This window comes from Vibrio cholerae, assembly GCF_008369605.1.
GTDB lineage: Bacteria > Pseudomonadota > Gammaproteobacteria > Enterobacterales > Vibrionaceae > Vibrio > Vibrio cholerae.
On sequence record NZ_CP043554.1, the window covers coordinates 2,318,328 to 2,375,998 of the forward strand.

The window sequence follows — 57,671 nt, forward strand, 5'->3', positions numbered from 1 at the left end:
CTGCGGACGACCAAACAAACTTCCCAATACCGGAACAAAGAGCAGCGCCATCACTAAAGAGGCAGTGAGCGTCGCCATTAAGGTCAGCGGAAGGTATTTCATGAATTCGCCAGTGACATCTGGCCAAAACAGCAGTGGGGCAAAAGCGGCCAACGTGGTCGCGGTAGAGGCGGTGATTGGCCAAGCCATACGTTTCGCCGCATCGCGATAGGCTTCACTTCGATGCATTCCCTCTTGCATACGTCGATCCGCAAATTCAGTCACCACGATTGCGCCATCCACCAGCATGCCAACAGCCATGATGAGAGCAAACAGCACAACGATATTGACCGTCAGACCGAAAACGGCCAGTACCAATAACCCAGTCAAAAAAGATCCAGGAATCGAAACCCCAACCAATAGCGAAGTGCGTACACCCAAAATCGCAATGATCACCACCACTACGAGAATGATGGCGGACAGAATATTGTTTTGTAGATCATTGAGCATGAGTTTGACATCTTCCGACTCATCCCAAATCGTTTTCACCAATAAATTATTAGGCCAATCATCACGAGCTTGAGCTTCGCCTAACACCGCTTTGACTAGCTCAACCGTTTCAATAATGTTCTCACCAGAACGTTTTTTGATATCCAAAACAATGGCGGGTTTACCATCTAAGCGAGCGAAGCTCTCAGGATCACGGAAAGATTTGCGTACTGTAGCCACATCACCGAACGTAATCACTTGCTTACCTTCGACTTTAATCGGCAGCTCTAGTACATCCTTCAGTGATTCAAACACGGAAGGCACTTTGACCGAAAAGCGGCCATAACCGGTATCGACAAATCCGGCGGCGACCACTCGGTTATTGAGTGCAATCAGATTGTAGATGTCGCTTTGATCCAGTCCATAGCTCTCCATAAGCAGTGGATCGACGATGATTTCCACAATTTCTTCACGATCCCCTGCGATGTCAACAGATAAGATCTGTCGAAAGCTTTCCAATTTATCGCGTAATTGACGGGCTATCAGAACTGCCGTTCGCTCCGGTACTGTACCGTAGAGCACAACAGATAAAACAGGCTGTTCCGCCGCCAGCGTCACTTCATTCACCGTCGGCTCATCACTGTCCGCCGGTAATTTGGGTTTAGCCAAATCGACCGCATCACGCACATCGGCCATCGCTTTGGCTAAATCGACGCCCACATTGAATTCCAGCACAACAGAAGCATGACCTTCTGATGCGGTGGCCGTCATCTCTTTCACCCCTTCAATCGAGCGCATTTCCTGCTCAAGAGGACGAACAATCAATCTTTCTGCATCACTGGGAGAAATACCTTGGTGGCTCACCGAAACGTAGATGATAGGAATGGTGACATCGGGGCTCGACTCTTTGGGAATGGTCAGGTAAGTCGCCACACCCGCAACCAAAATGAACACCAGTAAGGTCAACATGGTGCGCGTACGAGACAGCGCCGCATCAATCAGAGTGAACATGGTGCGGCTCCTAGTGGGTTGCGCTGAGTTGAGTGGCGAGAACCTTATCTCCATCGCGAACAAATCCTTGTCCACGGGTAATAATATCCACTTGCTCGCCAAGTCCGGTTAACCAGACGCCATCTTGTTCTGCTTTCACCAGTTGGATTGGCACAAATTTGACGTGTTCACCTTGCAACGTTTTCACGCCAAGGTTGCCCTCTTCATCGAGCGCGAGCATGGCGGGGGTGATTTTGATCGCGGCTTGAGACATTAGGCTCAACTCAACTTCTGCGCTTACTCCTGCAGGAATGGCTTGTTGTGGATTATCGACCTCAACTTCAATGGCAAAGGTATTGGTTGCAGGCGATGAGAGCCTTGAAATATAGCGGACTTTACCTTGTGTTTGCGTGCCATCGATAAAGCGGATCCGCGCCGCTTGTTCAAGCTGTACATGTTGAATGTGTCGCTCACTGACATCAGCCTCTATCACCAATTTGTGCAGATCGATAATGGAGGCAACCGGATCGCCAATCCCAACAAAATCGCCTTTTTCGATAGGTAAAGTCTCCACGACACCATCAAAGGGGGCGCGAACTTGGGTATTATCCAGTAAACGTTGCACAGTACTGAGCGAGGATTGTGCGTCTGTGAGAGCAGCAGCAGCATTGGTAAAAGCCACTTCGCCTTGTAAGCCTTTATTTTTCAGTGCACTAGCCGCATTAAACTCTTGTTGTCGCACTTTGAGCTGGGCTTTCGCTCGCTCTAACTGGGCATCCAGATCGCCTTTATCAATCAAGGCGATTATCTGGTTTTTGGTGACCATTTGCCCTTTCGCAATCTTCACCTCGGCGATCCGCCCAGCAATTTCAGCACCAATTTTAGCCTGCCGATCCGGCGCAGTGCGTCCGTACAGCTCGATAACTTTATCGGTTTGAGTTGCGCTAAACGTTTGATAACCAACTTTGGCTAAAGGGACTTGTATTTCCGTCGCCGTTTGCGGCTCTTCGGCGTTGGAATCGCCTAAGCCTAACCAGAGTGCTAACAGAATAATGAAGGCAAAAGAAATCAACCAAGGTTGATGCAGAAAGTAGTCGCGCGCTTGACGTGAAGAAGTTTTGAGCGGAAACATAACTATTCCTTATTGTTATCGCTGCGTGACATCCTAATACGCAGCGTCGGCCAATCGAGTTTATCGACTGGCCTTATTTTCCTGAAAAATCTCAGGATTAGACGCTAAATGATGCGCCGCAACCACACGTGGTCGTTGCATTGGGGTTGTTAACGAAGAATCTTGAGCCTTCGAGACCTTCGGTATAATCGACCACTCCGCCGATCAAATATTGCAGACTCATAGGATCAACCACCAAAATGACGCCGCTATTCTCAATTTTGGTGTCACCTTCGTTGACGGTTTCATCGAAAGTAAAGCCATATTGGAAGCCGCTACAACCACCACCAGTGATGTAAACACGCAACATTAACGATGGATTTTCTTCTTCTGCGATCAACGCTTTAACACGTTTTGCTGCCGCATCAGAAAAGGATAATGGAACATTAACTTCGCTCACGATGACCTCTCTCAGTCGTGGAAAATACAACAACACTGCAAAATCCGATGTGCTGCCGATCTAATAATGATAATGACGGCGATTATCTAATACCTGAGTTGGCCGTTCAAGTATTAGCCTTAATCCGAAGCAACTTGGCGGATAAATTCGCTTTCTTGCTCGCTATTTTGCGGATGCAGATAGGGAAAATCGATCAAAATGTAGCGAAAACATTTCACCCACTGGAGCATAGGCGTACAATGCGCCCCAAAATTGGTCCGATTCATCATAAGAGGAAACTAGCATGACCAAATCAGCCGAGTTGTATCAAAAGGCGCAAACCACGATTCCGGGTGGAGTTAACTCTCCTGTTCGAGCCTTTAACGGAGTGGGTGGTTCACCGATTTTCATTGATCGTGCCGATGGCGCGCTGATTTTTGATGCCGATGGTAAAGCATACATTGACTACGTGGGATCATGGGGACCAATGATTCTCGGCCACAACCATGCGGTAATTCGTGAAGCGGTGATTCAAGCAGCACAACGCGGTTTAAGTTTCGGTGCACCCACCGAGATGGAAATCACCATGGCAGAGTTGGTCTCTGAGCTCGTTCCTTCAATGGAACAATTGCGGATGGTGAACTCGGGCACTGAAGCGACGATGAGTGCGATTCGTCTTGCGCGTGGTTATACAGGCCGTGACAAAATCATCAAGTTTGAAGGCTGTTACCATGGTCATGCTGACAGCTTACTCGTTAAAGCGGGATCTGGGGCTTTGACTCTAGGCCAACCAAGTTCACCCGGCGTTCCTGCTGATTTTGCCAAGCACACCTTAACTGCTCGTTTTAACGATCTAGACTCAGTGCGTGAGCTGTTTGCGGCCAATCAAGGTGAAATCGCCTGCATTATCGTTGAACCCGTAGCTGGCAATATGAACTGTATCCCACCAGTGGAAGGCTTCCACGAAGGGCTGCGTGAAATTTGTGACCAAGAAGGTGCACTACTGATTTTCGATGAAGTGATGACTGGTTTTCGTGTCGCATTGGGCGGCGCTCAAGCGCACTACAACATCAAACCCGATTTGACGACACTTGGTAAAGTGATCGGTGGCGGTATGCCAGTCGGCGCTTTTGGTGGTCGCCGTGAAGTGATGCAATACATTGCCCCAACAGGCCCGGTTTACCAAGCTGGTACACTATCAGGCAACCCAATTGCGATGGCAGCGGGCTATGCCTGTCTGAATCTACTGCGTGAAGAAGGCAATGAAAAGCGCTTAGCCGCCAAAACCAAGCAACTGGCTGATGGCTTTAAATCTCTGGCCGATCAACATGGTATTCCACTTTTAGTACACCAAGTTGGCGGCATGTTCGGTTTCTTCTTTACCGAACAAGAGACAGTGACTTGCTATGAAGATGTCGCCCGTTGCGATGTAGAGCGTTTCAAACGTTTCTTCCATCTGATGCTGCAACACGGCGTTTATCTCGCCCCCTCTGCCTTTGAAGCAAGCTTTACCTCACTGGCGCACGGTTCAAAAGAGATTGAAGCCACGTTGGAAGCCGCAGATCGTAGCTTTGCGATTTTGGCAGCGGAAGCGAAAGCGTAACCTACTGTGGGTCACCAATTTGCGAAGGCAGCCTCGGCTGCCTTTTTCATTGAGTGAAGATCTATTGCCAATAATAGAGACTCAGTAGCACGAGAGCGCAAATCACTACGCTAAACCACGGAATCGGTCTACGTTTCGCTTTCTTGTCACAACATTCATTTTTATCACAACAGCCCATCTCGACCTCCAGATTGCTAAGCAGCTGAATTGGCGTCATTATAACGCTTCCAATTCCTTTAGGTGGACAACTCCTGTGTCAGAAAAAATCAAATTAGCATCCAGTCATCGCGTATTAGTTGTGGCGCTGCTCGCTTCTGCACTCGCGTGTTACTGGTTGGTCGAGCCTTACATCAACTCGATAATAATGGCCTTCATCATTTCGCTCTTGATGTTTCCAATCCATGATTGGTTTGAAAAGAAACTGCCTTCACACAACAATTTAGCGGCCTTTTTATCTTGTGTTGTGCTAACCGTTATCATCGTTATTCCCCTACTGTTTATTTTTGGGGCCATCGTTCAACAAGGCTCTAAGTTCTCACAAAACCTCTACGCATGGGTTACACAAGGCGGAATTCAGGCTCTCTTTAACCATCCTTGGGTGGTCAAAGGGCTCAGCTTAGCCAATCACTATCTGCCTTTTGAAGAGATCAGCCCCCAACAAATCGCCCAACGCATTGGTCAGTTTGCAACCACATTCGGCAGTAATTTAGTCAGTATTAGCGCAAAAATTCTCGGGGATGCCACCAGCTTCGTGATGCATTTTTTCCTGATGCTGTTTGTGCTGTTCTTCCTACTGCGCGATCACGACAAAATCATCAGTGCGATTCGCCATATTCTGCCCCTCTCTCGCAGCCAAGAAGATCGCCTGCTCAGCGAGATAGAAAATGTCTCCAAATCAGCGGTGATGGGCTCTTTTTTAACCGCCATCGCGCAAGGTGTGGCAGGCGGAATTGGCATGTGGCTGGCGGGTTTTCCGGGACTGTTTTGGGGAACCATGATGGGCTTTGCGTCCTTTATCCCCGTCGTCGGTACCGCGTTAATTTGGATCCCTGCGACACTCTATCTATTCTTAACCGGTGATACGACTTGGGCGATTTTCCTCGCCATTTGGAGTGTTGCGGTTGTGGGCTCGATTGATAACTTACTCCGCCCCTTCTTAATGCAAGGCAGTGCAGGGATGAATACCTTGATGATTTTCTTCTCCCTGCTCGGCGGTATTCAGTTGTTTGGTTTAATTGGCTTAATTTATGGCCCGCTAATTTTTGCCATCACCATGGTGCTATTTAATATCTACGAAGAAGAGTTTCGCAGCTTTTTAGATCAGCAAGACCGAAGCTAAGTCCAAGTTAGGGTTTCATTCAAGGGGCAGAGTGTGCTAAAATCTGCCCCCTTTTCTTGAGTAGAGCGTGTCATGCAACCTTATACTGCCCCGAGTGAAATCGCCCTTCGTCAACTCGACTATTTTGCTGATAAGCATGTACTGGTCGCGGGCGAAGTTGAAGATCGTTTTCCTATCGAACTTCGTCAACATTGCGCTTCCGTTTCGGTGTTCACCACGCACTACGGCTACTACTCTCAGCTCAAAGCTTACCCTGATATTACTCGCTACTTTGGTGAGCAATTAACAGCAGATCTCAATGCTGATCTGATTTTGCTTTACTGGCCTAAAGCCAAGCAAGAAGCGGAATACTTACTCGCGATGCTGCTGGCAAAGCTCGGTACAGGCACTGAAATTGTGGTGGTCGGTGAAAACCGCTCTGGAGTGAAGAGCATTGAAAAAATGTTCGCCGCTTATGGCCCAATCCACAAATACGACTCTGCACGCCGCTGCTCATTTTATTGGGGACACTGTGTTCATACTCCAGCCGCTTTTGATATTGAGCAATGGTTTAAATCTTACGCGGTAAACTATCAAGGTCATGAGCTGACGATCCGCAGCTTGCCGGGAGTTTTTAGCCATGGCGAGTTTGATCTGGGAAGTCGCTTACTGCTCGATACCTTACCAGCCCTGAGTGGTAAGGTAATCGATATTGGCTGTGGTGCCGGTGTTTTGGGGTGTGTGATGGCAAAACTCAACCCTCATATTGAGTTAGAGATGACAGACATCAGCGCTCTGGCGATTCGCTCTAGCCAAGAAACCCTAGTGGCTAACCAACTGCACGGCCACGTTTATCCATCCGATATGTTTTCCGACACCGGGCATCACTACGACTATATTGTGACCAATCCACCATTCCATTCGGGATTGGAGACCAGCTATAGCGCCACAGAGCGTCTTCTTGCCGAATCTGTAGATCATCTTGCTTCGGGAGGCTCCATCTGGGTGGTGGCAAACAGCTTTTTGAAATACCCGCCAATTCTTGAGCAAGCGTTTGGTCACTGCGATATCGCCGCTAAAACCAATAAATTTGCCATCTATCACGCAAAAAAATAACTCGTTACATTTTGCCGCTTTTAACGTAAATCAGCCTCAAAAGCGGCATTCTCCTCACGTTTTTTGCGTCTATGCCCACGCTTTAGCTTGGACTTACTTGTCAAAGTAAAAAAACTCGTTAATTTCGTTACTTTAGGTTTTTCTTGTCTATCACCCACTCATGCTTGGCGATCGCCGCAGAGTTTCACCGAAAGTAACACCTTAATTATGTTTAGGTTCTATCGAAAACAAAAATTCAAACGCCTGCAAAATACCTTGATGGCTGCGTTTTTGGCCCTCAGCATTATTCCTTTGACCATTACTGCGTTGTTTTTCCTACATTCACACAGTAAAGATCTGGAGCAGCAGAGCACCTCTTACCTCGTTTCTGTTCGGGATAATAAACAGCAACAGGTCATCGACTACATGATGGCCAAAGAGTCGGAAGTGATGGGTTTTGTTCGCTCCGAGCTGGCTTATGCCAGTGGCGGGCGTTTTTATGGTCTGGTGAATGCTTTCCAGCGTTTAGACGTCAGTATTGAAGCGGCTCGTGAACATGCTCAGCAGCGCTATATCACCGGATCGGGTGACCAAATAAAAACCTCGGTGCTCCCCCAATCAAGCAGTTACGTGGGCAGTGAACGCTATCGACTGCTGCATAAACGCTACCACTGGGCTTACTTAGAACTGCTGAAACGGTCGGACTTTGATGACATTTTATTGGTCGATATTGATGGCAACGTCGTTTATTCGATTTATAAATACGACAATTTTGGCACCAACTTATTAACGGGCAAATACCAAGACACCAATCTAGGCCATACCTTCAAGCGTTTAGAACAAACGGTCAATGAACAGCGCAAAACCAACGAAGATTTCACCCCTGTCGTGATTTCTGATTTCGTACAAGAGGATGGCAAACAATACGCTTGGCTTGGCGCACCGATTATTCAGCAAGGCTACTTGCATAGTTACGCGATGTTCCGCTTACCAAGCAATGCGATCACCAAACTCATCGCAGAAGGCAGTAGCAATCCTTCAATGCAAACCATTCTGGTGGGGCAAGATCACCGCTCAAGAACCTTAACTTCCGCCGAAATTGCGGTTGAAAAAAGTAAAGCTGTGGTCGATTTAGCCTTATCGGGCAAACGCGCCGTAGGCACTTACACCAATACCGATGGTGAACAGATCATCGCGGCCTACGCACCGATCAATTTGAAAAATATCCATTGGGCTCTGGTGGTTGAACTGCCAGAGAAAGAAGCGTTTGCTCGCGTTCGTCAGTTAGAAAAACTGTTTGTTTTTGCGATGTTGACGGCTATCGTCTTAGTGGTCATCGCCTCGCATTACCTTTCCAATTTCATTACCTCACCGCTTTTGAAGCTGACATGGGCAGCCGAACGTGTTTCGGCAGGCGATCTTGATGAAGCCATGATCAATACCGAACGCAAAGATGAAATTGGCCGCTTAGCGGTCAGTTTTGAGCGTATGCAGCGTTCCATTCGCGAAAAAATATCGCTGATCAAATCGCAAAATAAAGAGTTAGAGAGCAACTTACTGATCATTCGTAAGCAAAACGATGAGTTACAGCTAGCGAATAAGCTAAAAGATGAGTTCCTCGCGACCACATCACATGAATTACGCACCCCATTGCATGGCATGATTGGTATTGCCGAAGCCCTGATCTCGGGGGCAAATGGCCCAATTTCAGCAGCGCACAAGTATCAACTCGACATCATTATCAGCAGTGGGCAACGCTTGGCGACTCTGGTTGATGATCTACTCGATTACCACAAAATGCGCTATGGCGCGCTGGATATTCAAAGGTGTGCCGTTGATTTATCGAGCGCTACGCGCTTAGTCTTGGAGCTTTCTCACCATTTACTTGGCAAGAAAACGCTGCGCATTATTAATCAAGTCTCAGAACAACCGGTCTGGGTTTCTGCGGATCCTCAACGCTTAGAGCAAGTCCTGTATAACTTGATCGGCAATGCCATTAAGTACACTTCCGAAGGCAAAATTGTTATCTCCGCAACCTATATTGACGATAAAGTGCGAGTGCAGGTGGTGGATACAGGTCAAGGGATTCCGGCAGAACAACTGGAGCACATCTTTGAGCCATTGATTCAAGCGGGCCATGATGCGAGTCGCTATCGCCAAGGCGCAGGACTCGGGCTTTCCATCAGTCGTCAGTTAATCGAATTGATGCACGGCACTCTCTACGTAAGTAGTCAGCCGATGGTTGGCACTACCTTTAGCTTCACGCTGCCTCTGGCGAGCGAAGAAGAGATTGCTCAAGCGCGCTTGACCGAGCTCCCCCACTTCCAAGCACCGGAAGTGTTGGATACTGAACTGCCCGAGCAAAGCAACTTACCCGAAAATGAACATGGCCCACTTCTGTTGGTCGCCGATGATGAACCAGTCAACCTGCGTGTGCTGGACAGCTTTTTACGTCTTGAAGGTTATCGCGTACATACCGCGCAAGATGGCCATCAAGTACTTGAAGCAATTAAACGTGAAAAACCTGAACTGGTGTTACTCGACATCATGATGCCAGGCATGAGCGGTTATCAAGTGTGTGAAAAACTTCGACAAACTTACGACCACGCTGAACTGCCTATTATTATGCTGACGGCTCTCAACCAGTCTGATGATCGGGTACGAGGGTTTGAAGCTGGAGCCAATGACTACTTATCCAAACCATTCAACAAACAAGAGCTGGCCGCACGCATTGTCGCTCACCTCACGGCGAGCAAAGCCGAACTGCGCCGCATTGAGAATGCCCAACTGCAAAAAGAGTTGAAGCATCGCGCTATGGTAGAAGCGAGCCTATTGGAAACCCAAGGCCGATTGTTGGAACAGTTAGAATCTGCACCAGAAGCGATTTTGTGCGTCAAAGAGGGTAATAAAGTACGTTTTGCTAACGAAGCAGCAGCACGTTTATTTAGACGTACCCCTGAGCAGCTCAAACGTTCCAACGCCGAAGAACTGATTGCACCTAAATTCTTGAATATTGAGCAAGAGCATTACTGCGGCAATATTGATGTTTACGTCGATGATGTGCGCCAGCACCTCTCTGCCGATGTCCTTCGCTTGCCGCAAGGTTCTGGCTTACAAGCGATGTACATTTTTAATGTCGGAGGCAGCGTCAATGCCGCGCGGATTCATAACCTCGAAACCGCGGTAGAAGCTCTGTCTAGCTATGCCTTCGAAGGCGATAAAGACAAGCTGCAAAAACTCAAGGAACTGGGTGGTGAGTTTACTCGTCTTGCAGATAAAGCCTCGGGCGAGTATCAATCGAAACAAGATTTGATGCGTGCCGTGTTAGTCGAAGCCATGACCAGTGCCTTGAACTATTGGGAACGAGTCTCAGGGCAAAGCAAGTTCACGTTTGCCGAACAAAGTGGCTTGTGGCGCGTTTATCTTGACCGCAGCACCCTACAAACTCGCACCCTAGACAAATACTTACGAATTGAGACACTGCCTAAAACACCGCGTTGGCGAACCGTACTGAACTCGCTCGACTACATTCTTGAGCATTGCAAAGAAGCAGGCCCTGAACGCACTCACATCGAAATGCAGCGCGATAAATTGCAAAAACTCCTGACCAGTGAATAAAGCAATCCGCAAGCGAGCCATAAAAACCACCGCAGGGTGGTTTTTTTATGTCCATCCCAAAACGCTTTCCCAGCTCGGTTAATCAAGGTCTTGAAGTGACATACCCAAGCAACTTGAATTGCCGCTAGGCAACAACTGAATTTATCTCCATGAGCACAGATAAACCATTCTAGACACACTATACCCAAACAACTTGGAGTTGCAGGTAGGCGGCAAGTCAGTGAATCCCATGAGCCTAGGCAAACTATGTGATTGGGGTGAACCAACAAAACCAATACCACGCAGCTTCCTATTGCAAAGGAATTCGTTCCTTCATATTGAGCACTAGAGTCACACACTCAGACTTGATTCAAGAGATAAAAAAAGCATATTACTCCCCTCTTCTTGTATTCAAAAAGTCGGGATAAAACGGTAAGAAAGGGTAGCAAATTCCTGATTCAGTCAGCCTTTGTTTGAGATTGCGAAGGGAGTCACAACAATTCGCCAGATTTAATTTAATCGATTAAATTAACGTAAAATCAGGCTAGTGAGCGAGATCTCGCAAATAGCGCTCAGGCAAAGAGTCATTATCAAAAAAGGCCAAATGAGTAAGTAAACACTAACAAACCTAGCTAAATCGTACCCGTTTTGCGAGTTGAATCACTTCGCGTTTTTTGTACAAAAATCACACATCATAAGGTATTTTGACGTTAATGACGTAGGGCATCTAGGTTTTGACGTTTTTAACGGGAATTGCAATTGATAAATTTCTTGGCTAGGTGTTTTCTTACTCCTGCCAAAGGCCTACAGGCCACTCATGACTCCCCACCCTCCGACGGGGTAAAAGTGATGAGGTAGGTCTTGGAGAGTGTTTATCAATTGATGACATTCCATCCATTAGTGAAATGAAAGCAACTAGTAAGGAACAGCTATGCTTGCCAATATTAAAAAGACAGCACTAGCCGCCGCAGTAATCGCAGCAGCAACCAGTGTTTCAGCTCCAGCGTTTGCACGTAGTGAGCTCACCATCGTGCCAGATTTCTACCCTACAATGGTACGTAACTTCAACCCGTACTTAGCGACTAACCTGCGTACAACCACCGACTTTATCTATGAACCTCTGGTTGTATTCAATGAAATGAAAGGTAATACGCCTGTTTTCCGTCTGGCAGAAAGCTATAAAATGGCTGACGACCTGATGAGCGTGACTTTCGATATCCGCAAAGGCGTTAAGTGGTCTGACGGTGAAGCATTCACAGCTGACGACGTGGTTTACTCTTTCGGCCTGCTGAAAGCGAAACCAGAACTCGATCAACGTGGTATCAACAAGTGGGTTACCAGCGTTGAGAAAGTTGACGAATACAAAGTGCGTTTCCGTTTGTCTGAAGCAAACTCAAACGTACCTTATGAAATTTCTCTGATCCCTATCGTTGCTGAGCACGTGTGGAAAGACGTGAAAGATCCAACCACCTTCACTAACGAAAATCCAGTAGGTACTGGTCCTTTCACCGTGATCGACACTTTCACTCCACAACTGTACATCCAGTGTCGTAACCCGAACTACTGGGATGCCGCTAACCTAGAAGTTGACTGTCTGCGTGTTCCACAAATCGCAAACAACGACCAACTACTGGGCAAAATCGTTAACTCTGAGCTCGACTGGACTTCTTCATTCGTTCCAGATATCGACCGTACTTACGCCGCAGCGAACCCTAACCACCACTACTGGTATCCAGCAGCGGGTACTCAGGCGTTCATGGTGAACTTCAAAAACCCAGATCCAGCGAAAAAAGAAGCACTGGATAACGTAGATTTCCGTCGTGCGTTCTCTATGGCTCTGGATCGTCAAACCATCATTGATATCGCCTTCTACGGCAGCGGTACAGTGAACGACTTCGCATCTGGTCTTGGCTACGCATTCGAAGCATGGTCTGATGAAGCGACCCACAAAAAGTACAAAGGCTTCAACACTTATGACGTTGAAGGCTCTAAGAAGCTACTGGCAAAAGCGGGCTTCAAAGATGTGAACGGTGACGGTTTCGTTGAAACTCCATCAGGCAAATCTTTTGAACTGCTGATCCAATCTCCAAACGGCTGGACTGACTTTAACAACACAGTTCAACTGGCGGTTGAGCAGCTACAAGAAGTGGGTATCAAAGCGAAAGCACGTACTCCTGAATTCGCGGTTTATAACCAAGCGATGCTAGAAGGTACTTACGACGTTGCGTACACCAACTACTTCCACGGCGCTGACCCATTCACTTACTGGAACAGCGGCTACAACTCAGCTCTACAATCTGGCGACGGTATGCCACGCTTTGCGATGCACTACTTCACCGATAAGAAGCTTGATGGTTTGCTAGACAGCTTCTACAAAACAGCGGACAAGAACGAGCAGTTAGCGATCGCTCACGGTATTCAGAAGATCATTGCTGAAAACCAAGTGACTATCCCTGTAATGTCTGGTGCATGGATGTATCAGTACAACACCACTCGTTTCACTGGCTGGTGGAGCGAAGAAAATCCGAAGGGCCGTCCAAGCGTTTGGGCTGGTATCCCAGAGCGTCTACTACACGTACTGGATCTGAAACCAGTTAAGTAATACACGTTCATTTCTTGCGGCGCACGCTGTGCGCCGCCTATCTAAATCCCCTCATGTTGTTAAGCAGACATATGGCGCTCGTCGTCAGGGGATTTCTCGCTCTCAAATTCGCTAGGGGCGAGACCTGAAACCAGAGACAGGACAAAACTGGGTGAGTAAGGTGTAAGTTATGGGTTACTTTTTAAGACGATTGTCGTTCTATTTTGCCGCGTTGCTGGTCGCAGCAACATTAAACTTTATTATTCCGCGTGCCATGCCTGGTGATCCGGTCACCATGATGTTTGCTCACGCAACCGCACAAGTTACTCCAGAACGTATCGAAGCCATGAAACAGTTACTTGGCTTTGTTGAAGGTCCTTGGTATGTGCAGTATCTGACGTACATCAAAAGCATCCTGACTTGGGAACTGGGCACTTCAATCAAATTCTACCCTTTAAGTGTGAATGAGCTGCTTGGTGGTGCATTTGGTTGGTCACTGTTCCTTGCGGGAACGGCGGTTATCATCTCTTTCTCCATCGGCTCTGTGCTCGGTATTTTTGCCGCATGGAAACGGGGCAGCCGTTACGACACTTTTATTACTCCGGGAATGCTGGTGATTCAGGCTGTACCACAAGTGGTTATTGCCATGCTCGCCATGTTCACTTTCGCTATCGGTTTAAGTTGGTTCCCAACTGGCTACGCATACACAGCAGGTACCACTCCAGATTGGACGAGTTGGGCATTCATCAAAGACGTCGGTTATCACGCCGTTCTTCCTCTGTTCTGTGCTTCGATCGTGCAGATCGGTGGCTTCTTGGTCAACATGCGTAACAACATGATTAACCTGCTCGCTGAAGATTACATCACTATGGCAAAAGGCAAAGGCCTGAGCGAAAACCGCGTGGTATTTAACTACGCAGCACGTAACGCTCTACTGCCAAGTGTGACCGCTCTTTCTATGTCGCTCGGTATGGCGATTGGTGGTCAGTTGATTATCGAAATCATCTTCAACTACCCAGGTTTAGGCACTGTACTGTTCAACGCGATTACCGCACGTGACTACCAAGTTCTGCAAGGCCAGCTGCTGATCATGACGCTGTTCATGCTGTTCTTTAATCTGCTGGCGGACATGTTATACGTTGTTCTTGACCCTCGCTTACGCAAGGGAGGTAAATAATCATGAAAGCACTTTGGAAACTCTTACGCGGCAACCGTATGGCGATGATTGGTGTCACCATCTTAGGCCTGTTTTTTCTGCTCGCGGTTGCAGCACCACTTCTTACCTCTCATGAGCCAGACAAGCGCACGGGTAATCCGCACGAATACCCCGCTTTTGTCGTAAAAGCGGCTAAAGCGAACCCTGATGGCTGGATTGCCGAAAACCTAGCGACCGATCGCCGCACTCTAGCGATGTCGAAAAAAGCTGACCACATACTAGGCACCACACGTATGGGGCGTGATGTGTGGTCACAAGTGGCTTATGGTGCTCGCGTATCCTTAGCTGTGGGCTTCGGCGCTGGTATCACGGTCTGTTTCTTAGCCACCGTCATCGGTGTCTCTGCGGGTTATTTTGGCGGGAAAATCGACGATTTCCTCACCGCCGCAATGAACATCATGCTGGTCATTCCGCAATACCCACTGCTGTTCGTATTAGCCGCCTTTATTGGGGAAGCGGGACCTCTCACCATAGCACTGATTATTGGCTGTACCTCCTGGGCCTGGGGTGCGCGGGTGGTTCGTTCGCAAACCATGGCACTGCGTGAGAAAGAGTTTGTGAAAGCCGCAGAAGTTCTAGGCGAATCTTCATGGCGCATCATCTTTATTGAGATTCTGCCAAACCTGATTTCGATTGTCGGCGCAAGTTTTATCGGTTCGGTGATGTACGCGATCATGATGGAAGCGACGATCTCCTTCCTAGGCTTGGGCGATCCTAACACCATCAGTTGGGGCATCATGCTCTACAACGTACAAACCTCATCTTCGATGCTGATCGGCGCTTGGTGGGAACTGCTGGCACCTTGTTTATCTTTGACTCTGCTGGTCACAGGCCTTGCGCTGTTGAACTTTGCGGTTGACGAAATTGCTAACCCACAGTTGCGTTCACATAAAGGTATGAAGCGTTGGAAAAACCTTGCCAAGCAAGACCAAAAAGCACGTGAGCCAAACGTACCACCACAAAATGCACTTTGGAGCGGAGATAAATAATCATGACTACGCCATTAATCTCAATCCGCAACTTATGCGTGGACTACATTACCGATGCTGGCGATGTCCGTGCCTGTAACAATGTGAGCTTCGATTTAGCCCCAGGCGAGGTGTTTGGCCTTGCGGGTGAATCCGGTTGTGGTAAATCCACCGTTGCCTTCTCGCTGATGCGCCTGCATAAGCCGCCCGCGTTCATCACTGGTGGCGAGGTGATCTTCAACGGTGAAGACATCCTGAAGTACAGTGATGAGCGCATGCAAGCGTTCCGTTGGAAAGAAATGTCGATGGTATTTCAAAGTGCGATGAACGCGCTGAACCCAGTTCTGACCATGGAAGAGCAATTTTGCGATGTGATCATGCGCCATACCAATATGACGCGTGAACAAGCCAAACGTCGTGCTGAAGGGCTGTTAGAAATTGTGGATATTCACCCAAGCCGTCTTAACGATTATCCGCACCAGTTCTCGGGTGGTATGCGTCAACGCTTGGTGATTGCGATTGCGCTCGCGCTCAATCCAAAAATGATCATTATGGATGAACCTACGACCGCGCTAGATGTTGTCGTTCAGCGTGAAATTCTGCAGAAGATCTACGCACTCAAAGAAGAGTTTGGTTTCTCTATTCTGTTCATTACTCATGACTTGTCACTGATGGTCGAGTTCTCAGACCGTATCGGCATCATGTACTCCGGTGAATTGATTGAAGTGGCTCCTTCAAAACAAATTCTGGAAACCCCTTACCACCCTTATACCAAAGGGTTGGGAAGTTCTTTTCCACCATTAACTGGACCAAAAACAAAACTCACAGGGATCCCTGGAAACCCACTCAACCTGTTGGACATTCCTCAAGGTTGCCGTTTCCAAGCTCGCTGTGACCGAGTTCATGAAGCTTGTACTAAGGTACCGACCGTACTGCGCCAAATCGAGCATGGCCGCTTTTCTAACTGCCATCTCTATACGCAATCGAACGCCACTATAAAACGCTAAGGCGTACGACAAAGCAGTAGCAAAGAATTTCTGGAGACAATTATGAGCAAACCACATGGCGAATTACTGGTTGAGGGAAAAAATCTGGTTAAAGATTTTGCCATCAACAGTAACGCACTCAAACAACCCATGATGCGTGCCATCAACGACGTATCATTCAAAATGTACAAAAGTCGCGGTTTATCTGTGGTGGGTGAGTCTGGCTCAGGCAAATCCACCACCGCCAAGATGATCGCCAAAATGTACGCGCCGACCTCTGGGGTTATCGAGTACAAAGGCCGTGATATTCAGGACATCGTTTCTCGTGACGACCTGATGCATTACCGCGAAGGCGTACAGATGGTATGGCAAGATCCGTTTGGCTCACTCAACCCGACCCATACCATTTTCCACCACATTGCTCGCCCGCTGCTGATCCACAAAAAGGTTACGCCGGGCAACAAAAAAGAGTTGGAAGAGCGTGTTTACGAACTGCTTGAACAAGTCGGTCTCATCCCACCGAAAGCCACGGCCGCGAAATATCCGCACCAACTTTCTGGTGGTCAGCGTCAGCGCGTTAACTTAGCACGTAACATTGCTGTTGGTGCTGAGGTTGTTCTGGCTGATGAACCCACTTCAATGCTCGATGTGTCAATCCGTGCAGGCGTACTCAACCTGATGGAAGAGATGAAGTTTGAGCGTCAAATGTCTCTGCTATACATCACGCACGACATCGCGACCGCTCGCTACATCGCTGAAGATTTAGCCGTTATGTACGTAGGACACATGGTGGAATGGGGTGATACCGATGAGATCATTCACGATCCTCAGCACCCTTACACCAAGCTGTTAGTCTCTGCGGTACCCGATCCGAAAAAGTCGATCCACGAAAAATTGGAAGGCAACAAAGGCGAGATCCCACTGTGGACTCCGAATTCTGTCGGCTGCCCATTTGCAGGACGCTGTTTGCACGCTTCCGCGAAATGTCGCGAAGCCTTGCCAGAAGTCTCTCAGTTGTCTGACAACCACTTTGTTCGTTGTTATCTGTTTGAAAAATAAAACCAGCAGCTCCCTCTCGTAGGGAGCTTGCTCAATCCATACTGCGGAGAAAATGAATGCTGTTACTGACCAACCACATTGGCTATGAAACCCAAGGCCCTAAACAGGCGGTGTTGCTGTGTGGACAAACACAACTCATGGACGATTGTGTGCTTTTGGTTTGCGCTCGTAGTCACCAAACCGTTGCCAAGCTCGCTATTGAGTGGCACGGCAAGGTCGACAACTGGCATCAGGGACAATTTCATCGTATCGATTTTTCCGATTTCACGACGCCAGGCGACTATTATCTGCGCCTGGAACACACGCATTCTGCCACTTTTACTATTGCGCGAGGCGTATTAATGCAACGCACATTTTCTGATGTGCTGCACTACTTTAAATCGCAACGCTGCTCTGGGCAGTTTGATCAACAAGACAAGCAAGTACCGCTGCTGGGCACATCAACCACTGCCGATGTGCACGGTGGCTGGTACGACGCTTCAGGTGACGTTAGCAAGTATCTCAGTCACCTTTCTTACGCTAACTATTTGAACCCACAACAAACACCTTTGGTGGTCTGGAACATGCTCAAAGGGTTAGCGGTTTTACAACATCACTCGGGTTTTGCATCGTTTTCTCGCACTCGCCTCAAGGATGAAGCGTTGTTTGGTGCTGATTTTCTACGCCGTATGCAAAACTCCGAGGGATTTTTTTATATGACCGTCTTTGACAAATGGAGCAAAGACACCAAACAACGGGAGATTTGTGCCTACGCGACCCAACAAGGCCATAAATCCGATGATTATCAAGCGGGTTTTCGCCAAGGTGGTGGCATGGCGATTGCTGCACTTGCCGCAGCCGCGCGTTTGGATACGCACGGCGAGTTCACACAAACTGACTATTTACAGGCGGCAGAAAAAGGCTACTGGCACCTCAAAGAGCATAACCTCGCCTACCTCAATGATGGGGTTGAAAACATCATTGATGAGTACTGCGCCCTCTTGGCGTGTTGCGAACTTTACCGCACGACAGAGAATGACCAATATCTGGCTCAAGCTCGTGAGTGGGCACAGCGTTTAGCCAAGCGTCAATGCAGCGATGAACAAATTGCGCACTACTGGTCTGCCACCAGCAACGGTGAGCGCCCATACTTCCACGCCAGTGATGCAGGTCTGCCTGTCATTGCACTTTGCGAGTATCTGAATATTGAAACGGATACGGCTAACTACGCTCAACTCCAAAGAGTGGTCGAGCAGGCCTGTCAATTCGAGTTAGCGATAACTCAACAAGTCTCCAACCCGTTTGGGTACCCGCGTCAGTATGTCAAAGGGGTGGAAAGCGCCAAACGCACCAGTTTCTTTATCGCCCAAGACAACGAAAGTGGTTACTGGTGGCAAGGTGAAAATGCCCGTCTCGCCTCGTTGGCGAGCATGGCCTATCTTGCTCAGCCTCATTTGAGTACCGCTATCGCTAAACCGCTTGAACAGTGGTCACAAAATGCCCTGAACTGGATTGTCGGGCTCAATCCTTACAACATGTGCATGCTCGATGGACATGGGCACAATAATCCCGATTACTTACCTCATTTAGGCTTTTTCAATGCCAAAGGCGGTGTGTGTAACGGCATAACCGCGGGCTTTGATGACCCAAGAGATATCGCGTTTAACCCAGCAGGGCAAAAAGATGACATGCTGCAAAACTGGCGTTGGGGAGAACAATGGATCCCGCATGGCGCTTGGTATCTGCTTGCCATCATCAGCCAATTTGCTCACTTTACCGCTCACGGGGAGGAGAACCAATGAACTACTACGTAGGCATTGATGGCGGCGGTACATCCTGCCGTGCTCGCATTCGTAATCAGCAAGGTGAATGGGTTGGCGAAGCCAAAAGTGGCAGCGCCAACATCATGCTCGGTGTTGAGGTGGCGTTGCGTTCCGTAGTCGATGCGATCACCCAAGCGGCAGAGCAAGGCGGATTATCATCAGACGACTTCCCGCGTATGCATGTAGGTCTTGCTTTGGCTGGTGCGGAGCAAAAAGAGGCGTGGCACGCTTTTATGCAGCAGGCGCACCCTTTCGCTTCCATCACGCTTAACACCGATGCTTATGGCGCTTGTCTTGGCGCGCATCTTGGTGAAGAGGGCGCGATCATGATCGCCGGAACCGGATCGTGTGGCATTTTGCTAAAAGGTGGCAAACAGTACGTGGTTGGCGGCCGTGAGTTCCCAATCTCCGATCAAGGCAGTGGCGCCGTCATGGGCTTACGCCTGATTCAACAAGTGCTGCTCGCACAAGACGGCATCCGTCCCCATACCCCGCTGTGTGATGTAGTGATGAACCACTTTAACCATGATATTGATGCCATTGTTGCTTGGTCTAAAACCGCCCTGCCTCGCGATTATGGGCAATTTTCACCTCAGATTTTCAGCCATGCCTATTGCGGCGATACCCTCGCGATTGAATTACTCAAACAGACCGCCGCAGACATTGAAATGTTCCTGATCGCTTTACACCACAAAGGCGCAGAACGCATCTGTTTAATGGGCAGCATTGCTGAGCGTATCCAAGATTGGCTCTCCCCACCGGTACAGCAGTGGATTGTCAAACCGCAATCGGATGCTATCGAAGGCGCATTAATGTTTGCCGGTAAGCCTGAGCACAACCTGTATAAGGATGGTTTATGAGTTATCGAATTGAATTTGCGGTGCTCTCGGAACAAAAACCGGATTGCCGTTTTGGTTTAACCCTGCACAATTTGAGCGATCAAGATCTGCATGATTGGTCGCTGTATTTTGTGATTGATCGTTACATCCAACCCATGAGTGTGACCAACGGTCAACTGACCCAAGTCGGCAGCTTATGTTCGATTGTTCCAACGGAAAAAGTGTTGCCAGCTAATGGCCACTTTTATTGTGAGTTCATCATCAAAACCGCGCCTTACCATTTCTACACCGATGGGGTAAAGCACGCGTTTGTCCAACTCAATGATAAACAGCCTGTTGAACGTATTAACGTCGCGGTTAACCCTATCGTTCTCGCATCACCATTTCGCGAGCGTAGCCAGATCCCTGAAGTGACTGCAGCTGAGCTCTGCCTCATCCCCAAACCTAACTCACTGCAACGTTTCCAAGGTGAGTTTGTGGTCAACCACTCCAGCCAGATCTCGCTGCAATCGGACTCGGCCGCGCGTGCTGCACGCTGGTTAGAGCAAGAATTACATGCACTGCATGGGTTCAAACTGAATACGGTTGGCCATAGCGATATCGTCTACCGCAGTAATCCCACGCTCGATGAGGGCCATTATCAACTCAATATCGAAGCGCAAGGGATCAAGATTGAAGCAGGCAGCCATAGTGGCTTTATGCATGCCAGCGCGACGTTGCTGCAACTGGCGCAAGCGCATCAAGGCTCATTGCGTTTTCCTCTGGTCAAAATTGTCGATGCACCGCGCTTTAAGTATCGCGGCATGATGCTCGATTGTGCCCGCCACTTTCACTCGCTTGAGCAGGTCAAACGAGTGATCAATCAACTGGCACACTACAAATTTAACGTGTTCCACTGGCATCTGACCGATGATGAAGGTTGGCGTATTGAGATTAAACGCCTGCCGCAACTGACAGACATTGGTGCATGGCGTGGCATGGATGAAGTGCTGGAACCTCAGTACAGCTTACTCACCGAGCGTCATGGCGGTTTCTATACCCAAGATGAGATCCGTGCAGTGATTGAGTACGCCAGCGATCGTGGCATTACTGTCATCCCTGAAATTGACGTACCAGGGCACAGCCGCGCCGCGATCAAAGCGCTGCCAGAATGGCTGGTCGATGAGGAAGATTGCTCGCAATATCGCAGTATTCAGTACTACAACGACAACGTGCTCTCCCCTGCACTGCCGGGCACTTATCAATTCCTCGACATCGTATTGGAAGAAGTGGCTGCGCTGTTTCCAAGCCAATTTATTCATATCGGTGCCGATGAAGTTCCACACGGTGTGTGGGTAGATAGCCCGAAATGCCAAGCCTTAATGCAAGAGCAAGGCTATACCGACCCGAAAGAGCTGCAAGGCCACTTATTACGCTACGCTGAGAAAAAACTCAAGAGCTTAGGTAAGCGCATGGTCGGCTGGGAAGAAGCCCATCACGGCGACAAAGTGAGTAAAGATACGGTGATTTACTCTTGGCTATCGGAAAAAGCCGCCTTGGATTGCGCCAAACAAGGCTTTGACGTGATTTTGCAGCCGGGACAATTTACCTATCTCGATATCGTTCAAGACTACGCTCCTGAAGAACCGGGCGTGGATTGGGCGGGTGTTACTCCGCTAGAGCGTGCTTACGGTTATGAACCGTTAGCCGACGTTCCGGCCAATGACCCACTGCGTAAACGCATTTTAGGTATTCAATGCGCCTTGTGGTGTGAATTGATCAATAACTCAGAACGCATGGAATACATGCTCTATCCACGTCTCACGGCATTAGCAGAAGGCGGTTGGACAGAGAAATCCCAGCGTAACTGGTTGGATTATCTAGCGCGTTTGAAAGGGCATTTACCACTGCTGGATAAGCAGAAAATACCTTATCGCGCGCCTTGGAAGTAATTCTGCCTTGAAAGTAATTCTTCCGAAAATCGTAACAATGGCGTGACGGAACTCACGCTGGTTTTCACTAGCAAAATTTTTAGCTGCCATAGGGCAGCTGGTTTAAAAGGAAAGCACAATGAAATACGGCTATTTCGATAATGATAATCGCGAATACGTCATCACTCGCCCTGACGTACCCGCACCTTGGACTAACTATCTCGGTACTGAAAAATTCTGTACGGTGATTTCACACAACGCAGGGGGTTACTCCTTCTATCACTCACCGGAGTACAACCGCGTGACCAAGTTTCGTCCAAACTTTACCCAAGATCGTCCTGGGCACTATGTTTACCTGCGCGATGATGCGACAGGCGATTTCTGGTCTATCTCTTGGCAACCAGTTGCGAAAAGCCTTGAACAAGCGAAATACGAAGTTCGTCACGGCTTGTCCTACTCAAAATTCAAGTGTGAATACAACGGCATTCACGCCACCAAAACTCTGTTTGTTCCTAAAGGCGAAGATGCCGAAGTTTGGGATGTAGTGATCGAAAATACCTCCAACGAAGTGCGCACCATCAGTGCGTTCAACTATGTTGAGTTCTCTTTCAGCCACATCAAGTCAGACAACCAAAACCATCAGATGTCGCTCTACTCTGCGGGAACAGCGTTCAAAGATGGCGTGATTGAGTATGACCTGTACTACAACACCGATGATTTCCTCGGTTTCTACTACCTGACTGCAACTTTCGATGCCGACAGCTACGATGGCCAACGTGACCAATTCCTTGGCATGTATCGTGATGAAGCCAACCCAATCGCCGTGGCGCAAGGTAAGTGCTCGAACAGTGCGCAAACCTGTTACAACCATTGTGGTGCACTGCATAAGCAATTCGTGCTGCAACCGGGCGAGAAAGTGCGCTTTGCGGTGATCTTAGGTGTAGGCAAAGGCAACGGCGCAAAACTGCGTGAAAAATACCAAGACTTGAGCAAAGTCGATGCAGCCTTTGCAGGTATCAAAGCACACTGGGATGAGCGTTGTGCGAAATTCCAAGTCAAATCACCCAACCAAGGTCTCGATACCATGATCAACGCTTGGACTCTGTACCAAGCGGAAACGTGTGTGGTGTGGTCCCGTTTCGCCTCTTTCATTGAAGTCGGCGGCCGTACAGGCCTTGGCTACCGTGATACTGCGCAAGATGCGATCTCCGTACCGCACACTAACCCAGCGATGACTCGTAAGCGCCTCGTTGACCTACTGCGTGGTCAAGTGAAAGCCGGTTACGGTCTGCACCTGTTTGATCCTGACTGGTTCGATCCAGAAAAAGCGGATGTTAAACCGTCTAAATCACCCACAGTTGTCCCCACACCGTCGGATGAAGACAAGATCCACGGCATTAAAGATACCTGTTCTGACGATCACCTGTGGATTGTGCCAACCATCCTCAACTATGTGAAAGAGACCGGTGACTTCGCCTTTATCGACGAAGTGATCCCTTACGCGGATGGCGGCAACGCCACTGTGTACGAGCACATGATGGCAGCGCTAGATTTCTCTGCAGAATATGTGGGTCAAACCGGTATCTGTAAGGGTCTGCGTGCCGACTGGAACGACTGTTTGAACCTCGGTGGTGGTGAGTCCTCTATGGTCTCTTTCCTACACTTCTGGGCGTTGGAATCTTTCCTTGAACTGTCACGCTATCGCAATGATGAAGCGGCAACCGACAAGTACCAAGCGATGGCCGATGGTGTACGCGAAGCGTGTGAAACTCACTTGTGGGATGAACAAGGCGAATGGTACATCCGTGGCCTGACCAAAAATGGCGACAAGATCGGAACCTTCGAACAAGTGGAAGGCAAAGTGCATTTAGAGTCTAACTCGCTTGCAGTGTTGTCTGGCACGGTTAGCCATGAACGCGGCATCAAAGCAATGGATGCGGTCTACAAATACCTGTTCTCCAAATACGGTCTACACCTGAACGCTCCATCATTTGCCACGCCAAATGATGACATCGGTTTCGTGACTCGCGTTTACCAAGGCGTGAAAGAGAACGGCGCGATCTTCTCGCATCCAAACCCATGGGCATGGGTAGCCGAAGCGAAACTGGGCCGTGGTGATCGTGCGATGGAGCTGTATGACGCACTCAACCCATACAACCAAAACGACATCATCGAAACCCGTATTGCTGAACCTTATTCTTACGTACAGTTCATCATGGGGCGTGACCACCAAGATCACGGCCGCGCTAACCACCCATGGTTAACCGGTACTTCTGGCTGGGCATACCATGCGACCACCAACTATATCTTGGGTATCAAAGCGGGCTTCGATGCACTGGAGATCGATCCTTGTATCCCAACGTCATGGCCGGGTTTTGAAGTGACTCGCGAATGGCGTGATGCGACTTATCAGATCAAAGTGGAAAACCCGCAAGGCGTTTCAAAAGGCGTGAAATCCATCACCCTGAATGGTCAAGCGATTGAAGGTGCCGTTCCTGTGCAAGCCGCAGGCAGCGTTAACCAAGTCGTGGTTGTTCTAGGTTAATCCATTTTCGGGCACTCGCTGAGTGCCCATTTGCTAATACCTAAGCGTTTTATATGCCCAGACCACTTGTCGTTGCAGCCAAGACTCTTGCAGCGTCAGTAGAAAAGGGATAGGGGGAGAAAATGATTAAATTTGGTACTGGCGGCTGGCGTGCGTTTATTGGTGAAGAATTCACTAAAGATAATGTGCGCTTGGTGGCTCAAGCGTTAGCCAACATCATCCATCATGAGCAAGCCGCAAACGAAGGCTTCGTAATTGGTTACGACCGCCGTTTTCTGTCAGACAAAGCGGGACGCTGGTTTGCCGAAGTGTTAGCCGCGAATGGCGTTGTGGTGAGCTTTATCGACAAATTTGTGCCAACACCGGTGGTGATGTTTAAAGCCAAAGCGATGGATTGTGCTTATTCAGCCTGTATTACCGCCTCGCACAACCCGGCCGACTACAACGGCATCAAAGTATTTATCCGTGGTGGCCGTGATGCAGATGAAGTGATCACTCAGAAGATCGAGCAGCAAATTGCCACACTGACGGTGCAAGACGTGAAATCGATCGACTTTGATCAAGCCGTCAACGACAAACTGATCGACATCATCAACCCGATGAACGAGTTCGTCGACAGCATCATCAACTTCATCGATATTGAAGCGATCAAGAAAGCTAATCTGCGAGTGTTGATCGACCCGATGTTCGGGGTGGCGAAAAACGCGCTGCAAACGGTACTGATCAATGGCCGCTGCGACGTGGACGTGATCAACGATGGCAAAAACCCTGATTTCGGTGGTTTGATGCCTTCGCCTAGCGCTGCCACCTTGTATCGCTTGAAGCATCTGGTGAAACACGAAGGTTATGACATCGGTATCGGCACCGATGGCGATGCGGACCGCCTTGGCATCATCGATGAAAAAGGCAACTTTATTCACCCGAACGAAGTGCTGATCCTGCTTTACTACTACCTGCTGGAGTACAAAGGCTGGAAAGGTTCTGTGGTGCGTAACATCGCAACCACACATCTGTTGGATAAGATCGCCGCCGATCATGGTGAGCGGTGCTTTGAAGTGCCTGTGGGCTTTAAACACATCTCTTCACAAATGGAAGCGGACGACTCTCTGATTGGCGGGGAGAGCTCTGGCGGCCTCACGATTCGTGGTCACATCAAGGGGAAAGATGGCGTGTTCGCTTCTAGCCTATTGGTGGAAATGATCAGCGTGACGGGCAAGAAACTCTCTGAGCTGTTAACCGAGATCTATGATCGTTACGGCTATGCCTACACTGCGGAAGGCGATTGCAAATTTAAGCCCGCTCAGCGTGATGAGATCTACAACAAGGTCTACATTGAGAAAAAACTGCCTGAGTTTGAATTCGACATCGATAAAGTCAGCTATGAAGATGGGGCGAAAGTCTACTTCAAGAACGGTGGCTGGGTAATTGCCCGATTCTCCGGTACTGAACCTTTATTACGTATTTTCGCCGAAATGGCCGACAAAGATACTGCGGAGCGTGTTCTTCAACAGATGAAAGCTTTCTTGGCGTTGTAATCATCGCCTTGTCAAATCATCCCCTGAGGTTAAGTCCCCTCAGCGGAGAAGAACACTTGCCCGACGCTCGACGTCGGGCTTTTTTATGCAGGTAACATAGTTTGGCAATCCAAGACGCTTGGTGGGAGCATTAGGCGAAAGCGAGCACGCCTTGGGTATCAATATTGACCGAGACTGCCTGCCCTAACTCCAGCGGTTGCGAAGAGGTCGCGATAAGCTGAGTGCCATGCGCATCAATCAGATAACGGCAATGATCGCCCATAAACTGCTGCTCCGTTACCGTCACACTGCTCTCCTCTTCCGCGCGAATTTGCACCTGTTGTGGACGCAGCAGTAACTTACACTCCGCCTCTACCGCGATCGGTTGGCGCGCAATCGCTTCGACCACCCCAAGCGCCGTTTGGTACTGAGTTTCACTGATCCGCTTGGCGCTTAAATAACTGCCCCCGCCCAGAAAATCGGCCACAAACTGACTCGATGGTTGGTAGTAAAGCTCTGCGGCGGTGCCGTATTGTTCAATTACACCACGATTCATCACCGCCATTTTATCAGCGAAGGCAAACGCTTCTTCGCGCGAGTGAGTGACGAAAATCGCCGTGACTCCCTGCTGTTTAAAGATCTTACGAATCTCAATGATCAGCTCATGGCGCACTTGAGTATCGATATTGGAAAACGGCTCATCAAGCAGTAACAGATCGGGCTTATACGCTAAGGCACGAGCAATGGCGACACGCTGCTGCTGACCACCCGATAGTTGGTGCGGATAACGCTCTGCGAAAGCGTCAAGATGAACCAGAGCCAGCATCTCGGCAATTTTGGCATGCTTTTGCTTCGCGGGCATCGCATCTAACCCAAAACCAACGTTTTGCGCCACGGTAAGATGGGGAAACAATGCGTAATCTTGGAAAATCATTCCGATATTGCGCTGCTCAGGGGGCAACCAGCGTTTACCGTCATCCAAGGTGACACAGTTAAGGCTAAGCTGACCAGAAGCCAAAGGCAGCAAGCCGGCAATCGCTTTCAGCAAGGTGGTTTTACCACAACCACTTGCGCCAAGCAGACAGACAATTTCGCCCGGATTGACTTGCAAAGAGAGAGATTTCAATACGGTTTGTGCATCGTATTGGCAAGTGAGATTTTCAATCAGCAGTGCGCAGCTCATTAGTGCTTTTGCTCCAAAGAACGGTTAACCATAACAAGAGGAATAAGCCCGACCAACACCAGTAAAATGGCGGGTAGCGCCGCCAACTCTAAGCGCTCATCTGAAGCGTAGTTATAGACGTAAGTAGCGAGAGTTTCAAAGTTAAACGGACGCAGCAAAATCGCCGCGTTCAATTCCTTCATCGATTCGATAAACACCAACAAGCCTGCGATTAATGCGCCGCGGCGGATCAGTGGCAAATGTACACGCTTGAGCATTTGATTGGCATGACAACCCATGGTGCGCGCCGCCATATCCAACGAAGGTGATACTTTACTGAGGCTACTTTCGATGCTGCCAATCGCTACCGCCGAGAAACGCACCACCAGCGCGAACACAATCGCAAATAAACTGCCGGAGAAAACAAGCCCTGGGCGTCCCCACTCCATCATTTTAGCGATATCGTTGATCAGATGATCCAGTGCGAGCACAGGTACTAAAATACCAATAGCCAGAACGGTTCCCGGCACCGCATAGCCCATCGAAGAGAGGCGCATCAAGGCAACACTGGTACGATTATTTTGTAAACGGGCATAAAAGTTAGCCACTAAAGCCACCAAGACCGCTACGACAGCAGCACTGATCGAGACGGTGAAACTGTTGATCGCATACTCTTTAAATTGGGTGGTCCAGCTCTGGGCAAAATAGGTCCAAGCGTAACTGATAAGTTGTAGCAGAGGCAGAATAAACGCCACCGCCACTAAGCCCCAGCACCAGATTAAAGCGGCCCATAAACGCCAGCCTTTTAAGGTATAACGATACTCTTCATGGCTATTAAATTGGGTTTGATACAGTTTTTGTCGGCGACGACTATAACGCTCACTACTGAGCAGTAGCAGCACCATCACCAGCATAATGGCCGAGATTTTTGCAGCCGCATTGAGATTGGAATAACCGAGCCAAGTATCGTAAACCGCTGTGGTTAAGGTATTCACCGCAAACAGGCTTACCGTGCCGAAATCACCAATGGTTTCCATGGCCACCAAAGACAACCCCACCGCAATCGCAGGTCGTGCTAACGGCAGAGAAATACGTCGAAAACTTTGCCACGGTGAACATTTCAGTAAGCGCGCAGACTGAAGCAAAGTGACATTTTGCTCCATAAACGCCGCACGGCACAAAAGATACACATAAGGATAAAGTACCAGCGCCAGCACCACACTCGCACCGCCTAGGCTACGAATATCGGGAAACCAGTAGCTGCCCGCTTGCCAACCGGTCCAATCGCGCAAGGCAATTTGGATGGGACCTGCGTAATCAAACCAATGGGTAAATAAATACCCAATGATATAAGCAGGCATCGCCAAAGGGAGGACAAGCGCCCATTGCAGCCAACGCTCACAGGGCAGTTTACACATGGCAATCAGCCAAGCTGACGGTACCCCAAACAGTAAAGCCAAGAGCAATACCGAACAGGTTAATACCAAGGTATTGAAAATATAGGTGGGCATCACAGTCGCCAGAAGATGAGCAAAAACCTCATCACTGTTGCCGAATGCGGTATAGAAGATCGCTAAGATCGGTAAAACCAGCAGAGTGGTTAACACTAGGCTGCTGGCTTTCCAGGCAAAATATTTTTCTTTCATCGCCTATCAGTATAAGGCTTGAACAGCAAGCAGATACTGCATCCCTCAAATAAAATAGGGGTACGTTATACCCCTGATTTTACTTACAGGTCAAATTTGACTTCATCGATCAATTTGATCGCTGCAGCATTGTTATCTGCAATTTTTTCCAGTGGCAGACTGTCGGCTTTAAACTCGCCCCAAGACTCCACCAATGCAGAACGTTGTACACCCGGTTTGACTGGGTATTCGTAGTTCACTTCTGCATACATTTTCTGAGCCGTTTCACCAGTCAAAAACTCCATCAGTTTCTGCGCGTTTTCACGGTTAGGTGAGTATTTAGCCATCGCCATACCACTCACGTTAACGTGTGTTCCTTGCACATTTTGACCTGGGAAGTTGATGTACACCGCTTCAGCCCAAGATTTCTGCTCTTGATCATTCAGCATGGCGCCTAGGTAGTAGCTGTTACCCAATGAGACATCACACAGACCTTCTTTGATCGCGCGAACTTGGTCACGATCGTTGCCTTGCGGTTTGCGTGCTAGGTTCGCTTTAACGCCTTCTAGCCAAGCTTTTGCTTCCGCTTCACCGTGGTTAGCAATGATGGAAGCAACTAATGCGATGTTGTAAGGATGCTTACCACTACGAGTACAGATTTTGCCTTTGAACTCAGGCTTTGCCAGATCCATATAGTCAAAATCATCACCGAGCTTACCTAGGCGGTCACGTGAAGAATAGACACTGCGAGTACGCTGAGTTAGGGCAAACCACTCATCGCCACTGTCACGATACTGAGCCGGAATGTTCTCTTCAATCACTTTGCTATCCAGCGGCTGAGTCAAACCTTTTTCGGTCAGCTCAAACAGACGACTGAATTCAGCGGTTAAGATCACATCTGCTGGGCTGTATTCGCCTTCTTGAGCAAGCTTTTCAGCGATACCTTCTTTCGCGAACTTTACGTTAACTTTAATGCCAGTTTCTTTCGTAAATTCAGCAAACATCGGCTCAATCAGAAACGGTTGGCGATAAGAGTAAACATTGACTTCTTGAGCGGCAAAAGCAGAAGGGGCAAGCACACTGAGCGTTATCGCTGACAGGCTGAGCAGTTTTTTCATTGAGTATTCCTTTTGACTAGTAATGATAACCTTTATCAATCGCAATGTATTATAGGAATGTTCAATAAGAAAACAATTGGCAAAAAAACAAAACCCGCCTTTACGGCAGGTTTTGTTCAGGTCAATTTGTAAAATGATATTTCACTTAACAGTAACAAACTCTGGGTAAGCACCGACACCACAATCGTGCATGTCCATTCCTTCCATCTCTTCTTCTTCAGAGACGCGGATCCCCATCGTCGCTTTAAGCACGCCCCAAACCACCAGACTTGCACCAAACACCCATGCGAAGATCACCGCAGCACCGAGTAATTGTGCGCCAAAGGTTGCATCAGCGTTGCTCAGTGGTACCACCATCAGACCGAAGAAACCACACACGCCATGGACGGAAATCGCACCCACTGGATCATCAATTTTCAGCTTATCGAGGCCAATAATGCTAAACACCACCAGAGAGCCAGATACTGCGCCAATCGCTACCGAATAAAGCGGTGAAGGAGAGAGAGGATCGGCCGTAATCGCTACTAAGCCCGCTAATGCACCGTTCAGTACCATAGTGAGATCCGCTTTACCCCAAGTGGTTTTACACACTAAAAGTGCAGCGATAGCCCCTGCCGCCGCAGCCGCATTGGTATTGAGGAAAATTTTACCCACGGACGTCGCATTTTCAAAATCCGATACCATCAACTGTGAGCCACCGTTAAAGCCAAACCAGCCGAACCACAGGATAAACGTACCGAGTGTGGCCAATGGCATGTTGGAACCGGGAATTGGATAAATTTCGCCGTTTTTGCCGTATTTGCCTTTACGAGCCCCAAGCAGAAGAACGCCCGCTAATGCCGCTGAAGCTCCCGCTAAATGCACAATGCCGGAACCTGCGAAATCACTAAATCCTGACGCTGAAAGGAAGCCTCCGCCCCAAGTCCAGTAACCTTCAACGGGATAGATGAACGCGGTCAATACTGCGGAGAAAATCAAAAATGCCCAGAGTTTCATCCGTTCTGCGACGGCACCAGAGACGACAGACATCGCGGTCGCCACAAACACCACTTGGAAGAAGAAGTCCGATTCGAGCGAGTGGTCAGCACCATCGGCCTGTGAGCCAATCAGCGCACCAAACGAAGGCAACCAGCCACCTTCCGTATTATCGACATACATGATGTTGTAGCCGACGATCAAATAAGTGGTACAAGCAATCGCATACAGAACAAAGTTTTTCGTCAAAATTTCGGTGGTGTTCTTGGAGCGAACCAAACCCGCTTCCAACATAGCGAAACCTGCCGCCATCCACATGACGAGCGCTCCTGAGATCAGGAAGAAAAATGTATCGAGTGCGTAACGCAGCTCAGTAACTGTGATTGATAGTTCCATAATCAAATCTCATCCTTGAATTTAAAGGGCTTCTGAATCCATTTCGCCAGTACGGATACGTACCGCTTGGCTTAGGTCATACACAAAAATTTTGCCATCACCGATTTTTCCGGTGTGAGCCGCCTTAATGATCGCTTCAACTACGCGATCGACATTGTCGCTTTGAGTCGCAATTTCAATTTTGACTTTAGGGAGAAAATCGACCTGATACTCAGCACCTCGGTACAGTTCAGTGTGTCCTTTTTGACGTCCAAAGCCTTTCACTTCAGACACCGTCATCCCCTCAATCCCAACATCCGCCAGCGCTTCGCGAACATCATCCAACTTGAATGGTTTAATGATTGCGTTAATCAGTTTCATCTCTTCCTCTCTGAAGCAGTCGTCCATTTACTCTTCATTATCCAAGGGGCGTGCCAACTTTTTAACTTAATGATTTTTATGGATATATAGGCATTTGTTGAGTAAAAAAACAAAAGGCCGCACCGATTCGGTGCAGCCTTTTCCCAACAATAACGCACAACGTATGAGCAGGATGGATTAGAGCCTCCCCTGATTTTGAATAAAGCTTTGCCACTGCGTCAGCAAGGCCACAAAGTCCTCTCGCCCACAGGCGGCAATACTTTCGCTGTCATACAGAGCAAAATCGGTTTCTAATTCATGCTCACTCTCATAAGCCAATGCATTGTCTTGCACTGTGATTTCATCGCCTTGCACCAGTAATGAGATTTCACGTCCTGTCCATAAAAACTCTTGGGCTGGCGATTGTTCCGCCTTATCGATCAGCACTAATACTTGATTGAGTTTATCTAGGTCTTGGCCAATCTCTTCTTGTAGCCATCGCCCGACGATTTGGTGCTCCATATTGCATCGCACCGCGTACTCACCGAGCAGGGTATTTTTAATAAATTCAAATTCCATGGTGAACACTCCACCGACCCACAATGGCGCGAGTATATCGCAAACCCCTTCACGATACTTAGACAAGTGATGACCCGCGAAGTAAACCGACCGAAAAATACCCACAATAAAGCCGCGACAAGCGCGGCTTTAAAAGAGGATTCAATCACTCTGCTTATGCAGGTTCTTGGAAAATGACCGAATCTGCTTTACTGGTGTACTGACCCATACGGTGGAAGTTGAGGTAACGGTAGGTATCCGCGGCCGCCGCATCAATCTGCTTCGCGTAATCCATGTACTCCGCTACGCTTGGGATTCGACCCAAAATCGCTCCCACTGCCGCTAATTCAGCAGAAGAGAGGTAAACGTTAGCCCCTGTGCCCAAACGGTTCGGGAAGTTACGCGTTGAAGTCGACATCACGGTTGCTTTGTCCGCTACGCGTGCTTGGTTACCCATACACAACGAACATCCCGGCGTTTCGATACGCACGCCAGCACGACCGAAAATACCGTAGTAACCTTCTTCAATCAGTTGGTCACGATCCATCTTGGTTGGCGGAGCGACCCACAAACGGGTATTCAATTGGCCATTGAATTTTTCAAGCAATTTACCCGCCGCGCGGAAGTGCCCGATGTTGGTCATACAAGAGCCGATGAACACTTCATTGATGGTTTCACCCGCACACTCAGAAAGCAGACGAGCATCATCTGGATCGTTTGGCGCACATAGGATTGGCTCTTTGATCTCAGCAAGATCAATCTCAATCACATGCGCGTACTGGGCATCTTTGTCCGCTTCCATCAGTGTTGGGTTAGCTAACCAAGCTTCCATCGCTTGAATACGGCGCTCAATAGTACGGCGATCGCCATAACCTTCAGCAATCATCCACTTCAACATCACGATGTTCGAGTTGAGGTACTCTTCAATCGATGCTTGTGACAGTTTCACCGTACAACCTGCCGCTGAACGTTCTGCAGATGCATCAGAAAGCTCAAACGCCTGCTCAACTGTTAAGTGTTCAACCCCTTCGATCTCTAGGATACGACCGGAGAATTCGTTGATCTTACCTGCTTTTTCTACCGTGAGCAGACCTTGCTTGATGCCGTAATAAGGGATGGCATGCACCAGATCACGCAACGTGATCCCCGGCTGCATCTTACCCTTAAAGCGCACCAGAACCGATTCAGGCATATCCAGTGGCATTACCCCAGTCGCGGCCGCAAACGCCACCAAACCAGAACCTGCTGGGAAAGAAATACCCAATGGGAAACGAGTATGCGAGTCACCACCAGTACCGACTGTATCTGGCAGTAGCATGCGGTTTAACCATGAGTGGATAACACCATCGCCCGGACGCAGTGAAACACCGCCACGGTTCATGATGAAATCAGGTAATGTGTGGTGAGTCTGCACATCGACAGGCTTTGGATAAGCCGAGGTATGACAGAAAGACTGCATCACTAAATCGGCAGAGAAACCAAGACAGGCCAAATCTTTCAATTCATCACGCGTCATTGGGCCTGTGGTATCTTGCGAACCGACGGTCGTCATCTTAGGTTCACAGTAAGTGCCTGGGCGAATACCTTGTACACCACACGCTTTACCCACCATTTTCTGAGCCAGCGTATAACCTTTACCGCTATCTGCAACCGCCACAGGGCGACGAAACTCTTTTGACGCTTCCAGACCTAATGCGTGACGCGCTTTATCCGTCAGGCTACGTCCAACGATCAGCGGAATACGACCACCCGCACGCACTTCATCGTACAGGACATCGGTTTTCAGTTTGAAAGTCGCCAGTACTTCGCCCGTCGCGTGGTTACACACTTTGCCTTCAAATGGGTAAACGTCGATCACGTCGCCCATATTGAGCTTAGAGACATCCACTTCGATCGGCAGAGCGCCAGCATCTTCCATCGTGTTGAAGAAGATCGGGGCAATTTTACCGCCAAGCACATATCCGCCCGTGCGCTTATTAGGCACATTAGGAATATCGTCTCCCATAAACCACAGTACTGAGTTGGTTGCCGATTTACGTGATGAACCGGTACCGACCACATCACCCACGTAAACCAGTTGGTGACCTTTGGCTTTAAGTGCTTCGATCTGTTTGATCGGGCCAACTTTACCCGGTACATCCGGCTCAATGCCATCGCGCGCGTTTTTCAGCATGGCTAATGCGTGTACAGGAATATCAGGACGTGACCATGCATCAGGCGCTGGAGAGAGATCGTCCGTGTTGGTCTCCCCCGTCACTTTAAATACAGTTAAGGTCACTTTTTCAGGCAGTGCCGGCTTAGATAGGAACCACTCTGCATCAGCCCAAGATTGCAGTACTTGTTTCGCAAATGGGTTGCCCGCTTTGGCTTTCTCTTCCACATCGTAGAAGTTATCAAACATCAATAGTGTGTGAGACAGCGCTTTCGCGGCAATCGGAGCCAGCGCGCTATCATCCAGTAATTCAATCAGCGGTTCGATGTTGTAGCCGCCTTGCATGGTACCGAGTAACTCCGCCGCTTTTTCACGACTCACCAACGGAGATGCGACCTCGCCTCTCGCAACGGCAGTCAAGAAACCTGCTTTCACGTAAGCCGCTTCATCGACACCCGGAGGAATGCGATTTTCAAGTAGGTCAAGAATGAAAGCTTCTTCACCTTGTGGGGGATTTTTCAGAAGTTCGACAAGTCCTGCGACTTGCTCTGCGTCTAGGGGTTTAGGTACAACTCCTTCAGCGGCACGCTCTGCGACGTGTTTACGGTAGGCTTCAAGCACGACTTTTTCCTCTCATTGCGGTTCACCCAGTTGATTATAAAAATACGAGCGAACATCCTTGGAAACTTGGCTCTCCCTAGCCCTTGTTTTCACTCAAATTGACTGAGAAACAGCGCCATAGAGGCCAAACTGTGGGCGTCAGAATAGCAAGTTTAACGATAAATTAAAATCTCATCATTTTGACCAACATAGCAACTTGAGACTAAAGTTTTAGCTTTCTCACTGAGTGAAAAGCGCGCAAACCCCACCCGTCTCAAGCTCTCGCTACTTAAATGTGGTACCAATAATGAAATAGATCGAGTCATAATTCTGCTCGGTGCGACCATAGCCAAACATAATCGGCCCAATCGGTGAATTCACCCCAGCGAAGATCGAACCAGCACCATACAAAGGCGCATCTTGCAAACGCAAATCGGGATCAGACCAGACGCCACCGTATTCAATCGATGCCCCTAAGTAGACGGGGGACGTGAACATGCCAAAGTCATTATCAAACCAGCGGTAACGGTAAACGAGGTTTCCATACAGCTTGTTTTGACCAATCAAGCTATTGCGAGGTATGCCCGACAAGTTGAGAAAACCACCGATGCTTTTCGGATCAATTGGGGTGGATGAGTGTTTACTTTTCACCACTCCCATATCCAAGTTTGCGACTAAAGTATGGCGTGAGAAGGTGTGTGCGGCGATCAATCGCCCAGAAAGCTCCGATACGGTATCGGAAGAGAGGGCATCTCCAGAAAGGGGATTGCTACCGTCAAAACTGTCTTTAGAGATCAGATATTCCAAGTCAAAATAGATGCCTTGTTGAGGCAAGCTAAAGTCATCCAAGGTGTCGTGTCGATAATCAAAAAACACCCCGCGACGCTGGAAGGAAAAATCCCCAAAAACCGGTAATGAAGAAGCTTCGCCATTGCCTTTGCTGTAGCGTGCACCGAGTTTTATTTCTCTCCATAACTCGATTTGATAGCCGAGCGCCAGTTCGGCAACCCATTCGGAATAAGTGACGGGTAAGTAATTCTCCGTAGCCGCGAGAGAGGTGTCATCAAAGCCTGCCAAAGGCGCATTTCGACGCTCGTTACTGAAATGCAGCAGTGCCGTCGTAAATGTTTTTTGTCCCGATAACAGTGGCGAATAAAGCTCAGCTTCGATCAGCTTGTCGGTCCCCATATCCATATTCAGAGCCAGCTCAGCACCGTGTGAGTTGATGTCTGTAAAATTGGTGGAAACCCCAAGCGCATACTGACTTTCAGTATCAAAATCATCTTCTAAAAAGAAGCGGAAATTGACGTAATTGGGCCCCCAAGACTTTTCACGCACATCGACCACCAGTTGTTGTTGGTCATCGCGTTGTTCGTATTGATAACGCACCAATTCGAAGCGATCTAGGGCATAGAGATCTTCTATGCTGGCTTCAATCTCTTCGGTGCTGAGCTTTTGCGCGGGTTCTAAATTGAGTCGGTTCAGTAATAGCAGATCGCTGTAGTGGGTGTTGTTTTGCAGAACAATTTCGTCCACCTGAACATTATCACCATAGCGCAAGGTTTTACGCCGCTCTTCTTTCTCATCCACATACGCTTGATATTGCGCTGAACTCAGAGCAATGTTCTTGAAAAAAGCCTGATTATCCATCGCTTCTTGGTAGCCCATCGCAAACGCCGCCGGCATTTTGTCGAACTCCATGGTCTCCATTTTGCCCACGGGTGGACGCAGCAGCAGATCGCGCGAGGTCAAATGATCGCTCTGTCTTTCCGTGCTGCGGCGAACCAAATAGTTCGAAAGCTGGTCTGCAACCGTAAAGAGATTGGTGAAGTCCTCTTGGCTTTTGTAGTCGGTGCTGATGTCGACCGCGATGATAATATCGGCGCCCATCGCACGCGCGACCTCAACCGGCATGTTATTGGTGACACCACCATCCACCAGCCATAACCCATCAATTTCATAAGGTGGCAACGCGCCGGGTACTGACATGCTGGCCATCATGGCATCCACCAAAAAGCCTTTATCAAGCACGACTTCTTGAAGGTGAATAATGTCGGTCGCGACCGCGCGATACGGGATCACCAATTGATCAAAAGAATCGAAGGCGGGAAGATTGCCTGTGGTTTCACGCAACATGCGCAGCATGTTTTGTCCTTGCACTACGCCTTTTGGCGCGCGCACTTCACCCCAGTGTAGGCCAAGATCTGTGGTGATTTGGTAGCGATCTTCATACTCTTTGTCACGAACTCGGCGCTGGCTACGATCGACACGATCTCGATAACCTCGGTTCCAATCCACGCTATAAATCAGCGCTTCAATCTCCTCTGCGCTCATTCCTGTTGCGTATAACCCACCCACATAAGCACCCATACTGGTACCTGTGATGATATCGACGGGGACGTGCATCTCTTCCAAAGCTCGCAGCACCCCCATGTGCGCGGCGCCTTTAGCACCGCCCCCCGCCAGAACTAACGCGATTTTAGGTCGTTTGGCGACTTGAGCTTGGGCTTCTTGTGCCAAGGCCAATGGGGCAAACACTATCCCTACGACTACGCTGAATGATACCGCCCATTTCATCACGTGAGTTATCCTCGAAATCCTTAAGAATCAAACCAATATATACCCAAACTATGGGGAGTTACAGGCAGACAGCAAGTGAGCACATCCAAAGCGCATAGACAGTCGCTATGATTGGAGTGAAGAAACCTCGCCAACACGGCTGCCGCAGCAAGTAGCAAGAAAAGAGAAAACTATGCCCACACAAGCAAGGCAGACGTTGTCGTCAATGCAACGACAACGCCGCGCCCACGAGAGTGTTACCACTCAAACAGCTTTTTGATCCACTCGGTCGGACGGTTTTCACACTGCTGTTTTAACTGCTGTTGATTGTCCCAAATAGGCAGTTTAAACGCATTATCACAGTCGAGTTTCAATCCACCTTGCGTCTGCTTGGCAAAGCCAAAGGTCGTTATGCCTTCTGGCCAAGGTAACTGTAATTTCTCTGGAATGCGATATTTCAAATACTGCGCATAAACACGTAATGCCCCACTCGCGCCAGTGAGCTTCGTTGGCTGGTTATCATCGCGGCCAAGCCAAATGGTGGTCACTTCACGGCCATCGACCCCCACAAACCAACTGTCACGGTTATCGTTAGTGGTCCCGGTTTTCCCCGCCAGTGCTGCACTGCTGAACTGCGCATTCAAGTAACGTCCCGTCCCCTCTTGCACCCCTTGTTTCATGGCGTAAGTCGTCAGCCAAGCGGCTTGCTGATCTACCGCTTGTGACACTCTCGGCAGAGATTCATACAACACATTACCTTCCAGATCGAGCACCGAACGCAGCGCTGAGAGTGGCGCTTTTTTGCCGGAGTTGGTCAACGTTTGGTACATCTGCGCCACTTGATATGGAGTGAGCGAGAACGAACCAAGCAGCATAGACGGCACAGGACGAATCTCATCACGATTGACACCAAGGCGTCCTAAGGTCTCTGACACTTGTCCAATCCCCAGTTTCATGCCTAACGATACCGTAGGTACATTCAGTGATTGAGCAAGCGCCATATACAATGGCACCTCTCCACGATATTGACGATCATAGTTTCGCGGTGTCCACGCGCTGCCTTCACTGCCTTTTAAGGTGAGTGGTTTATCTTCCAGTGTAGTGGCTAGATTGTACTGATCGGGATGCGCTAACGCCGTGAGATACACCGCTGGTTTCACCAGTGAACCAATTTGTCGACTGGCATTGAGTACGCGGTTAAAACCATCGTAACCGGTTCGCTTACCGCCGACCATGGCACGAATTTCGCCACTATGACGATCCACCGCGATCGCAGCGGCTTCGAGATCTTTGCCTGCAGTTTTCGCTAATTGCGGGATCTGATCGTGGATCGCTTGCTCCAGCTTGGACTGCGAAACCGGATCGAGCGAGGTAAACACCCGCAATCCTGAATCCGCTTTAAATTTGTCGCCCAGTTTTTCTTTCAGCTCAATAGAAACTTGCTGGAAATATGCTGGCTGACGGCTAGCGATTTGCGCGGTCTTCTGCACATCCAACGGACGAGTTACCGCTTGCTGGTACTCTTGCGCCGTCAGAATATCGTGCTCCATCATCAGTTTCAGCACCAGATCGCGCCGCTCGCGAGCGCGCTCGGGATAACGCATCGGGTTGTAATAAGAAGGTCCTTTAACCATGCCGACCAACAATGCCAATTGATCAATCCGTAGCTCTTGCAGCGGCTGACCAAAATAGAGCCTTGAAGCCAAACCAAAACCGTGGATCGCATCCGCGCCACTTTGCCCTAAATAAACTTCGTTAAGATAGGCTTCAAGAATGCGATCTTTGCTGTAACGATAATCGATGATCAGCGCCATATAGGCTTCGCGCAGCTTACGCCACAAGGTGCGATCGCTAGAAAGGAAGATGTTTTTAGCCAGCTGCTGGGTCAAGGTACTGCCCCCTTGTACCGTGCGCCCCGCTTTAAGGTTGACCACCATAGCGCGACCAATCGCAAGTGGTGATACACCATCGTGTTGATAAAAATCACGATCTTCGGTGACTAAGAGTGCATCAACCAACACTTCGGGGAATTGATCGCGACGTAAAAAGAGTCGCTGCTCCGGCGAATCTTTTTCCAGCATGCCCATCAGTTTAGGCTCTAAACGCAGGTAGCCTAGCTCGCGTTTTTGCTCTAATGATTCGATTTTGTTCAAACCACTGCCATCAAAGGTGAGCATCACTCGGCGATCCGGCTCTGGGCCATCTGCGAATTCAAACGGACGGCGGATCAGCTCAATTCGACTGGAAGAAGAGGCGTATTCACCGGGGAAACGGGGCTGTGCTACTTTGCGGTAATTGAGGACATCGAGCTCATTGCGCAGTTCTTGCAAACTGAGGCCGTTGCCGGGCTCAAGCGTTAAAATACGGGCATAGACCACGGTCGGCAGATCAAACAGCTGACCTTCAAAGCGCTGTTTGATCATCGAATCGAGATAGATACCAATAAAAACCAGCACTGCGGCCAGCGTCAGCGCTAATTTCCAGCCGATACTCCAAATCCTTCCCAGCCAGATTTGCAGCTTGGAGGAAGAGGCACTTTTACCACTGCGCGCTTTACGGCCACGCGATCTGTTACTACTTTTTCTCGTCATGCGTTTAATTGTCGTTTGGTTTTACTGGTTGCCACATGATTGGCAGGATCATCCGGCCACACGTGTTTCGGGTAGCGGCCTTTCATCTCTTTTTGCACTTCTTTGTACGCGCCCGCCCAAAAACTGGCGAGATCGCGGGTAACTTGCAACGGTCGCTGCGCGGGGGAAAGCAGTTCCATCACCACGGCGCGCGTCCCTTTGGCAACGCGCGGCGAACTTTGCTCGCCGAACACTTCCTGCATGCGCACCGAGAGCGTAGGCTCCATCCCTAACTGATAACGGATTTTTTTGTGATTCCCCGTTGGCAGCAGATGATGGGTTGGCAGCCACTCGTCAAGCTGCTGACTGAGCTCACAGCCAAGATAGTGCTTCAGCGCTTGCAACACGGAGACACTCTGCAAACCTTTCACTGAGGTCACCCCAGCCAAATAAGGCTCTAACCACAGTTCGAGGTGCGCAAGTAGCGTTTCATCGTCCAAGGCTGGCCACGCTTCTTCTGGCAGCCATTCGGCGGCGCAGCGTGCACGGGCAAGCCACTCGCTCGCGTCTTCGCTCCACTGTAACACTGTTAAGCCTTTGCGCCGTACATAGCTCAGCAAAGCTTGTGTCATTTTTTGTTTATCGGGTTCTGGCAGCTTTTCACGACGAAGCACCAATTGATCGATTCGCCACTGCGCTTCCGCGCTCAAGCGGCCGGCTTTTTCATCCCAATCCACTTGTTCAACCCGAGAAATCAGCGCTGGTAATACGCGTTCAAGCGCGTGGATATCCAGCTCAAGGGCACTGAATATTTGACTGGCTTGAGTTTGGCCGCGCATCAAATCCAAGGCGACCAGATAATCGGCGGCGGACAAACGATCTTCCACCGCCAGCCAAGCGCCATGGCCATTGGCGAGTAAAAATTGCCCTGTTTGTTGGCCGCGCTGCTGGGCGATCCGATCTGGAAAGGCCAAACACGCCACTAAAGGCAGCCATGCTGAATCAACCGAGGAGAGTGAAAATGCCGTATCGAGTTTGTGCGCCAAAGATTGGGCGCGTTGGATCAGCAGTTTTTGTTTGGGATGACGACCTTGCTGCCAGCGGTGCAAGCTATGTTGTACATCAATCACTTGCCGTTCCGGCTCTTCAAGTAACACCGTCAACGCTAAAGCGCTTTGCAAGGCCGACTCACCTAAGCGATCGGCGCGCAGCAGCATCGCCGCAATCCGCGGCTCAACACCCAGCAAATGTGCCTCTTTACCCGCCGCAGTGATTTGCGTGCGCGCATCTAAAAGACCAAGACGCTGCAACAGTTGCTGCGCCTGTGCAAACGCACTGCTCGGTGGCAAATTCAACCAAGCCAAGTCGCTAGGTTGCGCACCCCATTGCGCGAGTTCTAACGCCAGTGGCGCTAAGTCAGTATGTAGCATTTCGGGCTCTGACCCCCAAGGCAGCTGCTTAAGCTGCGCTTCGCTGTATAAGCGCACGCAAATCCCCGGCTCTAGACGTCCGGCACGCCCAGCACGCTGCTCGGCAGAGGATTGAGCAATCCGCACTTGTTCAAGGCGAGTAATGCCGGTTTTGAGATCAAAACGCGCACTGCGCTCAAGCCCACTATCAAGCACTATGCGAATGCCTTCGATGGTCAGCGAAGTTTCAGCAATATTGGTCGCCAAGACCACTTTGCGCCGCCCCGCCGCCGTGGGGGCAATTGCGCGCTGCTGCGCGGCGAACTCCATCTGTCCATACAAAGGGCAGATTTCAACCTCGCTAGCCAAATCGCTTAACTGTTCGGTTAACTGGTTGATGCTGGCGGCACCGGGCAAAAAGGCCAGCAATGAGCCCGTTTCGTGCTGCAGAAGATGACGAATTTGTCGCTGCATCGCCGCCACCAACGGCTCATCAGAGCGCAGAGGTTGATAGCGAATCTCTATCGGGAAACCACGCCCTTGTGATTCGACATAACTCGCTTGCGGCAGTAAGTTTTGCAAAGCCTGCTGATCGAGTGTGGCCGACATCACCACGATTTTTAAATCTTCCCGCAGCGCAGACTGCACTTCGAGCGCCAACGCCAAGGCAGTATCAGCGTGAATGCTGCGCTCATGAAACTCATCGAAAATCAGCACATCTACGCCATCCAGTTCCGGATCGTTTTGTAGCATGCGTGTCATGATGCCTTCCGTCACAATCTCCAACTGAGTGGCTCGGCTGACTCGGTTTTCACCGCGAACCCGATACCCTACACGCTGCCCAACCTCTTCCCCCAGTTGCTGCGCCAAATAGCGGGCAATGTTACGCGCAGCCAAACGCCGTGGCTCTAGCATAATGATTTTGCCGTGGAACCCTCCCGCTTGCAGTAACTGCAACGGAAAGTAGGTGGACTTACCGGCACCGGGCGCGGCTTTGAGGATGAGTTGTGGAGAGTTGGTGATACCGGACAACAGCTTCGGCATCACCTCAATAATGGGCAGTGGTGACAAGGGCGCTTCCTACAAGGTTAAATGGCCGCGCCATTGTACATAAAACGGAGTCCGTGCCCAAAGTGCATTCCTATCAAGAGGCGCAGCAGACAAAAAACTTACTGTGGTGCTCTCTCTTCCGGTTGGGCAATCAAAGGTGCCTCAAGCGTGGGTTCAGAAATCTCTGGCACAGCACTCTCACTCTCTTGTGGCTCAAGCTCTACAGCACTTGAAAGCGGCTCAGTTGCAACCTCTGTGGGTATGTTTTCCATGCTCGGCAGCACAGGCTCATCACTCAGATGGGGAGAGATAACACTGGGCTCCACCACGGCTTCAGCAGGAACAACTTCGGTTGCTGCCGTGAGCTTAGACTTCATCCAAGCATTCAAAGCTAATGCCTGATCATCCGTTAAAATGCCGTTATGGCCAGCAATCACACCATCGGCCACAGCAAGTACCCACACAGCCTGACGGTTGGCATCTTCGCAACTTTGTACGGTTTTGCGGGCGTGCAATCTGGCGCGAATTTTCCAGCCAGCCCCTTCCAATACCTGCATGCAACCGGGTTTCGCATCGTGCTCAAGCAGCCACTGAGGGATTTTGACCACTTTATTACAATCACGCCCCGAGCACGGGTCCACATCATGAGTGATTGCCCAAGAGTTACCCACGGCGCGCTCGCCATCTTTGATCCAGTTAAAGGCCTCACGTACCGCAAAATCGGTTTTGGACTGCAACACCAGCATGGATGGACCAAAACCTTCTGGACTCAACCACTTATCCAGCGGCTGATACTCTTTGGCAGAGGCAGCGGGGTTTAAAAGCACCGTTAAATGGGTTTCACCGCGACCTGCCGCCAGATTATCCAACATCGCCTGTTTGCGGGCGTGCAGCGCAACCACACCACCCAAGCTGTGCCCAACTAAAATATAGCGCCCTAGCGTTCCTTGACGATGCAATTCATCCAGCGAACTCAGCAGCTTTCTCACCCCATGCTCGCCAACTCTTCGCGCCACCTGCTTGCTGGTTAATATGGTCGGAAAATCCAATGCTTCAACTCGACTTTCAGGATCGTCTGAACCATCCAACCACAAGGGATCGTACTGATCCCCCCGCCAACCGATATACAGCCCGATGAGGCCAGGATTGGTCTTCGCCATCTGGCGATGAAAACGTTGAAAAGCGACAAAATTATCGTCAGTGGGAGCCGCATTATGGTGCCAACCGTGAATAAAAATCAGCAGTTCTGCTCCAGGATTTTTGGCTAACCTCGCCTTCAACATGTCGTATTGCCCAGGCAGGTGCATTTCACCCTCATCATTAAATTCAATGACATGGAAATCAGACCGACTCAACTCAGGCGTGACTTGATGATAGGGCATATCGGGAATACGGGTAGACCAAATTGACAACGCGAGAACAGCCAGCAATACAACCTTAAACATGGCTATATTTTTCAAAAACTTACGCAAGGAATCTTACCAAAAAACAGATACCCAGACTCGGGCGGGCGGCCATTATATGTTCAACTTCAATGCTTCACCAGAGGCGGAATGAGGGACTTTCTCACCTGCCGCTAACCTCTCGATGGCATCGGCCTTTAACAGCTTGAAACACCATGACTACCGCTTCCAATACGAAGGGGATTGCGATTGTGACAAAAGCCACTAGGGTATGTTTAAATGCCTTCGCCATTGGCTATGAATAAGAAGAGAAACATGCACTTTTCCCCACCTCTGCAAAAAGGAACCTTACTCAAACGTTACAAACGCTTTTTGGCCGATGTCGCGCTGGAAGATGGTTCGGTGATCACCATGCACTGTGCGAACACGGGCGCCATGACTGGCTGCGCCGAGCCGGGCAGTACGGTGTGGTTTTCTACATCGGATAATCCCAAACGCAAATACGCCCACAGTTGGGAACTGACGCAGACCCAAGCAGGTCACTGGATTTGCGTGAATACCGCGCGAGCCAACGCATTGGTGGTCGAAGCGATTTTGGCAGGAGATATCCCACAACTGCGGGGTTATGAAGCACTCAGCACGGAGGTGAAGTACGGCCATGAAAATAGCCGTATCGATATCTTGCTAAAGTCAGATTCTCAACCACACTGCTTTATAGAAGTAAAAAGCGTCACTCTTTTGGATGAGATTCAAGGTGATAAAGGGCAAGGTTACTTTCCTGATGCGGTGACAACCCGTGGTCAGAAGCATCTGCGTGAGCTGGCGGAAGTCGCTAAAGATGGAAGCAGGTCGATACTTTTATTTGCCGTTTTGCATTCAGGGATTGAAAAAGTCGCTCCCGCTCTCCATATAGACGCGAACTATTCACAGTTACTAAAAGCGGCACAAGAAGCCGGAGTGGAAGTGTTGTGCTACAAAGCGTCACTTTCAAAACACGAGATCCGAATGGTATCTGAGGTCAAATTTGCCCATCAAGTGACAAAAAATTGATGGTGTCTTCACATTGACGATAACTTTACCTTCGATTGTTTGCCTCCCCCACTTCTTTTTGCTATAGATACCCGCCTTAAATTTAACTGCTCTCGCAGTTGACTAGGGTTAGTAGGAGATCTGTATGACAGAGTCTAAAAAGAAAACGCTAGGCATCCTAGCCATTGCTGGTGTTGAGCCATATCAGGAGAAGCCGGGTGAAGAGTATATGTCACCAGGGCAAATCACACATTTTACAAAGATTTTGGAAGCGTGGCGCAACCAACTGAGAGAAGAAGTGGACCGTACCGTTCACCACATGCAGGATGAAGCAGCCAACTTCCCAGACCCTGTTGACCGAGCTTCTCAAGAAGAAGAGTTCAGCTTAGAACTGCGTAACCGTGACCGCGAGCGCCGTTTGATCAAGAAAATCGAAAAGACCCTCGACAAGATCAAAGAAGAGGATTTCGGTTACTGTGAATCGTGCGGTGTGGAAATCGGTATTCGCCGTTTAGAAGCGCGCCCAACAGCCGATCTCTGTATCGATTGCAAAACACTGGCTGAAATCAAAGAAAAGCAAATGCTTGGCTAAGATGGAACAGTAAGGAAAAGGGAGCACAAGCTCCCTTTTCTTGTTTCTTTGCATTTGAAAGGTAAATCGCCCTATGAACTATATTGGTCGCTTCGCCCCCTCTCCTTCTGGTCCATTACATTTTGGTTCTTTGATTGCGGCGTTGGGAAGCTATTTCCAAGCCAAAGCACAACAAGGAACTTGGCTGGTCCGTATTGAAGATCTCGATCCGCCCCGGGAAATGCCGGGAGCAGCCGCGCACATTTTGCGTACATTAGAAGCCTACCGCCTGCACTGGGATGGCACTGTGGTTTACCAAAGCCAGCGTCACGCCTTATACCAAGATCAAATCGATGCTTGGCTAAGCACAGGTCAAGCTTACTACTGCCAGTGCACCCGAAAAGCCATCAAAGCCATGGGCGGCTTTTATAACGGCCACTGCAAAATCCATTCGCCAGCGCGGCAGCAAGACTGCTCGATTCGGCTACGAATGGATAATCCGGTGCAACAATTCATTGATTTGAAACACGGCACCATCACCATACCCAAAGCATTAGCAGAAGAAGATTTCATTATTAAACGGCGAGATGGCCTGTTTGCTTACAATCTTGCTGTGGTGCTGGATGATATTGATCAAGGCGTGACTCAGGTGGTACGCGGCGCCGATTTGATAGAACCGACAGGGCGGCAAATCAGCTTGTATCACACTTTAAAACAAAAGCCGGTCAGCTACTTACATTTGCCTTTGGCGATGGATGGGAACGGGAATAAACTCTCGAAACAGAATCACGCTCCGGCTATTGACCCAACCGCGCCTCGGCAGACCATTTCCCATGCGATGCAGTTTTTAGGCTTTACGCTGCCCACGGATTTTTCCGATGCCAGCGCAGAGCAAATGCTGGCTTGGGGCTGCCAACATTGGCAGGTGAGCCAGCTACCGGAAGCGATCGAGATCACACCAAGATTCTCAAATGGTCCTGCTTAAGCTATTATTAGCGCCAAATTCCGTCCGTTTGAGCGTCAAATTAAGCAGCGTAGCGCTTACAGCGGCAACAGCAATCATTGTCAGAAGCACATGAATAATAACGATTTTGAACCGAGCAACACTCGCACATATCCAGACTTAGCTTTGACCATCATTCCGCGTCAGGAACACCCTATCTCGCGTCAGCAGATCAGCGAAAATGCGCTGAAAGTGCTCTATCGTCTGCATGGTGCGGGGTTTGAGGCCTTTCTGGTCGGCGGCGGTGTGCGTGATTTACTTCTGGGTGGCAAGCCGAAAGACTTTGATGTGGCCACCAACGCAACCCCCGAGCAGTTGCGCCAACTGTTTCGCAACTGCCGTCTGATTGGTCGCCGTTTCCGTCTCGCACACATTATGTTTGGACGCGACATCGTCGAAGTCGCCACTTTCCGTGGCCATCATCAAGAGTCGAGCCAGAGCCAAAATATCGCTGCACAATCCGAAGCGGGTATGCTGCTGCGTGATAACGTGTACGGCACGATTGATGAAGATGCCGAGCGCCGCGATTTCACCATCAATGCCATGTATTACAACATTGCCGACTACAGCATCCACGACTATGCCGGCGGCATGGAAGATCTGGAAGATCGTTTAGTGCGCCTGATTGGCGATCCGGAAACGCGTTATCGTGAAGATCCGGTACGCATGCTGCGCGCGGTGCGTTTTGCGGTCAAACTCGATTTTGATATTGAAGAAGATACCGCGGCGCCGATTGAGCAACTTGCGCCATTGCTGCGTGACATTCCTGCGGCTCGTCTCTACGAGGAGTCGCTCAAAATGCTGCAAGCAGGTCATGGTTTAGAAACCTACCACTTAATGCGTCAATACAATCTGTTCCAGCAGCTTTTTCCAACCATCGCCGAGCATTTTACCGCCGACCACAGTTCAAAAACTGAGCAGATGTTGGATTTGGTGCTAGATGCGACCGACATTCGAGTTGAAGAAGATCTGCGCATCAATCCGGCATTTATGTTTGCCGCCATGCTGTGGTATCCGATGATTGATCTCGCGGATCGCTTAATGGAATCGCTCAACCTAAATGAATTTGATGCAATGACCGAAGCCAGCAACCGCATCTTGGATGAAGTGGTCAAACGCATCGCGATCCCGCGTCGCCATACCACCACCATTCGTGATATCTGGCAGTTGCAGCAGCGCTTACCCCGTCGCAGTGGTAAACGAGCCTTCCGTCTACTTGAACTGAACAAGTTCCGTGCAGGCTTTGATTTCCTCGAAATGCGTGGCGAAATTGAAGGCGGTGAAACCAAACAATTGGCGGAATGGTGGGCCACCTTCCAAAGCGCGGGACGCAATATGCGCCAAGCCATGGTGGGTGATATCGGTAATGCAACGGGCAGCAGCAAATCTGGCGCTCGCCGCCGTAAACCATCCCGCAACAAATCCAAGAGTAAATCCAGCGAATGATGCTTGCCTACATTGCGATTGGCAGTAATTTGGGCGATCCCGTCGCCCAAGCACAACTGGCCATACAACAGCTTACTCTCATACCGAAGTCGCGCCTTATCGCGGCTTCATCGCTCTATAGCAGCACTCCGATGGGGCCGCAAAATCAGCCTGATTACATCAACGCTGTTGCCGCCATCGAAACCGAATTAACGCCACTGGAATTGCTCGATTGCACACAACGCATTGAGCTAGAACATGGGCGTGTCCGTAAAAGCGAACGATGGGGACCGAGAACCCTCGATCTCGATATTGTGCTTTACGGCAATGAGGTGATAGAGACCGAGCGCCTCACCATTCCTCACTATGGAATGAAAGTACGTGAATTCGTGCTTTACCCGCTCGCGGAAATCGCACCAAATTTAACCCTCCCAGACGGGACTGAAATCCAAGCGTTATTGCAACAAGTACCGCTCAATGGGCTCAGTATTTGGCACTCGCCAACGTCGAGTAAGGACTAAACATGAAAAAAATTACCATAAACGACCTGATGAAATGGAAGCAGGAAGGTCGCAAATTTGCTACATCAACCGCTTATGATGCGAGTTTTGCTCAGTTATTTGAGAGCCAAGAAATGCCCGTCTTATTGGTCGGTGATTCACTTGGCATGGTGTTACAAGGAGAAGCCGACACCTTACCCGTGACGGTGGATGACATTGCGTATCACACCCGCTGTGTGCGTAAAGGCAGCCCCAATTGTCTGCTGATGGCAGACATGCCTTTCATGAGCTACGCCACACCAGAACAAGCGTGTGAAAACGCGGCCAAACTGGTTCGCGCCGGTGCAAACATGGTGAAAATTGAAGGTGGCGATTGGTTAGTCGACACCGTAAAAATGTTGACTGAACGTGCGGTGCCTGTGTGTGCTCACTTAGGCTTAACGCCTCAGTCGGTCAACATCTTCGGCGGCTACAAAGTTCAAGGCCGCGAGCAAGATAAAGCGGATCGTATGGTACGTGATGCGTTGGCTCTGCAAGAAGCGGGCGCACAAATTGTCCTGCTAGAGTGCGTTCCAGCCGAACTCGCCAACCGAATTACTCAAATTTTGGATGTTCCTGTGATCGGTATTGGCGCGGGTAATGGTACTGACGGCCAAATTTTGGTGATGCACGATATGTTTGGAATTTCGGCGAACTACATGCCAAAATTCTCGAAAAATTTCTTGGCTGAGACTGGCGATATTCGCCAAGCCGTTGCCAAATATATCGAAGATGTTGCCAGTGGCGCGTTTCCCGATCTCGCCCACACCATTGCCTAAGGAGTCATACATGCAAGTTTTTGCTGACATCGCCGTTCTTCGCGAGCAGATCAAACAGATCAAGCGCGAAGGTCGCCGCGTCGCTTTTGTACCGACCATGGGTAATTTACATGAAGGCCATTTAACCCTGGTTCGTAAAGCTCGTGAGCTCGCTGACGTCGTCGTGGTGAGTATTTTCGTCAATCCGATGCAGTTTGATCGCGCAGAAGATTTGAAAAATTACCCACGTACGCTTGAAGAAGACCTGAGCAAACTCAACGGCGAAGGGGTTGATCTGGTTTTAACGCCGACACCCGAAACCATGTACCCACAAGGGTTGGATAAGCAGACCTTTGTTGAAGTGCCAGGGCTCTCTTACATGCTCGAAGGCGCATCGCGTCCGGGACATTTCCGTGGCGTCGCGACCATTGTCACTAAACTGTTTAACATTGTGCAGCCAGATGTCGCTTGCTTTGGCGAAAAAGATTTCCAGCAATTGGCGGTGATCCGTCAAATGGTAGAAGACTTGTGCATGGATATTGAGATTGTAGGCGTAGCGACCGTACGTGAGTTAGATGGCCTTGCCATGAGTTCACGTAATAATTTGCTGACGCTGGATGAGCGCCAACGTGCGCCCGTTTTGGCGCGCACTATGCGCTGGATCAGTAGCGCCATTCGTGGTGGTCGTGATGATTATCCATCAATCATTGAAGATGCGGTGGATCAGTTGCGTGCGGCCGATTTAGAGCCAGATGAAATCTTCATCCGTGATGCTCGCACTCTGCTACCTATCAGCAGTGAGAGTAAGCAAGCCGTGATCCTGATGTCCGCTTTCCTCGGTAAAGTGCGTTTGATTGATAACCAAGTTCTCGATCTGCAAATCGACACCAAAGCCAATAGCGAAGAAGAATAATCCTCTTGTCTCTGGATCAAAAAAGGTCAACCTCGGTTGACCTTTTCTATATCGATTGCCTGATTAGCTGCGCAGCCCTTTGCCTTTGGTCACTAAATAATGCGCCACACAGTACAGCGCCACCACAAATGCCATTAAGACTGCAAACGAAGTCGTGATATCCACATCCGACACGCCAAGGAAACCGTAGCGGAACGCATTGACCATGTAGACAATCGGATTGATCTTCGAGACACCTTGCCAAAACTCCGGCAGCAAGCTAATCGAATAAAATACCCCACCAAGGTAAGTCAGCGGCGTCAGCACGAAGGTCGGGACAATTGAGATATCATCAAACGTTTTGGCAAACACCGCGTTAATCAATCCACCGAGTGAAAACACCACCGAGGTTAAAAATACCGTGGCAATAATGATGCCCCAATGATCGACCTGCAAATCGACAAACAATAGTGAAACCGCCGTCACCATAGCGCCTACCAACAATCCACGCGCGACGCCGCCCATCACGTAACCGGCGATAATCACATAGTTTGGCACTGGAGCGACTAACAGCTCTTCAATGTTCTTTTGAAACTTAGAGCTAAAGAAAGAGGACGCCACATTGGAATAAGAGTTGGTGATCACCGACATCATAATGAGGCCGGGCACGATGTACTCCATGTAGCTGAAACCGTTCATCTGGCCGATTCGAGAGCCAATCAAATTACCGAAGATGATGAAGTACAGCGTCATCGTGATGGCGGGTGGAACCAAAGTTTGCACCCAAATACGGGTAAACCGGTTAATTTCTTTGCCGAGCAGACTACAAAATGCCGTCCAATAAATTTGATACATGCTGATTAACCTCGCTTACCACTGTTGACTATGCTGACAAACAGCTCTTCCAAACGGTTCACTTTGTTGCGCATCGACAGCACTTTCACCCCTTGTTCGGTAAGTTGGGTAAACACATGGTTGATCCCTTGGCTTTTTTCTAATTCAATCTCCAGCGAGCCTTCCACCATCTGCTGTTTAACCACTCCTTGCAGCGGTGCAATGGGTGCGTTGCCATCCACATCGAGAACAAACGTCTCAACGTGCAATTTACCAAGCAGAGATTTCATGGTGGTGTTTTCAATCAGCTCGCCGCGTTGAATGATGCCAATGTGGCGACAGAGCATTTCCGCTTCTTCGAGATAGTGAGTGGTGAGAATGATCGTCACCCCTTGCGCGTTGATTTGCTTGAGAAACTCCCACATGGAACGGCGCAGTTCGATATCAACGCCAGCGGTTGGCTCATCAAGAATCAGCAGTTGCGGCTCATGCATTAATGCGCGCGCAATCATCAAACGGCGCTTCATGCCGCCAGAGAGGTTTCTTGCTCGTTCGCTGCGTTTTTCCCACAAATCGAGCTGAGTCAGGTACTTTTTCGCGCGCTCTTTGGCTAACGCTTTCGGTACGCCATAGTAACCGGCTTGCTGCAAAACAATCTGCTCGACCGTTTCAAAGGGGTTGAAGTTAAACTCTTGCGGCACCAAACCAAGTTGCTGTTTGGCAAGTTCCAGCTGTGAATCGAGATCGTAACCAAATACTGTGACTTTGCCGGAGGTTTTATTGACCAGCGATGAGATGATGCCAATGGTGGTCGACTTCCCCGCACCATTGGGTCCCAGCAGAGCGTAAAAATCGCCTTTTTTGACTTGTAGACTAATGCCTTTGAGGGCTTCAAAGCCACCGGCATAGGTTTTTCTAAGTTGTTCTATTTCCAGTGCGTACATGGTAGGAACCTTGTTATCAATAACAACAAGGATGTTGCGCTTTTATGGCGCTTTTTCAACCCTTTATACCAAAACTACTTGGAATTGCAGCTAGGCGGCAAGTAAGTGACAAATTTGTCTGGAACAAATTTGCACAGCCATCGGCTGGCCTTTGGTGAGAGCCAAGGATGGCTCTCATAATCCCCATGAGCATAGATAAACTCTGTGATTGGGGTGAGCAAACATAGCCAACACCGCTGCAACTTCAAGTAGGAAGGGGATATTGGCTAAGGGCAATGATTAATACAGAAATAGCTAATGTAGGCTTGCCCTGCATTCAAAGATCAGAGACAAAAATGCCGCATGACTGCGGCATTTCAGCCATCACCATCAACGCCGAGTTACGTATTCACCTGTTTGACTGCCGCATTAAGCGCTTCATAACGGAAGGTAAACATATTCTGATCCGGAACCAGATCTATGACCTTAAACTTTTCTAATTCGGCACGCGTTTTTTCATTAGGACAGAGTAAATAGACTTCACAATGCGCTTCCTGCGCATCACGAATCGCGTTTTCTAACGCCAAGCCAACGGTGACATCAATCATAGGGACATCGGTTAGATCGAGAATCATCGCTTGATATTGATCGACACTGCTGTGCTGGCGCGTAATGGCTTTCGAGACACTGAAAATCATCGGCCCTGATAGGTAGAAAAACAGCACCTTACCATTGGCTTTATCCAGCAGCTTACGTTCACTCTCCGTCAGTGGCACATCATCGTCATCCGCGTCACTGATCGCCTTGACTTGGCGTGCCTGCTCACGGCTTAAACGTTCAATAACCAGAATGTTGGAGATGAACACACCAAGGCCAACCGCCACAATCAGATCGACAAAAACGGTCAGCAACATAACGCCATACATGATGGCCATACCTTGCAGACTGATTTTGTGCGCACGTTGAATAAATGCCCAGTCGAGGATATTCACCCCAACATACACCGCGATACCGGCCAATACCGCCATGGGGATTGGCTCAGTCAATCCACCCGCAACTAACACCACCAGCGCCAACATTAAAGCGCGAGTCACTCCAGACAATGGCGAACGAGCGCCCACTTGAATGTTGGTGACTGTGCCCATGGTCGCTCCCGCACCGGGTAAAGCACCAAATAATCCCGCGACCATATTGGCAATCCCCTGCCCTTGCAGCTCGCGATCCGAATCATGCTCTTTACGCGTGAGAGAATCGCCAATGACTGCCGTTAACAGCGTATCAATACAGCCCAGCGTACCGAGTACAAGGGCATCAATCACCATGGTCACGACAATATCGCTAGTGAACGTAGGGACGACGATACTCGGTAAACCCGCTGGGATTTCACCAATCCGGCGAATATCATCAGTATCAAAGAAAATCACCGAAAACAGGGTCACGACGACCAAAGCGACCAGCTGCGCAGGAACTTGCTTGCGGTATTTTTGTGGTAAAAAAAACAAAATTCCGAGGGTGAGTAAGCCTAAAAACAGCTCGCTGAATTTTAAATTGGCGAGCAAATCGGGCAACGCAGATAAAGTCCCAAGCACACCGCCACCAGGAGAAGGGTGCCCGAGCAGTGGTGAGAGTTGCAGGATAATCAGAATTACCCCGATACCGGACATAAAGCCTGAAACCACGCTGTATGGCATCAGCGTAATGTATTTACCGAGCTTGAGAGTACCGAGCAAAATCTGAAATGCACCGGCCATCATGACAACGGTAAAGGCAATCGCCGCGCCCGATTCAGGGTAACGTGCCACCATGGCGGTTAAAATCGCCGTCATGATCACCGTCATCGGCCCTGTTGGCTCTGAAATCAGAGTGGAGGAGCCTCCAAATAAGGCGGCAAAAAGACCGACTAAAATGGCGCCCCACAGACCCGCCTCTGCTCCTGCACCGGAAGCGACCCCAAACGCTAACGCTAATGGCAGTGAAATGATGGCGGTGGTTACCCCACCAAACAGGTCACCACGTAAATTAAGATCCGCAAATCTAGCCTGAAACACGCACTATTCCTTAAGGTGTCATCGAATGACCCTAGTTTAAGACCAATGTTGTAAAAACACGTCAGATGAGTTAAGCAGAAAGTAAATTAGATGAGCTTGAATTTGTAACATTGTGTATATTGTTGGCAATTATTTAAGGGAAGTAAGATGCCAGAAATTAAACAACTTTTTGAGAACAACTCAAAATGGTCTGAATCGATCAAAGCAGAAACTCCGGAATATTTTGCCAAACTCGCTAAAGGGCAAAACCCGGATTTTTTGTGGATAGGATGTGCAGACAGTCGAGTGCCAGCCGAACGGCTCACTGGCCTTTACTCGGGTGAATTATTTGTCCACCGTAACGTTGCCAATCAAGTTATCCATACCGATCTCAACTGTCTTTCTGTCGTTCAGTACGCGGTCGATGTGCTGCAAGTCAAACACATCATTGTGTGCGGCCACTACGGGTGTGGTGGGGTTACCGCGGCGATCGATAATCCACAACTTGGCTTAATCAATAACTGGTTGCTGCATATTCGCGATTACTACCTTAAACATCGTGAATATCTCGATCAGATGCCTGCCGAAGATCGCTCCGATAAACTGGCAGAAATCAATGTCGCCGAGCAAGTCTACAACTTGGCTAATTCAACCGTGTTACAGAATGCTTGGGAGCGTGGACAAGCAGTAGAAGTTCACGGTTTTGTCTACGGTATCGAGGATGGCCGACTGGAATATCTCGGTGTACGCTGCGCGTCACGCAGTGCAGTGGAAGATAATTACCACAAAGCGTTAGAGAAGATACTCAATCCGAATCATCGCCTACTGTGTCGTTAATTCTCCCCAAAGAGCAACGCCCACGAGTGCGTGGGCGTTGTCGGCAATCTTTTATTGTCAATCGTGAGCTTGGTTTATTCCGCCAGAGGCACCACTTTGCCAATATAAGGTAGGTGACGATATTTCTGCGCGTAGTCGATACCGACACCGACCACAAATTCGTCAGGAATTTCAAAACCGACCCAATTCACTTCAACGTCCACTTCACGACGGGTTGGCTTATCCAATAGTGTGCAAATACGGATCGATTTAGGCTCACGCAGCGCCAGAATCTCTTTCACTTTGTTTAAGGTATTCCCTGTATCGATAATATCTTCCACCAGCAATACATCTTTACCTTTGATGTCGTCATCGAGATCTTTCAGAATGCGCACATCACGTGAGCTTTGCATACTGTTGCCATAGCTAGAGGCGGTCATAAAATCGACTTGATGAGTCAGATGAATTTGACGAGCAAGATCCGCCATAAAAACAAAAGAACCACGCAGCAATCCAACCAAAACTAAATCACTACTCCCTTGATAATGCTCAGTGATCTGTTGACCTAATTCGCGAATGCGCTGGGCGACCTCTTGCTCAGAAATCATGACTTCAACTGTGTGTTTCATACCATTCTCGTTGTGTTGGGCGATGTCAGTATCGCTGACTTTGGTGGCGCGTATAGTACCACTTCACTCAAATCCTGTTAATCGTTTCCCTACTCATCCTCGCTTTGTTATGCACCCACTCAATAAAACAAGCTGAAACGACAAATAATTAACATAGTTGCACATTTTTCACCCAACAGAGATTGACCTTGAATATATGCACCATTACACTCATAGGGCTTTAAGTAGCAAATAACAAAATAATCATTAGAGCAAAATGCTCAATCAACAACTCAATTGGCAAGGATATACCCCTATGGACGCATCAATCGAAAAACGCCCTCGAACTCGGCTATCGCCTCAAAAACGCAAACTACAACTGATGGAAATCGCGTTGGAAGTGTTTGCTAAACGCGGCATTGGTCGTGGTGGTCACGCAGATATTGCCGAGATTGCGCAAGTCTCCGTTGCAACAGTGTTCAACTACTTCCCAACTCGTGAAGACTTGGTTGACGATGTGCTGAATTTTGTGGTTCGTCAGTACTCCAACTTCTTGACCGATCACATCGATCTTGATTTGGATGTGAAAACCAACCTACAAACTCTGTGCAAAGAGATGGTGAAATTGGCGATGACCGATTGTCACTGGCTCAAAGTCTGGTTTGAGTGGAGTGCTTCAACCCGTGACGAAGTTTGGCCACTGTTTGTTTCCACCAACCGAACTAACCAACTGCTGATCAGAAACATGTTTATGAAAGCGATGGAACGTGGCGAATTGTGTGAGAAACACGATGTCGATAACATGGCCAGCCTGTTCCACGGCATCTTCTACTCCATCTTCTTACAAGTGAACCGTTTAGGTGAACAAGAAGCAGTGTATAAGTTGGTCGATAGCTACCTCAATATGCTGTGTATCTATAAGAACTAGTTTCTTGGGCAGCACAAAGGGCGCATCCGCGCCCTTTTTTGTTTTCAGATGGGTATCACTTCCAGCGGTAATAAATATACCTAAACGACTTGGTGTTGCAGGCCGGCGGCAAATGAGTGAATCCCCACGAGCATAGATACACTCTGTGATTGGGGTGAGCAAATTCTGCCAACACCGCTACAGCTTCAAGTAGGAAATGGATAGAAGAGAAAATTATTCGCCTAAATTCTCCAAGCCCCATTTATACAATGCATTCTTTTTCAACTGGTGAATTTCAGCCACTAAGGCAGCAGCTTTTTTCAATGGCAGCTCTTTAGTCAAAATCGTTAAGGTGCGTAGAGCCTCATCTGGCAGTTGCTGCTCACCCGCATCCCGATATCCATGCACCAACAGCACCATTTCGCCTTTCTTACGGTTATCATCTTCAGCAATCCACGTAATCAACTCAGCCAAAGGCATACCTTGAATTGTTTCGAAGGTTTTGGTGAGTTCACGGGCAAGTACCACTTCACGCTCGCCACCAAGTACATCTAACATATCTTGCAGTGACTCGCAGATCCGGTGTGGCGATTCATAAAAAATACAGGTACGGCTCACTTTCGCGATCTCTAACAGTTTATCCTTACGTGCTTTGCTTTTTGCCGGCAAAAAACCTTCAAAGCTAAAACTATCAGATGGCAGGCCTGATGCACTCAGCGCTGTGATCACCGCACATGGCCCTGGAAGTGGCACAACTTTAACGCCTGCTTGACGACATTGAGTGACTAAATGATAACCTGGATCACTGATCAGAGGCGTGCCAGCATCGGACACTAAGGCAATCGATAGACCAGAGAGCAGTTTATCCACTAAGACTTGGGCTTTCTGCTGCTCATTATGATCGTGCAAAGCAAACGTTTTGGTCGAGATGTTGAAGTGAGCTAATAATTTTCCGGTATGACGCGTATCTTCAGCGGCAATCATATCGACACTGGCTAATACATCCAGAGCGCGTTGTGTGATGTCACCTAGATTACCAATCGGGGTTGGGACAATATAAAGAATTGGAGCACCATTTGGCACGGTTTTATTATCTGTCATTTGTTTACCATCACATCAACGATTAATATAGAGACAATTTTACACGGACTAACGAAAGAACTCATGGCTATGAACCACCATCAGCGACGCAGTGTACCACGCTTACTCACTCCGATTGCATTATCAATCGTTTTATCGGCCTGTTCGACTCAACCTTCGTCACCGGATGTGGTCGATATTACCGCTCAACCACTCTTAACGGCGCAGACGTATTTGATGCGAGCCGATGCCAGCCAAGGTAATCAGCAAAATGATTGGCTGATCATGGCTCTCAAAGCCGC

General features: G+C 49.1%; 43 protein-coding genes (2 of these 43 cut by a window edge). 24 read left to right on the top strand and 19 right to left on the bottom strand.

Going from position 1 to position 57,671, the window contains the following annotated elements; all coding sequences use genetic code 11:
* The 3 genes from vexF to erpA all read right to left on the bottom strand — a co-directional run.
* Positions 1-1,479: the start of a multidrug efflux RND transporter permease subunit VexF gene (vexF, locus tag F0316_RS10735; protein WP_000494540.1), read on the bottom strand. It extends 1,641 nt beyond the left edge of the window; 1,479 of the gene's 3,120 nt are visible here — the first part of the coding sequence; the start codon lies at positions 1,477-1,479; its stop codon lies off the left edge, out of view.
* Between the two features lie 10 nt (positions 1,480-1,489).
* Positions 1,490-2,590, bottom strand: a complete 1,101-nt coding sequence (gene vexE / locus F0316_RS10740; protein WP_000484208.1) for a multidrug efflux RND transporter periplasmic adaptor subunit VexE — start codon at positions 2,588-2,590, stop codon at positions 1,490-1,492.
* Positions 2,591-2,687: 97 nt separating this feature from the next.
* On the bottom strand, positions 2,688-3,029 hold the full coding sequence (gene erpA / locus F0316_RS10745; RefSeq protein ID WP_000005741.1) for an iron-sulfur cluster insertion protein ErpA: 342 nt from the start codon (positions 3,027-3,029) through the stop codon (positions 2,688-2,690).
* 283 nt (positions 3,030-3,312) lie between these two features.
* Here erpA and hemL point away from each other — a divergent pair, with 283 nt between their 5' ends.
* The 14 genes from hemL to F0316_RS10825 all read left to right on the top strand — a co-directional run bounded on the left by hemL (position 3,313) and on the right by F0316_RS10825 (position 26,062).
* Positions 3,313-4,611, top strand: coding sequence for a glutamate-1-semialdehyde 2,1-aminomutase (gene hemL, locus F0316_RS10750; protein ID WP_000167257.1), 1,299 nt, complete (start codon positions 3,313-3,315; stop codon positions 4,609-4,611).
* A gap of 253 nt (positions 4,612-4,864) precedes the next feature.
* Entirely contained in the window at positions 4,865-5,950 is a 1,086-nt protein-coding gene (locus tag F0316_RS10760) for an AI-2E family transporter (RefSeq protein WP_001290813.1), read from the top strand.
* A 72-nt stretch (positions 5,951-6,022) separates the two neighbouring features.
* Complete coding sequence (gene rsmC / locus F0316_RS10765; RefSeq protein WP_001183366.1) at positions 6,023-7,045, top strand: 16S rRNA (guanine(1207)-N(2))-methyltransferase RsmC; 1,023 nt, start codon at positions 6,023-6,025, stop codon at positions 7,043-7,045.
* Between the two features lie 63 nt (positions 7,046-7,108).
* On the top strand, positions 7,109-10,642 hold the full coding sequence (gene chiS / locus F0316_RS10770) for a two-component system sensor histidine kinase ChiS (RefSeq protein ID WP_001892049.1): 3,534 nt from the start codon (positions 7,109-7,111) through the stop codon (positions 10,640-10,642).
* Between the two features lie 910 nt (positions 10,643-11,552).
* Positions 11,553-13,223, top strand: coding sequence for an ABC transporter substrate-binding protein (locus F0316_RS10780; protein WP_000880698.1), 1,671 nt, complete (start codon positions 11,553-11,555; stop codon positions 13,221-13,223).
* A gap of 169 nt (positions 13,224-13,392) precedes the next feature.
* Positions 13,393-14,379 carry an ABC transporter permease gene (locus F0316_RS10785; protein WP_000540337.1) on the top strand — a complete coding sequence of 329 codons (987 nt, stop codon included), beginning with the start codon at positions 13,393-13,395 and terminating at the stop codon, positions 14,377-14,379.
* 2 nt (positions 14,380-14,381) lie between these two features.
* A complete protein-coding gene (locus F0316_RS10790) occupies positions 14,382-15,407 on the top strand; it encodes an ABC transporter permease (protein WP_000646270.1) in 1,026 nt (341 codons plus the stop codon).
* Between the two features lie 2 nt (positions 15,408-15,409).
* Entirely contained in the window at positions 15,410-16,393 is a 984-nt protein-coding gene (locus tag F0316_RS10795; RefSeq protein WP_000211036.1) for an ABC transporter ATP-binding protein, read from the top strand.
* 42 nt (positions 16,394-16,435) lie between these two features.
* Positions 16,436-17,431, top strand: a complete 996-nt coding sequence (locus F0316_RS10800) for an ABC transporter ATP-binding protein (protein WP_054104358.1) — start codon at positions 16,436-16,438, stop codon at positions 17,429-17,431.
* Positions 17,432-17,487: 56 nt separating this feature from the next.
* Positions 17,488-19,212, top strand: a complete 1,725-nt coding sequence (locus F0316_RS10805; protein ID WP_000925608.1) for a glycoside hydrolase family 9 protein — start codon at positions 17,488-17,490, stop codon at positions 19,210-19,212.
* The gene (locus F0316_RS10810) at positions 19,209-20,093 is read left to right on the top strand and encodes an N-acetylglucosamine kinase (RefSeq protein WP_001110421.1); all 885 of its coding nucleotides are present in this window, start codon (positions 19,209-19,211) and stop codon (positions 20,091-20,093) included. Before F0316_RS10805 ends, F0316_RS10810 begins: the two co-directional genes overlap by 4 nt.
* Positions 20,090-22,003 (top strand): beta-N-acetylhexosaminidase, encoded by a 1,914-nt coding sequence (locus F0316_RS10815; protein WP_053034235.1) that lies wholly within the window; start codon positions 20,090-20,092, stop codon positions 22,001-22,003. The genes F0316_RS10810 and F0316_RS10815 overlap by 4 nt, the downstream gene beginning before the upstream one ends.
* 118 nt (positions 22,004-22,121) lie before the next feature.
* On the top strand, positions 22,122-24,527 hold the full coding sequence (locus tag F0316_RS10820; protein ID WP_000873674.1) for a GH36-type glycosyl hydrolase domain-containing protein: 2,406 nt from the start codon (positions 22,122-22,124) through the stop codon (positions 24,525-24,527).
* Between the two features lie 122 nt (positions 24,528-24,649).
* Positions 24,650-26,062: a phosphoglucomutase/phosphomannomutase family protein gene (locus F0316_RS10825; protein ID WP_000589193.1), complete on the top strand. Its 1,413-nt coding sequence runs from the start codon at positions 24,650-24,652 to the stop codon at positions 26,060-26,062.
* A gap of 130 nt (positions 26,063-26,192) precedes the next feature.
* Here the strand turns inward: F0316_RS10825 and F0316_RS10830 are convergent, their stop codons facing one another.
* The 11 genes from F0316_RS10830 to F0316_RS10880 all read right to left on the bottom strand — a co-directional run bounded on the left by F0316_RS10830 (position 26,193) and on the right by F0316_RS10880 (position 43,999).
* On the bottom strand, positions 26,193-27,224 hold the full coding sequence (locus F0316_RS10830) for an ABC transporter ATP-binding protein (protein ID WP_001277487.1): 1,032 nt from the start codon (positions 27,222-27,224) through the stop codon (positions 26,193-26,195).
* A complete protein-coding gene (locus tag F0316_RS10835) occupies positions 27,224-28,849 on the bottom strand; it encodes an ABC transporter permease (RefSeq protein WP_000660922.1) in 1,626 nt (541 codons plus the stop codon). Before F0316_RS10835 ends, F0316_RS10830 begins: the two co-directional genes overlap by 1 nt.
* A gap of 83 nt (positions 28,850-28,932) precedes the next feature.
* Positions 28,933-29,946 (bottom strand): Fe(3+) ABC transporter substrate-binding protein, encoded by a 1,014-nt coding sequence (locus F0316_RS10840; protein WP_000735496.1) that lies wholly within the window; start codon positions 29,944-29,946, stop codon positions 28,933-28,935.
* Positions 29,947-30,087: 141 nt separating this feature from the next.
* The gene (locus F0316_RS10845; protein ID WP_142732623.1) at positions 30,088-31,317 is read right to left on the bottom strand and encodes an ammonium transporter; all 1,230 of its coding nucleotides are present in this window, start codon (positions 31,315-31,317) and stop codon (positions 30,088-30,090) included.
* Between the two features lie 21 nt (positions 31,318-31,338).
* Positions 31,339-31,677, bottom strand: a complete 339-nt coding sequence (gene glnK, locus F0316_RS10850; RefSeq protein ID WP_000767166.1) for a P-II family nitrogen regulator — start codon at positions 31,675-31,677, stop codon at positions 31,339-31,341.
* A gap of 177 nt (positions 31,678-31,854) precedes the next feature.
* Entirely contained in the window at positions 31,855-32,235 is a 381-nt protein-coding gene (locus F0316_RS10855) for a YacL family protein (protein WP_000393919.1), read from the bottom strand.
* A 154-nt stretch (positions 32,236-32,389) separates the two neighbouring features.
* Positions 32,390-34,987, bottom strand: a complete 2,598-nt coding sequence (gene acnB, locus F0316_RS10860) for a bifunctional aconitate hydratase 2/2-methylisocitrate dehydratase (protein WP_149560474.1) — start codon at positions 34,985-34,987, stop codon at positions 32,390-32,392.
* Between the two features lie 264 nt (positions 34,988-35,251).
* On the bottom strand, positions 35,252-37,543 hold the full coding sequence (locus tag F0316_RS10865) for a patatin-like phospholipase family protein (RefSeq protein WP_000870562.1): 2,292 nt from the start codon (positions 37,541-37,543) through the stop codon (positions 35,252-35,254).
* A 239-nt stretch (positions 37,544-37,782) separates the two neighbouring features.
* The gene (gene mrcB, locus F0316_RS10870) at positions 37,783-40,116 is read right to left on the bottom strand and encodes a penicillin-binding protein 1B (protein WP_000197290.1); all 2,334 of its coding nucleotides are present in this window, start codon (positions 40,114-40,116) and stop codon (positions 37,783-37,785) included.
* A complete protein-coding gene (gene hrpB / locus F0316_RS10875) occupies positions 40,113-42,575 on the bottom strand; it encodes an ATP-dependent helicase HrpB (RefSeq protein WP_149560475.1) in 2,463 nt (820 codons plus the stop codon). The genes mrcB and hrpB overlap by 4 nt, the downstream gene beginning before the upstream one ends.
* A gap of 98 nt (positions 42,576-42,673) precedes the next feature.
* Positions 42,674-43,999, bottom strand: coding sequence for an alpha/beta fold hydrolase (locus F0316_RS10880; protein ID WP_002051203.1), 1,326 nt, complete (start codon positions 43,997-43,999; stop codon positions 42,674-42,676).
* A 273-nt stretch (positions 44,000-44,272) separates the two neighbouring features.
* Between F0316_RS10880 and sfsA the strand changes: the two genes are divergently transcribed.
* The 7 genes from sfsA to panC all read left to right on the top strand — a co-directional run bounded on the left by sfsA (position 44,273) and on the right by panC (position 50,195).
* The gene (gene sfsA / locus F0316_RS10885) at positions 44,273-45,007 is read left to right on the top strand and encodes a DNA/RNA nuclease SfsA (RefSeq protein ID WP_000545806.1); all 735 of its coding nucleotides are present in this window, start codon (positions 44,273-44,275) and stop codon (positions 45,005-45,007) included.
* 124 nt (positions 45,008-45,131) lie between these two features.
* On the top strand, positions 45,132-45,578 hold the full coding sequence (gene dksA / locus F0316_RS10890) for an RNA polymerase-binding protein DksA (protein ID WP_000140367.1): 447 nt from the start codon (positions 45,132-45,134) through the stop codon (positions 45,576-45,578).
* A 73-nt stretch (positions 45,579-45,651) separates the two neighbouring features.
* Positions 45,652-46,542, top strand: coding sequence for a tRNA glutamyl-Q(34) synthetase GluQRS (gene gluQRS / locus F0316_RS10895; RefSeq protein WP_001106435.1), 891 nt, complete (start codon positions 45,652-45,654; stop codon positions 46,540-46,542).
* Between the two features lie 90 nt (positions 46,543-46,632).
* A complete protein-coding gene (gene pcnB / locus F0316_RS10900; protein ID WP_001062038.1) occupies positions 46,633-48,006 on the top strand; it encodes a polynucleotide adenylyltransferase PcnB in 1,374 nt (457 codons plus the stop codon).
* Complete coding sequence (gene folK / locus F0316_RS10905; RefSeq protein WP_000978978.1) at positions 48,003-48,506, top strand: 2-amino-4-hydroxy-6-hydroxymethyldihydropteridine diphosphokinase; 504 nt, start codon at positions 48,003-48,005, stop codon at positions 48,504-48,506. Before pcnB ends, folK begins: the two co-directional genes overlap by 4 nt.
* 2 nt (positions 48,507-48,508) lie before the next feature.
* Positions 48,509-49,303 (top strand): 3-methyl-2-oxobutanoate hydroxymethyltransferase, encoded by a 795-nt coding sequence (gene panB / locus F0316_RS10910; protein WP_000724408.1) that lies wholly within the window; start codon positions 48,509-48,511, stop codon positions 49,301-49,303.
* A 10-nt stretch (positions 49,304-49,313) separates the two neighbouring features.
* Positions 49,314-50,195 (top strand): pantoate--beta-alanine ligase, encoded by an 882-nt coding sequence (gene panC, locus F0316_RS10915; protein ID WP_001195749.1) that lies wholly within the window; start codon positions 49,314-49,316, stop codon positions 50,193-50,195.
* Between the two features lie 63 nt (positions 50,196-50,258).
* Here panC and F0316_RS10920 read toward each other — a convergent pair whose 3' ends face one another.
* The 3 genes from F0316_RS10920 to F0316_RS10930 all read right to left on the bottom strand — a co-directional run bounded on the left by F0316_RS10920 (position 50,259) and on the right by F0316_RS10930 (position 53,979).
* Positions 50,259-51,029 (bottom strand): ABC transporter permease, encoded by a 771-nt coding sequence (locus F0316_RS10920; protein WP_000284381.1) that lies wholly within the window; start codon positions 51,027-51,029, stop codon positions 50,259-50,261.
* A gap of 5 nt (positions 51,030-51,034) precedes the next feature.
* Positions 51,035-51,952 (bottom strand): ABC transporter ATP-binding protein, encoded by a 918-nt coding sequence (locus F0316_RS10925; RefSeq protein WP_000271066.1) that lies wholly within the window; start codon positions 51,950-51,952, stop codon positions 51,035-51,037.
* Positions 51,953-52,332: 380 nt separating this feature from the next.
* Positions 52,333-53,979 carry a SulP family inorganic anion transporter gene (locus F0316_RS10930; RefSeq protein ID WP_000484915.1) on the bottom strand — a complete coding sequence of 549 codons (1,647 nt, stop codon included), beginning with the start codon at positions 53,977-53,979 and terminating at the stop codon, positions 52,333-52,335.
* Between the two features lie 147 nt (positions 53,980-54,126).
* On the opposite strand from F0316_RS10930, the gene can reads away from it, so the two are divergent.
* The gene (gene can / locus F0316_RS10935) at positions 54,127-54,795 is read left to right on the top strand and encodes a carbonate dehydratase (protein ID WP_001114117.1); all 669 of its coding nucleotides are present in this window, start codon (positions 54,127-54,129) and stop codon (positions 54,793-54,795) included.
* Positions 54,796-54,869: 74 nt separating this feature from the next.
* On the opposite strand, the gene hpt is transcribed toward can, so the two are convergent.
* Positions 54,870-55,403 carry a hypoxanthine phosphoribosyltransferase gene (gene hpt, locus F0316_RS10940; protein ID WP_000683351.1) on the bottom strand — a complete coding sequence of 178 codons (534 nt, stop codon included), beginning with the start codon at positions 55,401-55,403 and terminating at the stop codon, positions 54,870-54,872.
* A gap of 295 nt (positions 55,404-55,698) precedes the next feature.
* Between hpt and hapR the strand changes: the two genes are divergently transcribed.
* On the top strand, positions 55,699-56,310 hold the full coding sequence (gene hapR, locus F0316_RS10945) for a quorum-sensing master transcriptional regulator HapR (protein ID WP_000340100.1): 612 nt from the start codon (positions 55,699-55,701) through the stop codon (positions 56,308-56,310).
* 213 nt (positions 56,311-56,523) lie between these two features.
* Here hapR and rsmI read toward each other — a convergent pair whose 3' ends face one another.
* Positions 56,524-57,390, bottom strand: coding sequence for a 16S rRNA (cytidine(1402)-2'-O)-methyltransferase (rsmI, locus tag F0316_RS10955; protein WP_000131541.1), 867 nt, complete (start codon positions 57,388-57,390; stop codon positions 56,524-56,526).
* 69 nt (positions 57,391-57,459) lie between these two features.
* Here rsmI and F0316_RS10960 point away from each other — a divergent pair, with 69 nt between their 5' ends.
* Positions 57,460-57,671 carry the 5' portion of a penicillin-binding protein activator gene (locus F0316_RS10960; protein WP_149560563.1) on the top strand. The gene runs 1,594 nt beyond the window's last position, so the window shows 212 of its 1,806 coding nt (coding positions 1-212); the start codon lies at positions 57,460-57,462; the stop codon falls past the right edge of the window.

What these genes read in the sequence shown, in the direction of transcription:
- F0316_RS10810 (WP_001110421.1), top strand. Translation starts at nt 19,209, where the DNA reads ATGAACTACTACGTAGGCATTGATGGCGGCGGTACATCCTGCCGTGCT.
- pcnB (WP_001062038.1), top strand. Translation starts at nt 46,633, where the DNA reads ATGAATAATAACGATTTTGAACCGAGCAACACTCGCACATATCCAGAC.
- hpt (WP_000683351.1), bottom strand. Translation starts at nt 55,403, where the DNA reads ATGAAACACACAGTTGAAGTCATGATTTCTGAGCAAGAGGTCGCCCAG.
- F0316_RS10845 (WP_142732623.1), bottom strand. Translation starts at nt 31,317, where the DNA reads ATGGAACTATCAATCACAGTTACTGAGCTGCGTTACGCACTCGATACA.
- hemL (WP_000167257.1), top strand. Translation starts at nt 3,313, where the DNA reads ATGACCAAATCAGCCGAGTTGTATCAAAAGGCGCAAACCACGATTCCG.
- F0316_RS10840 (WP_000735496.1), bottom strand. Translation starts at nt 29,946, where the DNA reads ATGAAAAAACTGCTCAGCCTGTCAGCGATAACGCTCAGTGTGCTTGCC.
- panC (WP_001195749.1), top strand. Translation starts at nt 49,314, where the DNA reads ATGCAAGTTTTTGCTGACATCGCCGTTCTTCGCGAGCAGATCAAACAG.
- sfsA (WP_000545806.1), top strand. Translation starts at nt 44,273, where the DNA reads ATGCACTTTTCCCCACCTCTGCAAAAAGGAACCTTACTCAAACGTTAC.
- F0316_RS10830 (WP_001277487.1), bottom strand. Translation starts at nt 27,224, where the DNA reads ATGAGCTGCGCACTGCTGATTGAAAATCTCACTTGCCAATACGATGCA.
- rsmC (WP_001183366.1), top strand. Translation starts at nt 6,023, where the DNA reads ATGCAACCTTATACTGCCCCGAGTGAAATCGCCCTTCGTCAACTCGAC.
- F0316_RS10800 (WP_054104358.1), top strand. Translation starts at nt 16,436, where the DNA reads ATGAGCAAACCACATGGCGAATTACTGGTTGAGGGAAAAAATCTGGTT.
- F0316_RS10820 (WP_000873674.1), top strand. Translation starts at nt 22,122, where the DNA reads ATGAAATACGGCTATTTCGATAATGATAATCGCGAATACGTCATCACT.
- F0316_RS10855 (WP_000393919.1), bottom strand. Translation starts at nt 32,235, where the DNA reads ATGGAATTTGAATTTATTAAAAATACCCTGCTCGGTGAGTACGCGGTG.
- F0316_RS10920 (WP_000284381.1), bottom strand. Translation starts at nt 51,029, where the DNA reads ATGTATCAAATTTATTGGACGGCATTTTGTAGTCTGCTCGGCAAAGAA.
- F0316_RS10795 (WP_000211036.1), top strand. Translation starts at nt 15,410, where the DNA reads ATGACTACGCCATTAATCTCAATCCGCAACTTATGCGTGGACTACATT.
- F0316_RS10805 (WP_000925608.1), top strand. Translation starts at nt 17,488, where the DNA reads ATGCTGTTACTGACCAACCACATTGGCTATGAAACCCAAGGCCCTAAA.
- folK (WP_000978978.1), top strand. Translation starts at nt 48,003, where the DNA reads ATGATGCTTGCCTACATTGCGATTGGCAGTAATTTGGGCGATCCCGTC.
- F0316_RS10790 (WP_000646270.1), top strand. Translation starts at nt 14,382, where the DNA reads ATGAAAGCACTTTGGAAACTCTTACGCGGCAACCGTATGGCGATGATT.
- F0316_RS10785 (WP_000540337.1), top strand. Translation starts at nt 13,393, where the DNA reads ATGGGTTACTTTTTAAGACGATTGTCGTTCTATTTTGCCGCGTTGCTG.
- F0316_RS10865 (WP_000870562.1), bottom strand. Translation starts at nt 37,543, where the DNA reads ATGAAATGGGCGGTATCATTCAGCGTAGTCGTAGGGATAGTGTTTGCC.
- dksA (WP_000140367.1), top strand. Translation starts at nt 45,132, where the DNA reads ATGACAGAGTCTAAAAAGAAAACGCTAGGCATCCTAGCCATTGCTGGT.
- F0316_RS10825 (WP_000589193.1), top strand. Translation starts at nt 24,650, where the DNA reads ATGATTAAATTTGGTACTGGCGGCTGGCGTGCGTTTATTGGTGAAGAA.
- panB (WP_000724408.1), top strand. Translation starts at nt 48,509, where the DNA reads ATGAAAAAAATTACCATAAACGACCTGATGAAATGGAAGCAGGAAGGT.
- F0316_RS10925 (WP_000271066.1), bottom strand. Translation starts at nt 51,952, where the DNA reads ATGTACGCACTGGAAATAGAACAACTTAGAAAAACCTATGCCGGTGGC.
- gluQRS (WP_001106435.1), top strand. Translation starts at nt 45,652, where the DNA reads ATGAACTATATTGGTCGCTTCGCCCCCTCTCCTTCTGGTCCATTACAT.
- can (WP_001114117.1), top strand. Translation starts at nt 54,127, where the DNA reads ATGCCAGAAATTAAACAACTTTTTGAGAACAACTCAAAATGGTCTGAA.
- mrcB (WP_000197290.1), bottom strand. Translation starts at nt 40,116, where the DNA reads ATGACGAGAAAAAGTAGTAACAGATCGCGTGGCCGTAAAGCGCGCAGT.
- F0316_RS10835 (WP_000660922.1), bottom strand. Translation starts at nt 28,849, where the DNA reads ATGAAAGAAAAATATTTTGCCTGGAAAGCCAGCAGCCTAGTGTTAACC.
- glnK (WP_000767166.1), bottom strand. Translation starts at nt 31,677, where the DNA reads ATGAAACTGATTAACGCAATCATTAAACCATTCAAGTTGGATGATGTT.
- F0316_RS10780 (WP_000880698.1), top strand. Translation starts at nt 11,553, where the DNA reads ATGCTTGCCAATATTAAAAAGACAGCACTAGCCGCCGCAGTAATCGCA.
- hapR (WP_000340100.1), top strand. Translation starts at nt 55,699, where the DNA reads ATGGACGCATCAATCGAAAAACGCCCTCGAACTCGGCTATCGCCTCAA.
- F0316_RS10880 (WP_002051203.1), bottom strand. Translation starts at nt 43,999, where the DNA reads ATGTTTAAGGTTGTATTGCTGGCTGTTCTCGCGTTGTCAATTTGGTCT.
- vexE (WP_000484208.1), bottom strand. Translation starts at nt 2,590, where the DNA reads ATGTTTCCGCTCAAAACTTCTTCACGTCAAGCGCGCGACTACTTTCTG.
- F0316_RS10815 (WP_053034235.1), top strand. Translation starts at nt 20,090, where the DNA reads ATGAGTTATCGAATTGAATTTGCGGTGCTCTCGGAACAAAAACCGGAT.
- rsmI (WP_000131541.1), bottom strand. Translation starts at nt 57,390, where the DNA reads ATGACAGATAATAAAACCGTGCCAAATGGTGCTCCAATTCTTTATATT.